This is a genomic window from Congzhengia minquanensis (genome assembly GCF_014384785.1).
GTDB lineage: Bacteria > Bacillota > Clostridia > UBA1381 > UBA9506 > Congzhengia > Congzhengia minquanensis.
This window is the reverse complement of record NZ_JACRSU010000004.1, coordinates 229,933-287,603: the sequence shown is the minus strand read 5'-3', so window position 1 is coordinate 287,603 and position 57,671 is coordinate 229,933. Positions and strand designations below refer to the sequence as shown.

The window sequence follows — 57,671 nt, the reverse complement described above, 5'->3', positions numbered from 1 at the left end:
GGCTCCAGGAAAATCATCGTCCGTAAACGTTAGCTTTGCAACCGGGAACTCACCTAAAAAGGAGCAATTTTTAAAATGGGAAAGCCCGCACATAGACTCTTTGTCCGGCCCGTAACCAAAGCCTGAATACATTTGCTGCTTGTAAGTGCCTGTTAGGTCCTTCAAAATGTCGCCGTTTAAAACCTTAGCAAACGTTTTTCCGCCTTTCTCTTTTACACGGACAACAATATTGGTATAGCCGTTTGTGCCGCCCTTGTTGGGACGGTTAAAAATCTCCCAGTCGATTAGCCGGCCGTTACCTGCAAGGCCAATGGAACCAGTTCCGATTCCTCCTAAGGGAAATGAAATTTCGTTTAAATACTCTCTCTCGTATAACAAAAAAAATCCCTCCACAAAATAAAATTTAGTTCATTTTATCACACACAAAATTCCATGTCAATTCTTTCGAATAAAATAAATTTATCTGCAAAGGATAACAACAGTAAAGGAGGTTATGAACTATGTCATGTTGTTGTAAACCAGAAAAAACACAGTCTCCGATCTCAGGCATTTCCTGTGATGTTACAAACTGTGAATATCACGGGGAGGGCAGCGAGTGCAAAGCTTCTGAAATTAAAGTTTGCTCCTGCGACCCGGTTCAGCAGTGCAGCGTGCAGTGTGCAACATTTGTGCCCAAAGGCGGAAGATAGGTAAAAAAAGAAACGGCGCTAGCCAATGGCTGCGCCGTTTTCCTTCCGCACTGTTTTTTGCCGATACATTTTCATATCTGCTTCCGACAGCAGTTCCGCCAGGCCGGCGGCATCGCAGGGATAGGTTGAAACCCCGTAACTGACACCTAAAAACGGAAATTTATGTTCACCGTAAATAAGTTCTTTCATTTCGTTTATTTCATGAATTCTTTGAATTACCTCCTCATTCTGCTCACCCAAATGCAAAAAGATAAATTCGTCGCCGGATATGCGGTAAAGCTGCCCCAATTTGAAAAGTGATTTTCCGATGATTTCGGAGAACGCCTGTAAATACCGGTCTCCTGCGTTATGTCCGTAGAGGTCGTTAATGCTTTTGAAATTGTCCAGGTCCATAAAAAAGATTGTAAACGGTTCACCTGTCTCCAGCAACATTTCTAAATCAATATAAAAAGAGCTTTTGTTTCTCAACCCGGTTGTAACGTCAAACTCACTTCTTTTTTTAAACAGTTCCGCTTCAAACCCGGCTGCCGACAAACAATAAAATACCTCACAGCTTAAAACGATACTGATACCAATAACAAGGCTTACCGCCAGCGCGAAAAGGCGGTTATCTCCAAATGAAAAAAGTACTCCGGCCGCCGGCAAAAAAATGAGCCAGCAAACAGACATGATAAAAAATAATATTCGGGTTTTCCGTCCGGCATTGTTTAATAGAAACCAAAACTTTTGCTGAAGAAAATAACAGTAAAAATATATACTACCCAGATACAATACCGTTTGAAACAAAAAAACTGCATTGTAAAATAACCGGGACTGCACAAATAAAGCACTCCGCTTCGCCAGCAGAAACACCAAAAAGGAATATACTAATGACATACACAGCGCCATTGCCAAATCAGAAAGCCGCCGTATCCCTTTTTTATATAAACTATAAAATGTATATAAATTTACAAATACCGCCTGCAAAACCGCCAAACTACCCAATAATTGCTTCAAAACGCCGCCCCCTTGTTCTTATTTATATCTATATTATACGTTTTTGCGTCGTTTGTGTCAAGTATAACAATACTTTTGTCAATAAAAAACAGTGCGGCGGTTGCCGCACTGTTTTTAATCTAATTCCTTTTGTCCGGTACAAAGCTCATAATATCTGCCGCCCAATTGCAGCAGCTCTTCGTGGTTTCCGCGCTCAATAATTTCGCCGTTTTCCAAAACCATAATTGCGTCAGCATTTCTCACAGTAGACAGTCTGTGAGCAATGACAAATGTGGTTCTGTCTGCCATCAAACGGTCCATGCCGTGCTCAATGTGACGCTCTGTTCTGGTATCAACCGAGCTTGTAGCCTCGTCCAGCACCAAAATCGGCGCTTTTGAAATCGCCGCCCGGGCAATGTTTAAAAGCTGACGCTGCCCCTGGGAAAGGTTTGCGCCGTCGCCCGACAGCACCGTGTTATACCCGTCGGACAGCCGCATAATAAATGAGTGTGCGCTGGCTGTCTTTGCCGCGGCGATAACCTCCTCATCGGTGGCATCAAGCCTGCCGTAGCGAATATTTTCCATCACCGTACCAGTGAACAAATGGGTATCCTGAAGCACCATTGCAATGTTCTGCCGCAGAAAATCCCGCTTATAATCGCAGATATCAATTCCATCAATGGCAATCTTGCCGCTGCCAATGTCATAAAACCTGTTTAACAGGTTGGTGATGGTAGTCTTTCCCGCACCGGTAGAGCCAACAAAGGCAATTTTCTGCCCTGGGTGTGCATAAAGAGAAATATTTTTTAAAATTATTTTGTCCGGATTGTAGCCAAAGGTGACATTTTCCAAGACCACGTCGCCGTGAATTTTTTCAGGCGCAACTGCTTTTGGCTTGTCGTCTGCTTCCGGCTCACGGTCCATAATTTGAAATACCCGCTCGGCACCAGCCAAAGCTGAAAACACAGTAGTCATCTGCATGGAAACTTCATTAATCGGCTGTGAAAACTGTCTGGAATAGTTTACAAAAACCGTGAGACCGCCAATGTCAAATTTGCCTAATGCACAGAGCACACCGCCAATGCCTGCAGTCAGCGCATAACAAACCTGGCTCATATTCCCCATGACCGGGCCCATAATGCCGCCGAAGAACTGGGCAAAAAACTGTTTGCCTTTCAGGTCGTCGTTCAAAAGTCCAAATTCTGCTTTGCAGTCTTCCTCGTGATTGAACACCTTCACAACCTTCTGACCTGTAACCGACTCTTCAATGTAACCGTTTAAGGCACCAAGCGCCGCCTGCTGCTGGGAGTAATATTTGCGGCTGCGCTTTGCAATCATGCCGCCGCCTTTCACAAAAATGGGAACAAACACAACCGTAATCAACGAAAGCCATATGTTGGTGTAAAGCATCATGGCAAAAGTTCCCACCAGAGAAATGATACCGGACGCCACCGTCATAACGGAGGAATCTAACATCATTCCAATATTATCAACATCGTTTGTAAACCGGCTCATAATTTCTCCGGTATTTTCCGTGTCGTAAAAACGCACCGGCAGCTTTTGCACCTTGTGAAACAGGTCGTTGCGGATTGCCTCAATGGTGCTCTGCGAAACAGAAAGCATAATGCGGTTCTGCAAATATGTGGAAATAACACCCACAAAATAAATCGATGCCAAAACTGCCAGCGCAAACGCAAATCCCTCAAGCCTGCCCGCCGCTATATAGTCGTTAATAATAGGTCGCAGCATGTAGGATCCCACAATCTGTGAAATTGCACGAGCCAGCATGAAAAACAGCGCAATGCCAATTCTGAATTTATATTTTGAAAGGTAACGGTAGAGCCTTAGCAGCACATTTTTTGTGTCTTTCGGCCTCCCGCTTCCGCCGGAGCCGTGCCTGCCGCCACGAGGGCCACCACCCGGCCCGCCTCCGGGCATGGGTTGTGCGCCAGCTGCGGCTCTTGGTGAACTGTTGTAACGCTTCGTTAAAACTTCTAATGTTCTTGCGGCCATTTATGCATTCGCCTCCTTTTTTTCGTTCTGCGAATAATAAATTTCCTGATATTCTTCGTTGCTTGCCAGCAGCTCCTTGTGGGTACCGACACCGCAGATTTTGCCCTCATCAAGCACCACAATTTTGTCAGCGCCTGAAACGGACGTAATGCGCTGGGCTATGATAATTTTTGTAGAATGTTTCAAATTTGTAGAAAACGCTTCTCTGATTTTTGCCTCTGTTGCCGTGTCCACAGCGCTGGTGCTGTCGTCCAAAATAATGATTTTCGGATTTTTAATCAGCGCACGTGCAATGCAAACCCTCTGCTTCTGTCCGCCGGACAAGTTCACGCCGCCCTGCCCCAGCTCTGTCTGATACTGGTCTGTAAAGCCTTTAATAAACAAATCCGCCTGGGCGTAGCCTGCGTTTTCTTCAATTTCTTCCATGGTGGCGTCCTCTTTGCCCCAACGCATGTTTTCTTCAAGCGTACCCGAAAACAGCACGTTTTTTTGCAGAACCATGCCAATCCCCTGGCGCAGCTTTTTTAAGTCATAGTCGCGCACATCAATGCCGTCAATTAAAACCTCGCCGCTGTCTGCGTCGTATAGCCGCGGGATTAAGGACACCAGTGTCGATTTTCCGCAGCCAGTTGAACCGATAATGCCCACGGTTTCTCCCGGTTCAATGGTAAGTGATATATTCTCCAGCACCTTATCCTGGCTGGTTTTATAGTATTTAAAATCCACATTGCGAAATTCAATTTTTCCGTTTTGAATTTCAGCATCCTTGTGTGCCGCATGAAAGTCGTTTAAATCCGGCTCTTCGTCCAGAACCTCAACCACACGGTTTGCGGAGGCCAAAGCACGGGAGCTCGTCATAAACATCATTACAACCATCATAAGGGAAATTAAAATCTGCGTGATATATGTAACAAACGCAGTTAAATCCCCCACCGGCATACCACCGGCAATAACCTGGTTTCCGCCGAACCAAAGCACAGCAATGGTTGTTAAATTCATAAACAGCATCATAAGCGGCATCATGGTAATCATCACCGTCATGGCCGAGGTAGTGGCTTTTCTTAAATTGTGATTGGATGTACCAAACTTTTGCCGTTCATAGTCCTCCCGTACAAAGGATTTCACCACCCGCACGTTTGTCAGGTTTTCCTGAACGTTGGAGTTGAGCGCATCGATTTTCGTCTGCATTTTTGAAAAGCGCGGATATCCCTTTGAAATAACAAACAGCAGCGTTATTAAAATAACCGGCATTGCCACCGCAAAAATAACAGACAGCGACGGGCTTAAAAGAATTGCCATAATCAGCGCGCCAATCAGCATTCCCGGCGCTCTTAAACACATGCGCAGAAGCATGTTGATAAAGTTTTGAATTTGTGTAATGTCGTTGGTGAGCCGCGTCACCAACGACCCTGTGCTGAATTTATCAATATTCGCAAACGAAAATTCCTGCACTTTTCCATAAACGTCTTTTCTTAAATCCGTGGCAAAGCCAACTGCCGCCTTTGCGCCAAAATAGGCGCCGCCCACGCCGCCGGCCATCATCAAAAGCGCCGTAACCACCATGAACGCGCAAATCATCAACACATATCCTACGCTTTTGTCCGCGATGCCGGTGTTGATAATCGACGCCAAAAACTTGGGCATAACTACCTCGCCCACAACTTCAATAATCATACAAAGCGGCCCTAAAATAAAATACCATTTATAGGGCTTTACATATTTCATCCACCGTTTCACGTGTTCTCCTCCTTTTTTAACACATCTGTCAGGTTATCTGCCATTTTTGCAAAACAGTGTTCCAAAACGCACAGCTCCGTTTCATCAATTCCGGAAAACAGCGTTTTATCTACATCTAAAAAAAACTGATGGGTCTTTTGCACCGTTTCCCGTCCTTTTTCGGTTATCGCAATTTCGTTGAAACGGCTGTCACCCTTTGATGAATTTTTTGAAATAAATCCACCCTTCTCCAGCTTTTTAATCATCACTGTAACCGCCGCCGGACTAATTTCCAGCCTGTCGGCCAGCTCCTTTTGTGATGTTTTTGTCTTTTGATGTGCCAGGTTCATCAAAATCATATGCTGGCTTCTGTGCATATCAATTTCCGCCATTAGCCTGTCGCAATAAGCACGGTGCAGCCGATTTACCTTAACGAACCCATGAGCAAGCTCCATAAGTCTGTCGTCCTCCTGCGCCATTTCACCGCCTCCTCAAAAAATAATTAACCTGTTAATTATTAACAGGTTAATTATACTACGCTTCATCGTTCATGTCAATAGACTTCATAAATTGTTCAAACTTTATTTGATGCTGTCAGTGGTGATGTCACTGCCATATGCGGGGCCGCTTCCGGCCTCGGCACTGTCAGAAATTACAATTGGCGGTGAGAAGTCGTAAATATCCATAAAGGACTCCAACTCCTCCTCCGTCAGCGGGGCGTGTGCAATTAATCCCGTACACTCAGTTGCAGAGTTAGTATTTCCATATGCGTCGTCTAAGTGGTCATAGTGCTCAGTCGGTTTTTTTCGCGCGTTTATTTCATACATTTTTCTGTTCATAAAACCCACCTCACTTTAAATTAAAAAGGTTTTAACGCCCCTTTTTAGTTTCTTCACCCAGCGCAAAAATATGTAAAACGAAGTAATTTGACAATGCAGAAAAAAGTTGCACGTTCCGGATTTTTATGTTAAAATCAAATTAATTTAAATTGTAAAAAAGTTTGTCCCTGCATAAGGGCGGAAAGGCTTGAAAACCTATGAAAAAGTTTGTGTGTTTGCTCATTGCTGCTATCCTGATTTTACCTGCGTTTTCCCACACTTGCGAAACAAAAGCTGCGGCGGCTGCCAAAGAATCTGTCCCGTCAAAATATGACGGCGACGCTTTTTGCTTTTCTTTTGAAAATGAGTCCGATTTTAACGACGAAAATCTTCCCATTGCCACAAGTTATGATAACCGTGCAGAGGAAAAAGAATTTGTGCCCGGCGCCGGCGGCTCTGCCGCCGCGCTGCATGTTCGGGCCGAGAGCGCGGCGACCATAAACGGCATTGTGAACAACGGCGTGAAAAACTTAAACCTCGTTCCCGGCAGAACCTACCGGTTAAGCGCTTGGGTGAAGCTGATTGCAAATGAAATTTATAAAGTGGCGCCAAACTTTAATTTTTTTATTATGAACAACGGCACCCCGCTTTATGAGGACGAAGCCTGCACCATTCCCGTCCAAACCGTTTCGGGTTACTATAACCTGGTGAAAATTACAGGTGCAGAAATTGGGTTTAAAAAGGAAGACGGCACCATATCCGGCGACTGGAAATTGGCGGAAACCACGTTTACCATGCCGGGCAAGCTGGGGAAATATTTTGTTAAAAAAACGGAGCCTGTTTCCTGCTCCATGTTTTTGCGCATTGGCTCTAACGAACATTCTATTAAAACCCTTTCCGACTATACCGACGAATTTATTGCCTCTATCACCGACAGCGAGGGAAATATTGACGAAAACGGTTTTTACAGCGATTATGCCATTGACGACTGGAGCCTAACCCCCTTTGTGGAAAAAGCGGGCGAGGTAAAAGACGCTTCCGTCACCAACGACTTTGAAAGCTCCTCGTGGGCTGCCGCCTCCGGTGTGCGCTGGACGTCTACCGCCTCCAAAGCGGAAATTGAAACGATAGCAAATGACGCCGCTCCATCGCAAAGCAGCACCCACGCTTTAAAGCTGACCTATAACGGCAACCCGAATGGGTATATGGAGCTGTCCGCCCATCTTGACCAAAACACTTCCATTATTCACAACAGGGCCTATAAAATTTCATTTTGGGCAAAAGCATCTGACGCACTTGTCAGCTATTTTGAAGAAAAACCTTTCTATTTTAAAATGATTCCCGAGCGGCCCAGTGAAAACCGTTTAGAACGTTCCAAACACAAATGGGCAGATACGATTTTAAAAAAGAAGCTTTCACAAAACTATGAAAAATTTGAGATAATCTGGTATGAACCAAACGAAACCATGTTGGGCCGCGACACAGAGAACGACGCCTCTGTGCGCTTGGACTTCCGCATTAATGGAATTCCTGCTGCTTTAAAAGACGAAACCATTAACGGCCAAAAAATGACCTATGCCTATTCCTATGAGGACCCGTCCGGAAACACAGTTTATGCGGGGTTTGAAGATTTTCAGGTTTGGTTTGACGACATTTCCATTGAGCCTATGGAGCTTGTTTTAAACGGGGACTTAAGTATGAAATCCCCCCAGGACATAAACACCCTTTCCACCTGGGACAGTACCTGCTTCGCCCCCGGTGAAAATAACCTGCTGCCCAACATTTTTGGGGCAGGAACCATTGTTCAAGACGAAACCTTTGCCCAAACCAGCGGCGTGCCCTGCAGCAACGTGCTAAAGCTTTCACAAGAGGATGGCCGTCCCGGTCAAAGCGTTGAGGTGCAAAACAAAACCTATTATAAAATTTCTTTCTGGGCCAGGGCCGACTCGCCGGACAGCGTGGGTCAAAGCCTTTCCCCTATGTTTGACAGAAGCATAACCGGTCCGGTTCGAAACAGCGACGTTACCGAAATAAACACCGAGGGACGCTTCGGCTATGGCAGCCTGACAGGTGAAACCGGCGACATTCCATATTATATGTATCAGGGCCCGCTGTTTACCCACAAATACACCGAATTAAATGTAAACAGCGGCGAAACGCTGGTTTATGACGATTATTTTGCCCGCATGAACTCCACAGACGGTTACGAAAGCCAGGAAACGCCCACCGCCTGGAACTATCAGTTTTATAACGGCAGCGGCTGGGTTTCGTCAAACGCCGACGAAGTACCGTCAACGTCCCAGAATATGCAATTGACAGACGAGTGGAAAAAATATGAATGTGTTTACCGATGGGATTATGAAGGCGACCACTACCGCCTGCCGAAATTTAAAATTGCCGCGTCCGGGCCGGCGGATTTTCGCTTGGCAGACATTCAAATTCAGAGATTGAATAAATTAGACGACGAAATTAAAATTGACAACCTCCACGCGGAAGACACCGGCGCCTCCCTTTACGTGGGCAATTATTTTTCAATCTATTACGACTTTGAAACCGTTAACGAAGGAGTGAAAGAGGGAAACTCCATCTTAAAGTTCCTTTCAGGGGACGAAAATGGAAATTATGCCGTAATTGGCATGACCTATTGTAAAGGGGACAGCAAAACGTTATTAAGAATTCCCGACATGCTTTTAGGAAGCCGGCCGGGAATAGAAATTATTCCGAAAAGCAAGGCTGGCGAAACTGGCGCGGTCTATCGCGTTCAATTTGAGCAAATTGTTGCGGGAAAAGTGCTCCCCAGCCTATCCATAAAGGGGGCTGATGCAGAATATGAAATCGAGTCTGTTTTTGCGCCGAATTTTACACAGCCCAAAGTTGATGTCTGCCTGGCGTTTTACAGTTCGGAAAACCAGCTTTTAAAAACGGTTTATATCCCCGTTGAGACGCAGACGGCCGCAAATGTGCTGCACGGTGCTGCACCTTTAGACGGCGCAGCAAAGGTAAAGCTGTTTGCCGTTGAAAGCTTCTCATCCATGCTGCCCTGCTGCGACAGCAAAACGGCGTTGTCGTTTCCAAAAAACAACGCTCCCTTTGATGGTCAGGAGCAAATTACCGTTGCATTCCTGGGCGGCTCCCCCATGTGCGGAAAGGGACTGTATGCGCCTGAAACCGCCTCTTACAGCGCCTTTATTTCGGAATATTTTCAAGATACCTATTACAACAAAACCATTCAAATTGTCCAGTCTGCAAAGGACGGCAGCACCACGGCAGATGGGCTTTTGCGGACGGCAGATGTAGCGGCCCGGCAGCCGGATGTGGTTTTCATTGATTTTTCCGCCGATGACGGCGGGTTGGACATGCGCAGCGAATTGCGTGAAATGGTGAATTTGCTTTGTGCAGGCGAAAAAATTCCGTATATTATCTTTCTATATGCCGCCGACCGGGGCTACACCAATCTGTCGCGGTATCACAGCCTGGTTGCAGAGGAGTTTTCCATTCCGCAGATTGACCTGTCCGGCGCTTTGCGAACCCATTTAAATGGAAGCGACGCTGTTTCGGAGGGATATTTGTATGACGAAATTCACCCTTCCGCCGAGGGGCATATTGTCTATGCAGACACAATTATCCGCGCACTGGAAACCGGAAACTATTACTGCAAACCAAAAACCAACTAAAATTTGCATTTTTCAAGAAAGCATGATATAATATGTACAGAAAGTCTTTGCTGCGCAAGCATTATTTGTTACGGAAAGGATTCGGTTAAAATGGAAGAAAAAAATAAAATTGTTACAGAAGATACAGAAAAAGTGGAGTATGAAGATGTGAAGCGTCTGTCGCTTGGCGGCTTTATCGGCATTGGTTTTGCGTTTGGCGTTGCCGCTGGCTTTTCTGCAGGAAACCTGTTGTTCGGGAACTTCCTCAGGGGAATGATTATTTGCGTCGTAGCAGGGCTGTTAGGCGGGCTAATCATTGGTCTCATTAATAAAAACAAGCGCAAACCGGAATAATAAAAGACAGATTAGAATCAGCACTATAAAAAATTATATCCAAAAGTAAAAAATACATGCAACTTAGTAGCTATAGCATGAATATATAATGCTCAAAAAAAGAAACGGTCACTGCAGAGTTACAACTCCACAGTGACCATTTCAATATATCGCAAGCGTATTTTCCCCTTTGATTCAAGACTATGACATTACACCGTCTTTGTTAAGACGGAAATTCTATAGAACATTCCTAAGCCAAATACGTCTTTTAGTAGCCTTGCTGGTACAGTTCATAATTTACAATTTATTATTTTTATTTATTCACCTTTTAACACAATGTAGTCGCTGTCAGAGTCAGCAGTTAAATCCGCCTTGGCAGAAAAACCCTTCAGTTTTTCCAGCTTGGAAAGCACGCTGTCAGCGTCCTGCTCCATGCGGTAGCCGGTTTTGTCTTTTTGATAGCCCGACAAAATTTCTTTTGCCCTGCTGAATTCCTCCTCAGAAACGGTCACGTTAATCACGCGGAATCTTGCCGCGCGCTCAGCCGTGGCCCCGTTTGCCGCAGGATCTGCTCCTAAGCTTCCTTTAGAGCTTCCTCCGCCGCCGGACTTTGCCTCCTGTCCAGCGCTGTCAGACACAACATTGGGTTCAGCAGCTTCGTCTACGTCATTGTCTGTTTTAAAGGCAGAAATATCGTTGCTGTTCACATCAGCCGGCATAGGCGTTTCCGGCGCCGTTCCCCCATTGCTCCGGTTATCCGCCGCCGGTGGCTGTGCCGATGGGGAGTTGTCCGGTTTTACGGTATTTTTGTCCGCCGCGGCAGGTGTCTGGCCGCTCTGGTTGTTATTGCCTGTTTTTGCACCAGATGGTGTCTGTGCTGAAGCCGAAGGCTGCGCCTTGGCAGAGGGCTGAGCCTTAGCTGAAGGCTGCGCCGCGTTCCCACTTTCGTCCAATTCAGGTGACTGTGTATGTTCGTATTTGTCTTCCACGCCCGGCAGCACAACGTCTGTGCCCTGGTCAGAATTCGGCTGACCCGGCGCTTCAGAAGGATATGTTGACGGAATAAATTCATCAGGGTTCACAGAATTTCCGTTCCCCTCAAGATTGATGTACGATACGATTGAAACGGCAACCACCGCGGCAGCCGCGGCAATTCCGGCAAAAGAACGCCAGCCCGAAAATTTGTGCCTGTGCAGTTTTTGGCCTTTTGCCTCTGCCCGAACCTTGTTCATCAGAGTTTCGTGAAAATCTTTCGGAACTTCTATTTCAGGAAGGCTTTCGGCGCCTGCCATGATAGATTTTAAAAATTCATATTCGCCCCTGCAGGACGCGCATTCTTTTATATGTTCACACACGATGTCATTCTCTTCGTCGGAAAGCATGTTGTCAATATAAAGCGGTATTAAATTTAATATGTTCGTGCATTCCGATTTTGCCATATGTGCTTCTCTCCTTTCTTCTATAGAATAAGACGAAATTTTAAGTGAAAAGTTCCCTGTCTTCTTCCAAAATTTTTCTGAGGGCAATTCGCGCCCGGCTGATGCGGGATTTCACCGTTCCCAATGAGGTTCCCGTCACTTTTGCAATTTCGTCATATTCCAACCCATGAATGTCCCGCATGACAATTACCGCTTTGTGCTCGTCGGATAGCTTTTCAATTGCCGCCTCCAGCGCTTTCATAGCCGCCTTTTTGCGGTAGCTGTCGTAGGGACCGGGAGAGGAGTCCTCTATCTGAATTTCATATTCATCGTCATCTGCGCTGCTTTGATTAATGCTCACCTGGGCATGTTCGCCGCTGCGCTTTCTCTTTCTTAAAATATCTAAACAAATGTTGTTTAAAATCGTATAAAGCCAGGTAGAAAATGCCGCGTCGCCGTTAAAAGAGTCCAGCTTTCGGTAGGCTCTTAAAAAGGCTTCCTGGGCCGCGTCTTCCGCGTCGTTTTGGTCGCGCAGCATTCGAAAGGCATAGTTTATAATCCTGCGCTCATAAATCAGCACAAGCTGTGAAAAACTTTCCGTATCGCCTTCCTTGCTGCGGCGAATCAGTTCATTCTCGTCCAAAACAATGCCCTCCTTTCCATAATCATCTATAGGATACCCAATTAAATGAAGATTAGTAAACCAAAAACCCGGCGCGGGCCGAGTTTTTAAAAATTTTTTTAATCGGATAGCGAATCGTCATCTTCAATCCATTTATTTACGTCTATTACGCGGAATTCATCCTTTGTGTCGCGGATTATTACGGTTTGAATTCCTGCGTTAATCACCTGCCGCTTACACATGGTGCAGCTGTTGGTGCCCGCTAAAAGCTCTCCTGTCTTTCCGTCCAGGCAGGCCAGGTAAAGGGTCGCTCCCAGCATATCCCGCCGGGAGGCGCTGATAATGCAGTTGGCTTCTGCGTGAACAGACCGGCACAGCTCATACCGCTCGCCGCTGGGAACCTTCAGTTCCTCCCGCACACAGTGGTTTAAGTCAATGCAGTTTTTCCTGCCCCGGGGTGCGCCGTTATAGCCGGTGGAAATAATCTCGTCGTTTTTTACAATAATCGCACCATAGTGGCGCCTGAGACACGTTCCACGGCCCGCCACTGCCTGGGCAATGTCTAAATAATAGTTGGTTTTGTCCCGTCTTTGTTTCATACAGGCTGTCACCCTTCCAAAGCGCTAATTTTTTCAATTCGTTTTTCGTGCCTGCCGCCCTCAAATTCGGCGCCGACATAGGCGTCTAAAATATGTTTTGCCAGATCCGGGCCTGTCACTCTGCCGCCAAAGGCAACCATGTTGGCGTTGTTGTGCCGTTTGGTCATTTCAGCGGAATATTCGTTTGAAACCAGTGCACACCGAATGCCGTTTACCTTGTTGGCGGCAATGGAAATGCCGATTCCCGTTCCGCAAATCAACACGCCCCATTCACATCTGCCGGAGGTCACCTCTTCGCAGGCCTTTTGGGCAATGTCGGGATAGTCCACAGAATTGGTGTCGTAGGTTCCCACGTCAACAACGTCAAACCCTTTGTCCTTTAAATGGGCGGATAAAACTTCTTTCAGTTCAAAGCCGCCGTGGTCGCAGCCAATTACTACTTTCATGTTACGCATCCTTTCCGCCTGACGGCACCGTTTTTATTCTTTCGTCATATTCCCGCTCCGCCTGGGATTTTCTAAGATAAAGAGGAATTAGCCCCTCACAGTCTGAAACTGCGCCATTTGCGCTCTTTTGGAAAGCAACCTCGCCCAGCGACGCGGCGGAAAGCACATTGCTGCGGCCAAACGCAATTTTCGCGCCCGGCAGCGCAGTTTGAAAAAACTCCCTGTTTTTCAGCGCCCCGTCGCCCACCAAAAGGCAGGTCTGATTGCTTCCTAAAGCGGCAATTTCACGGGTGGTCATCACACAGGGGGAAACAACTTCCTTCCCGTTTTCATAAACAGCAGCGTAACACTCATTTTCCCGGGCCATTAACAGCGCAAACACACTTCCGCTGAAACTGGAAACATTGTTCGCCAAAATTTCCAGACTGTTTACAGGAACCACCTTTTTGTTCAGTGTTTTTGCAAACCCGCGCACAGTTGCCACGCCAATTCTCACACCTGTAAATGACCCCGGCCCAATTCCGCAGGCAAACACATCAATGTCTGAAAGCTTTAGCTCCACGTCCTTTAACATTTGCTCAATCATGGGCAGCATTTTCACAGAGTGGGTTTTCATTTGATTTTGCGTATATTCACATAACAGCTCACCGTCTCGCAGAACAGCGGCGGTAGCCGCCTGAGATGATGAATCAATGCTCAGCATTAACATAGGTTACCTCTTTAAAATTACAATTGTCCTGTCGTTTGCACCGTCTTCCTTTTTCAGTTCCACCTCATACCTGTGCTCCGGCAAATACCGCTGTCCGTTCTGGGGCCATTCAATGATGCATACACCGCCGGACTGCAAATATTCCTCAAATCCAATTTCCAAAAGCTCGTCTTCGTCTTCAATCCGGTAAAGGTCAAAGTGATAAATGGGGAAGGCCTTCCCCTCATATTCGTTCACAACAGTAAATGTCGGGCTTGTAACGTAATCCTCTACGCCCAAAGCCCGACACAGACCTTTTGTAAATACGGTTTTTCCCACGCCCATTTCACCGCGCAGGAGGATTACATCGCCGGCGCGAAGCCGCGCCGCAAATTCTTTCGCAGCGTTTTGCGTTTCTCCGCTGCTTTTCGTTTTCAGTTCCATGCCTTATGCCGCCGGATTGCCGGGAACAATGGCAGGAGAAGACGGTTTGGCAGAAGGCGTTTCCGGTTTCGGCGTAGAGGTTGCAGGCGTTGTAGTTTTTGGCGCTTCTGATTTCGGAGCTGCAGAGCTTGGCTTAGCGGAAGGCGATTTCGATGCATTGCTGCTTGCTGAAGCCGAAGCTTTTGCGCTGGAGCTTGCCTTTGCGCTGGGCTTTGTGCTCTTGGAGGAGCTTGTTTTCGAGCTGGATTTTGACGTAGACGCAGACGTCGCCTTTGAAGACGGCTTGGAATCGTCGTTGTTTACAACGGGCGCCTCGCTGTTATCAGCCGAGTTGTTCGCGTTGTCCACATCATCTGTCAGGGACTTGTCATCATCTAAGTCAGGCGCGTCGCTCTGATAGCTCGACGGCTCCTGGTTATAGTCCAGCCACAGGCCCGTGAGCTTGGAAGACGCAAAAAACAGCGCCACTAAAGCAACCAAAATGATGGAAACGGTTAAAACCTTTTTGCCCTTTCCGGATTTTTTAATGGGTTCGCCGTTTTCGTCAAATTCTTCGTCAGATTCGTCATAGCCTTCTTCGTCGTAATCGTTCCCGTCATAATCCCCTTCGACATATTCTTCTAAATCTTCTGTTTCATCCAATGCTTCGTTTTCTTCTATATAGTCCTCTTCTCTAGACCGTTTCGACCTTCTCATTCCCATTACCTCCTAATAAATTTAAATTCTACCTTTATTTTGCGTATATTATACCATAAATAAAAGATAAAGTAAAGAAAAACTTGTCCAAACCCCGCCTAATTGCGCTCTGTTGGATGGCAGTTTTCCGAATTGTGTCAATGCAGAATACTTCTGACGCAAATATCCTGTTTTCTCCCTCTTTTATTGCCGCTCTTCAGGTATAAATCTCCAAAGCCAAATTCCTTATTAAAATGCTTAATATAGGCTACGGTTTTTAAGTTTCTTGCGTCAAATTCGTGCACGCTTGTGTCCACAAGCTTAATCTTTCCGTCACGGAACATTTTCAGTCTGCCCGATTCGGATGCAAAATCATAGTCGTCAAAGAAATAGAGGGTGCCGTCCACATAGAAAAACGAATGGCAGGAGCTGTCTGAAAGGTGCGTATACGTATCTCCCGTGCTCAGTCCCAGCTTGTTCCCGTCAAACACCATCACAATGGTAGAATCCGCGCCGTCTAACGCAAAATCCGTCACACCCTCCCGCAGTTCCTTTCTGTTTTTCAGCTCTTTCGCACTCATAGCATAGCGCACAAGGGTTCCGCGGCCGTCATCGCCTACGTCTTCAATGCAATATAAAAACTTTCCGTCCAAAGAAATTTCAATCTGCCCGCCGGGAAACCGGTCTATTCCCAAAAACGGCATCTTGTCTTTCATCAGCACATAGAGGCTGTTTTCCTTTTGCTCCGCCTGCTTGTCCGCAATTTTTAAAAGCGCATCGTCAACACTTTCAACCGTGCTGAACCTAATTTTTTCATTTCCTTTGGCTTCCTTTTTATAAACAATGGCCTGCCTGCAGCTGTTATAAGCCAGCGACGCTTCCGTCAGTCCGGCGTCCACCTCTTTCGGACCGCTGCGTTTCATGGTATATAGCACATTTGTCGGTTCCATCACAGGGTTTATTAAAAAATAATTTCGGATGGATTCGCGGAACTCTTTTTCCTCAAACCGTTTCAGCGCGGCGTTATACCCGGCTTCGTCGAAAACCGGTTGCCCGGTTTCGTCCGGCGTCATAAAATCTGATTTCAACGGCTTTTCCGTCCCTGCGTCCCGGGCTGCCTTGTCGTCATAAAATACCTCCTGAAACCGCTTAGGCCGCACTTCTTCTTTCACAAAATACACATAGTCCCCCAGCAAAATTCCATCTTTCACGTCCTCTGCCAGGCAAACTGCTTCCTTGTCCGTTTCCTTCAAAAAGAGCGCGCCCTGTTTGATATAAAAAACTTTGGCATATTCATCCTTTTCCGAAAGCACCTTGTCAATCTCTGTATCAACCAACACAGGCATGTCCTTCTTCGCCGTTCCGCAGGTATACATTTTTCCGCCGTCTTTATAATATACAATCTGCTGATTGTTTTTACTCAAATAAAAATCGGAAACGTCCGAAGCCACAACGTGTGCGCTGGTTAAATTGGAAAAATACAGCCGCGTCCCTTTTAAATACAGCACAAACTGCCCCTCGGGATGAATTTTAAAATCAGTCACACCGCCGTCAATACGCACGGCCTCCTCCGGTGTGTCTTTGTCGTCGTCAATTGCCGAAACTCTGCGGTAACACAAATCGAAGCCAGCTGCGCTGTCTGCGCTGTCTTGCGCATAAAAAACAGTTCTTCCGTCTGCAGACATTTGCACATAGCGCTGGGCGTCAGAGCTTACAAACCGCTCAGAATTCACCACGCTTTTTCCCTTGCGGTCCTCTTTTGTTTTCAGCGTCACTTCGGAATTTTTAATATATAAAATTGGCTGGGCCGACTTGTCAAACGTCATCACCGGCAAAAAGTATGAGGTGGCAGCCCGGTAGCTTCCGTAAACCACGCTGCAAACCAGCAGAACCACCACAATGTAGCAGGCCAGCTTAATGCCGCTCATCTTCTGCTTTTGGGTGCAGTCGGCCGGAATGCCGAAACTGGCGTTTCCAAAGGCCGGTTCTTCTTCCATATTCACTTTATCCGCTTTTTCATGCTCTTTCATAAAAAAAATCACCTCGAAAGCTGCAAAGTGCAGTTAGAACGACACCCGCGCATATTCGCCCCAAAAAAGACAAATACACGCGGGTGCCCCCTTTTAAATTGTGTTCCTATCGTCTACGCTCGCTAATGCCTAAAAAGCATGCAAGTTCTTCCGTGTACGCGCCGGACTCGATAAAGCTCTGTCTTGTTTTCTCGTTGCCCAAAAACAACAGTGAAAACGCTAAAAACATTGTCCAGGTCATTTCCCTTTTCCCATTTTCGACCGCGAGTACCGTCTGCCTTGTTACGCCGATAATCGTAGCCAGTTTCTCCTGCGACCATCCGCACGTTGCTCTGAATCCCCTCAGGCTTTTTGCAAGACAATGAATTAACCTCTGCTTTTCATCTTTCCCCAATGTGCATTCCCTATTCATCTGAATCACATCCTACAAGCCGCAGACGGCCGGCACAAAAACCATCCGAAGCCTTTATATTCATCAACATTTTACGAAGCCGCAAAACGTTAACTCCACTATTTTAAATACCCTCTTGCCTTTAAGTTGTCAGCCGAAATCCGAATGCTGTCAAACGGGTCGCCGGGGCAGGTGTCTTCTTCAACAACATAATGCTTCACGCCGATTTCTTCCGCCGTTTTCAAAACGCCGTCGAAATTGATGTTGCCCTCATAAATCTCGGCAAATGCCCGTTCGCCGTTTTCAATTTTATAATCTTTCAAATGCAGAATATCAATCCTGCCGGCAAGCTTTTTCATCCAGTCAATTACGTCGCCGCCGCCGGCCTGCACCCAGTGCGTATCCAACACAAAAGAGGTTGCGTCTTTGTCCAAGTTGTCCGCCAAATAGTCCATAATCCGCACGCCGCTGTGCTTGGCAAATTCCCAGTGATGGTTGTGATATGTAAGCTTAAAGCCGTGCTTATGAATCTTTCGTGCAACTTCGTTAAACTTTTCAACAAACACCTTCACAGATTCCAGCGTCATTTCAGATAAACCCGGCATTCCGCCGATACCAATGTTAGTGGTACCCACAATTTCGTGCTCTTTCATCACCTCGTCGGTGGCGTCATAAATGCGGTCAAAACTATAGTGTGTTCCGCAAATGGAAAGCCCGGTTTCCCGGCAGATGTCGCGGAACTTTTCCGCGCCCATGCCATACCAGTCGCTTGTTGCGGTCTGCCCTTCGGTGTAGCCCAGCTCTATGAGTTTTGAAAAGCTGTTTTTTACGTCTTCAGGGGTTTTTAAAAAGTCTCTGATGGTGAATAGCTGTAAGCCCAATTTTTCCATTTTACAATCTCCATTCTGCGCAATATTCGTCACATTTTGTCTTTTTTTCTGTCATAATCTGCAAATGTCACACAATTAATTATATTATATTACGAATTACAACGCTTGTCAAGAAACTTTCTCGAACTTTAAAAACTGTTAAAATATAAAAAGGCAGTCTCAAGCATCCGCATCATCCCCGTCTGTAAGAAGCCAGTCAATATCAGTATTCAGCACCTTTGCAAAGGTTAATAGCTCATAATCGGTAACAAACCGGGTGCCAATTTCAATCCGCGAAATGCTGTCCCGTTCCAAAATTACCCCTTCCACCTGCATTTTTGCTGCCAGGTCAGACTGCGACATTCTTCTTCTAACCCTCGCCAACCGAATTTGGTTTCCACAAATATTCTTTTTTCCATTAAAATCATAAATTTTCATACAAATCACACTCACTATATGTTAAAGTTCAGAATTTTTCTTGACTTTAACATATATCTTTTGTATAATTGTGTTAATAATCAGCAAAACGTAAATTTATTTTATATTTTGAGGGGATATCTGTGAAAAAGTTATTAATCATTAACGAAGACATTACGCTATTTGATAACGTAAAACTTTTTTTAAATCGTGCAAATGCATGCAGTTTTGCAGTAAAATATGCCTGCACTCCTTTAGAGGGCCTTGCGGCATATCACCTGTTTCTGCCAGACTTTGTTTTCATCGGCTTTTCCCTGCCCATAGCAGAAAAAATGTCTGTATTAAGACAAATGCACCGTCATAGTAAGCAAACAAAATTTGTTGTTCTCAGCCGTCATGTTTGGATGGATTTTGTGCAGGGCATAGCGGAAGGCTGTGCCGACGCATTTTTGGAACTGCCCGTCTTGGAATCAGATTTTTTTGCCTGCCTAAACAAATTGATTTTTTAAAAATTTTCTATACAGGTTTTCCGTATAAAAAAATTTTTTTGGGCAATAATGGTAGATGAAAGCCCCGCGGCAGGGGAAGAAAAAGCGCTTCTTAAAAAAGCCCGCTAAAGAAGCGATGCCATTTTACATCAGCGGGCGGAAAGGCAGAATAAATATGGAACTGAAAGGCTCAAAAACAGAACAAAATTTAATTACTGCGTTTGCCGGCGAATCTCAGGCAAGAAATAAATATGCCATGTTTGCAGGCGCGGCAAAAAAAGAGGGATATGAACAAATTGCAGGCATTTTTCAGACCACAGCGGACAATGAATATGCCCACGCGAAAATTTGGCTGAAAGAGCTGTCCGGCATTCAAGACGTAAAACAAAACCTGGCCGTTGCGGCCGCCGGGGAAAACAGCGAATGGACGCAGATGTACCCCGAGTTTGCCCAGGTTGCAAAGGAGGAGGGGTTCGACCACATCGCCTGGCTGTTTGAGCATGTAGGCGAAATTGAAAAGGAGCACGAGGAACGTTTCAAACGCACATTAGAAAACGTGGAGCAAAACAAAGTGTTCACCAAAGACGGCAACGCAATTTGGATTTGCAGGAACTGCGGATATATTCACAAAGGCCCGGCCGCGCCGGAAATTTGCCCGGTTTGTGCCCACCCCAAGGCCTATTTTGAAGTGTTTCACCAGCTTCCCTAAATCAAAAAACAGGCGGAAACGAAACGTTTCCGCCTGTTTTTTTTAAAACGGCTGATAGGTTTTCATAATTTGATGGGCAATGCGAACGCCATCTGCCGCGGCGCTCATAATACCGCCGGCATAGCCCGCCCCTTCCCCCGCAGGGAAAAGCCCTCGGACCGACACGCTTTCTAAATTTTCGTTTCGCAAAATACGCACCGGGGAGGAGGTTCGCGTCTCTATTCCGGTCAGCACCGCGCCGGGGCTGGTAAAGCCCCGGATTTTGCGTTCAAAGCGCAGCATACCGGCCTTCATAAAATCGTTTATTTGCTTCGGAAGCAGCAGGTTTAAATCAAAAAACCGGGTTCCGGGCAAAAAGCTGGGACGAACATGTTTAAACCGGGCAGAACAGCGCCCGCTTAAATAATCGCCCAAAAGCTGCACCGGGGCGCAGAAGTTCTTTCCCCCTGCGACAAACGCCGCTTCTTCCAATTTGCGCTGAAAGGCAATCCCCGAAAGCGGGTGGTCTGTACCAAAATCCGCTCCGGTAACAGACACGCAAATGGCGCTATTGGAATTTTTTCTATCTCTCGCACGCTCACTCATACCGTTGGTCACCAGCCGCCCCTGTTCGGAGGAGGCGTTCACCACACTTCCGCCGGGGCACATGCAAAAGCTGTAACAGCCCCGGTCTCCCTCTCGGTAAGAAAGCTTATAGGGTGCAGCGCCAAGCAATGGGTGCCCGGCAAACTTGCCATACATGGCGCGGTCAATGTCCTCGCGCAGATGCTCCGCCCGAAATCCCACGGAAAAGGGCTTTTGCACCATTGCAATTCCGTGGGAAAACAACATTTCATAAGTGTCTCTCGCGCTGTGGCCAATGGCCGCTACCAGCGGCCCGCAGGGAATTTCGCCGCTGCCAGCCAAGCGGACGGACGTTATTTCCCCGTTTTTCAAGACAATGTCGCTAACAGCGGCTTGAAATTGAATTTCCCCGCCTAAAGAGAGAATTTCTTCCCGAATGTTTTTTACAGCACTTTTCAGCACGTCTGTTCCTATGTGGGGCATGGCGTTATATAAAATATCTTCCGGCGCGCCGTGGCGCACAAACTCTTGTAAAATAGCTTCTAAAGAAGCGTCCCCAATGCGAGTGGTGAGCTTGCCGTCGGAAAACGTCCCCGCGCCGCCCTCGCCAAACTGCACGTTAGTAGTTTCGTTTAATGTTCCGGTTTTCCAAAACGCGTTAACCGCTGCGGTGCGCGCGTCTACATCTGCGCCGCGCTCTAACACCAGCGGGCGGTAGCCCCGCCTTGCCAGCCACAGGGCGCAGAACATGCCGCAGGGGCCAAACCCCACAATCACCGGGCGGTGTGCAAGCGCCTTTTTGCCGCACTCCGGCTCCTCCATTGCTGTTGGCGTTATTGAAATGAGCTTTTTTCCATCGCACAAAATCTCGGCTGTTGTTTCCGCTAAAATGGTATAAACAAACTGCACGCTGCCGTGGCGTGCGTCAACAGACCTGCGCAAAAGCTTCATCGATCGCAGCTCGCTTCTCTGAATATGCAAAAGCCCCTCCGCCGCCTCTAAAACCTCAGGCAGGGGGGCGTCTATGGGCATTTTTAAATTGCTTATTTTAACAAACATAGCACCTCACACAAATTCACACAAAACCGTGTTTGAAACATAAACGCCCTGTTCGGAAAACCGCAGGACGCCGCCGTCACGCACCAAAAGCCCGGCCTTTGTGAATTTTTCAATTACGTTATTGTAGCGCTCATTCATGGAAACCCCGAACCGCGCAAAAAATTCTGTTTCCGACACGCCTGCCGTTTTGCGCAGGCCTAAAATCAAAAATTCGCTCATCTGCTCCTCTTTGTCCAGAACCGTCACATCTTCACGGGCGGCGGGATTTTGAATGTAATCCAAAAGATTCGACCCGTGGCAGAACCGCGCCCCCTCAAAATAGGAGTGGGCCGCCGCTCCGCAGCCGATATATTCTTCGCAGTTCCAATATTTTAAGTTGTGCCGGGAAGAAAACCCGTCTTTTGCAAAGTTAGAAATTTCATACTGGTGAAACCCCCGCGAATTGAGCGCGTTTTTCATTTCACAATACATTAAAAACTCCGTGTCCTCCTCCGGCAACGAAACCGTTCCTGCCTGCACCTGCTCCCATAGGGGGGTGTGCTCTTCCAAAATCAGCCCATAGCAGGAAATGTGGCGAACGGGCATGGCCGCGGCAATTTCAATGCTCTCCACTGCCGACGCAACGCTTTGCCCCGGCAGGCCGAACATCAGGTCGGCGCTCAGGTTTAAAAAACCTGCCCGCGCCGCATCTTGAATGCACCGTTTCGCATCGTCTGCCGCATGTACGCGGCCAATGGCCTTTAAGCACTGTTCGTCAAAGGTCTGCACCCCAATGCTGAGCCGGTTCGCGCCGTGGGAAAGCAGCGCGCGGAATTTTGAAAAATCCGCGGTTTTCGGGTTGCACTCAATGGTGACCTCCGCGTCCTGCGCCACATGAAACGAGGAAAAAACCCCGTCTAACAGCCTGGTTAAGTTTTCCGTTTTCAGGGACGTGGGCGTTCCGCCGCCGAAATACACCGTGTCAACTTTTTCGCCGCGAAAGCTAGCAAATTCTGAAAGCAGGGCGTTTACATAATCGTCCTCTAAGCCAAAGGCGCCGCTATAGGAAACAAAGTCGCAGTAGCCGCACTTTTTCAGGCAAAAGGGAATGTGAACATATAATCCGCGCATGGCAGAAAACACCTCTTATTCGTCCAGTTTCAGCACAGACATAAACGCCTCCTGGGGCACTTCCACCGAACCCACCTGGCGCATGCGCTTTTTGCCCTCTTTCTGTTTTTCCAAAAGCTTTTTCTTTCTGGTAATATCGCCGCCGTAGCACTTGGCCAAAACGTCCTTGCGCAAGGCTTTCACGGTTTCTCGGGCAATAATTTTCGTGCCGATGGCCGCCTGAATGGGAATTTCAAACAGCTGGCGCGGAATGCTTGCCTTCAGTTTTTCCGCAATTTTCCGTCCCCGTCCGTAGGCCTTTGTGGAGTGGACAATGAACGACAGCGCGTCTACCATTTCGCCGTTGAGCAAAATGTCCAGCTTTACCAAATCCGACTGCTGATAGCCGGAAAGCTCGTAGTCAAACGAGGCATATCCCTTTGTGCGGGATTTTAAGGTATCGAAAAAGTCGTAAATAATTTCGTTTAAAGGCAGCTCATAGTGAAGCTGGGCTCGGGTGGAATCGATATACGTTGTGTTTTTATAAATACCCCGCCGCTCCTGGCACAGCTCCATAATGTTCCCGATAAATTCCGTGGGGCACATGATGTCTGCGTTCACCATAGGCTCTTCCATATATTCAATTTCGCTTCCGTCCGGCAGGTTGGAGGGATTTGAAATGTCCACCATTTCGCCGTTGGTTTTTTGCACCTTATAAATAACGCTGGGCGCGGTGGTCACCAGGTCTAAATTATATTCCCGCTCTAAACGCTCCTGAATAATTTCCATGTGTAAAAGCCCTAAAAATCCGCACCGAAAACCAAAGCCCAGCGCGGCGGAGGTTTCCGGCTCAAAGGCCAGCGACGCGTCGTTTAGCTGAAGCTTAGACAGGGCTTCTTTTAAGTCGTCATATTTTGCGCCGTCCGCCGGATAAATTCCGCAGTAAACCATGGGATTCACCTGCTTGTAGCCCGCCAGAGGCTCTTTTGCAGGTCTTGCCGCAATTGTCACCGTGTCGCCCACCCGCGTGTCGGACACGCTTTTTATCGAAGCCGTTAAATATCCCACCTCGCCGGCGGAAACCTTGCCGCTGTTTAAAAAGCCCGAAGGATTTAAAAAGCCGGCCTCCACCACGTCAAACTCCGCCCCGGTGGACATGAGCCGAATTCTGTCGCCGGCCTTCACCTCGCCGTCGAACACGCGAAAATAGATAATAACGCCTTTATATGCGTCGTAAACGCTGTCAAAAATCAAAGCTTTTAAGGGGGCGTTCGGGTCGCCGTGGGGCGCGGGAATAACTTTCACAATCTGCTCCAGCACGCTTTCAATGCCAATTCCGTTTTTGGCGGAAATTTTAGGCGCGTCCTCTGCGGGAATGCCAATTACGTTCTCAATTTCCTCAACCACCAGCTCCGGCTGCGCCGCCGGCAGGTCAATTTTGTTGATAACGGGCATAATTTCCAAGTCGTGGTCAATGGCTAAATAGGTGTTTGCTAAGGTCTGCGCCTCAATGCCCTGGGACGCGTCCACCACCAAAACCGCCCCCTCGCAGGCGGCTAAGCTGCGGGAAACCTCATAGTTAAAATCCACGTGCCCCGGGGTGTCGATGAGGTTTAAAACATAATCCTCTCCGTCAGACGCTTTGTATAACAGCCGCACCGCCCGGGCCTTAATGGTAATGCCCCGCTCGCGCTCTAAGTCCATGTTATCTAAAATCTGGTTTTCCATTTCCCGTTCGGTCATGGTGCCGGTTTTTTCCAGCAGCCTGTCCGCCAGGGTGGATTTACCGTGGTCGATATGTGCAATAATTGAAAAATTTCTGATATTTTTCTGTCTGTCCATCATTTGCTCCATTCCAATTTCATTCATTTCTTCCGCAGCATTTTTTATACTTTTTTCCGCTTCCGCAGGGGCACGGGTCGTTTCGGCCCACTTTTTTCAAAATTCTTTTGGCAGTTCCCATAAGCCGCGCCATTTCCGGCGGCGTAAAGCCCTTGTTCTTCCAAATTCTGCTGCTGTTTTTGGCCTCAATCACCAAATTGGTAAAATTCTGGCCCACGGCTTCCGGCGAAATGCCGTATTGGGGCAAAAGCCCTAAAAACGCCTGTATGGGATAATCCAGCCGCAGCATTTGCAAAAACTCGCTGCAAATGGTGAAAACCTGCGATTCGCTTTTTAAAAGCGGCCTGAAAAATGCCTTAATTTTCTCCGGGATTTCGGGCTCGTCCATATAATAAACATCCAGATATTTTAAAAACGACTCCCGGCTGGCAGGCACAAACCGGGGCTTGCCCTCTGTTTCGTGCCCTAAAATTTCTAACAGCGCAGGCACCTCGTTCCCCGCCGGAAACACAAGGTGCTCGCCATAGAGCACATACTCCCCGCCGGAACCTGCCGAAAGCAGCTCCCCGGCCTCTTTTACGTCTAACTGTTCTTCATTCTGGCTGTTAAAAATTTTGCAAAAAGTAGAGAGGGAAACAAACCCATAAAGGTTCACCGCGGCGCTTGCATACAGGTGCACCAGCGCTGCCCTGTCGTTTCCGTGAATGGGCAGCTTTTTTTCCGGCTCGTCGTCCTCGCCCTTCACCAAAAGGTCGCTGAAAAAGAACTCACCCTTGCTGCGCACTAAAATCGGTTTCTTTGTTTCCTCCTCTGAACTTTTAAGGAGCTTCACAGAAAACCGCTGCTCGTTCCCAAAATCGTAAATATAAACGAACTGGGCGCCTTTCTCCAGCTTAAAATCGCACAACCGCACCTCGTCTGTGGCGGGATTTTTGCTTTCTAAAAAGCCGGTGCAGTAGTAGCCGCAGGTATTGTCCCAGGCACAGTTATTCATAAAAAACACATGCATGTGGCCGTCGGCCAGGCCAAAAGCCTCAACTATGGCCTCGTGAAACACCGCCAAAGCTGCCTCCGCTGAAATTTTTATGTGGCGGTAACAGCCTGTTTTAAAGGACACGCTGAACGTATAAGAAAGAGCCATTGTTTTTCCCTCCGTTTCAAAATTGATATTCAAAACGTTTTCGTTTCACAAAGTAAGAGCCGTGGGTAAACCCGATTTTTTGAAGCATGTGAATGGCCTCGGGAATTCCCACGCCTAAATTTTCCGCCCTGTGGGCGTCGCTGCCGGTGGTGACAAATCTGCCGCCCAAAGCATAATACCGTTTTAAAATATCTTCATCCGGCATAAAGTGCTTCCAATCCGTGGCCATGCCGGAGGTGTTCACCTCTAAGGCTTTTCCGGTTTTTACAACAGCCGCAAGCACCTGGTCAATCAGCGGATAAAATTCTGCAATGTCAAGCCCGCGGTTTGCCCGGCCGTTAATGTAGCGCAGAGGAAACGTTAAATGTGCGATCACATCAACGTCTGCTTTCTCCGCTGTTTTTCTAAGTTCTGAATAATAAGCTTCAACAAATTTTTTTAAAAAGTCCATGTCGGCCTTTTGTGCCGACTGCAGCAAATCGGAACCAAATGTATGGTCGGGGAAAAAGGCAGAATACATTTTTGTGGAGTGAATAGAACCCAAAATACAATCCAAATCCATTTCATAATAGGGCGCCGGATCCTGCCCGCCGATAAACTGGTCTGCCAGCTCCACGCCTGCATAAACCTGAAGCCTTCCGCCAAGTTCTTCGTTCTTTCGTTTTGCCGCCGCCACAGATTGCCGTATATGTTCATAAGCGGGAAAGCCGGGCGTGTCCGGCTCGTTATGGTCTGTCACTGTAATTGCGTGCATTCCAAGGGCAAGCGCCCGGCCGCACATTTCATCCAGGGTGGATTTCCCGTCCTTAGAATAGGTGGTATGCAGATGACAGTCATAAATTTCCAAAACAGTTCACTCCTTTTTAACATTATAATCAGTATAACACAACTATACCGCTTAAATCAAGTCCAGGCAGGCACATAATTGCACAAAAACACAAGAGCTGCCCTACGCAAACAGTCAACAGTTTGCACATGGGCAGCTCCCTCGCCGTGATACGTTTTTTTGTGTTACTTCTTTCGCTTCTTCAAACCAATACACTCACATGTTTCACTTCAAATAAAACTACTTCTTCTACGGAACTTACAGTACCTCATTCGGCAAAACCACTTTTCCATTCATCAAAACAAAATCAATCATTTCAAACTAAAAAAGCTGTTTTTGTAACATTTACGTTTCACCGTCTGAATGTTTGCTCAATTTCCTTCGCACAACGCATCACGATTTATATCAGTAACGAACGCTTTCTGATATGGTATTTTCATCATCTCGTTTAAAACGGCCAATGCTTTAAACGTCCGATTTTATCATATCACCGCTTCGTTACAATCATAGTTTGTGCTGCTAAGGCTTTTTTATATCAAGAAAATTTTGTAAATTTTTTAAATGGTTAAAATACCTTTGTCCGACTCCAGCAGCATCAGAATTTTTTCCTCCCGGCCGGTTTCCGCATTGATATAAATTAAGAAATTATTTTTTCCCAAAGTGCCTTTAAGCTCATAGCAGAACACTTCACGCTTGCTGTCAAGGGGAATATAGGCTTTTGAAACCGTGTCTACAGATAGGTGTGTGCCTGCCTTTTCCCGGGCCTCCTGCTCGCTGATAATGGTCTGGGGAAATTCCCGGTCCCTGTGGCACATAATGTAGCCTAAGGACTCAAACCCCACAATTTCCCCGTTGTCTAATGCAATCTTCACCTTAATCAGATCGGGATACATGGTAGTGCCGTCTTGAAAATAAGCATAGTTCACAGTGGCCACATTGTCCGCCACGTCGTAATAGCTGCTTTTCATGTTCGGGTAGCCCCGCTGAGACAAAAACAGCTCTCCCGCCGACATGGCCTGTTCCACGCTGAGCCGTTCCTCTTTCACTTCCCTGGAGTCCAGCATCCAAAGCACCATGCCGCCCTCCTTTGTCACCTCAACGCTGATAGAGCCATTGTCTGAATTGCCGGAAAACATGTAGGTTTCTATCTGTCCGCTGCCGTCGCTTTCATATGCCACCTTTGATGCGCGCTCCTCGCCCAAAAACAGCTTGACAACACTTTCCGCGGTAAACCTGGAAATTTGTTGCTTTCCTTTTAACAGTTCCGGCTCTGTGGTCTGCAAATGCTCGGAAAACGGGCCGTCGTAAATTAAAGAGGGATATTCCTGGGGCATCGACTCAATCAGCGTCATGCCGTCTTGAAAGCTGTCTCCGTCCGCGTGCACCACAAAGGGATTCCGTATCTTTAAAGACTCCACCCGCATGGTGTTGTCGTAAACGGCGCTTTCCATTTTGGAAAATTCTTCGTTCACCGCCTCGGCATAGGCCGAAAGGCTCGCCAGGTTTTGATATTCCTCCTCCGTCACCTCACCGTTCCCAATCACTTTCCGGGACAGGTAGGACGAATAGTCCCCCACATGGGACAAAAATTTCGATGTGTTGTCAAAGGAAGCGTTCTCCACCGGCATTTGCGCAAGGCAGGCCTTTGCCGCCTCCGCCTGCATATAAAGCTGGGCGGACAGGGTGGACATCTGGCCCGCATCCCTTGCCAGCATGGTTTTTTTTAGCTCCACGTCAATGTCGTTTAAATAGTCTGCCATGTCGTGGAACGACCGCATATAGGTGTTGTGCAGCTCTTCCCGCAGGCCGTCGGCCTGTTTATAGTAATAAACGCCGCCCAAAGCCACCACCGCCAAAGATACAAGGGCTATGGTCAGCACGGCATAAAAACCTTTTGATTGATTGTTTGCCTTTTTTGACATGTGTTTTCATCCTCCTATTTCGCAAATCTGTGGCTGCCAATGATTTTAATGACCTCACGGGAATAAATCCACTTGTTTGTGGTCTTTTTCGGGTTATAATAATAAATTGCGCCGCCTGTGGGGTCCCAGCCGTTCATGGCGTCGCGGCAGGCCTTGTAAACCGAAGACCCCTCGCTGATGGGCACGTTAATCTGCCCGTCCACCGTTGCGGTGAACGCCCCTTTTTGATAAATCACACCGGAGATGGTGTTGGGAAAAGACGGGTGCTTCACCCTGTTTAGAATAACAGCCGCAACAGCCACCTGGCCTGCATAGGGCTCGCCCCGTGCCTCGCCGTTTACACATCTTGCCAAAAGCTGAAGCTCATTTTTATAGTTTCCCGCCGCCATTACCTGCTCCTGCTTGCCAATGGTCACAAAAGCAACCTGCATGGTGAAAATAAGTATGAACGAAACTGCCGCCAAAATATATTTTTTCATAAAACCGTTCCTTTCCTTTTTTGGTTACAGTTATTTTCTGTAAATTCAGAAAATATATGCACGGTTTAGAAAAAAATCCCCCGCCTTCCAACGAAAGCGGGGGATGGGGTTTAAAACCCAAATAACTTCAGTGTTTTTTCAATTTCCCGGTCCCAGTAAACCCAGCTGTGGTCGCCGGGAGACTCGGCATAGGTATAGTCAAACGAAAGCGTTTCCATAAAGTTTTTAAATTTAACGTTTCCTTTATATAAATAGTCCTCCGTGCCGCACCACTGATAAAACTTGGGCTTCACAGGGCTTTGGTCTGCCAGTTCCGCCATGGTGAAAAGATCCTGCTCCTCCGGCACAAATTCGCTTCCGGCAATAAGCTCATACCGCTTTTCGTCCAGCTTTAAAAGGGGCTTCATATCAAGCGCCCCGGAAAAAGACGCGGCCCACTCATACCGGCCGGGGTTTTTAAACGCAATTCGAAACGCGCCATAGCCGCCCATGGAGGCCCCGGCAATAAACCGGCGGTCTGACGCGGGAAATGTGGCTTCAATCATGTCCGGCAGTTCCTTTGCAATATAGTCATAATAATTTAACCCATACTTTTCGTTCATATAAAAGCTTTTTCCAGCGTAGGGCATCACCACAATAATTTTCTTGTTTCTCACATACCGTCCAATGGCGGTATATTTGTCCCACGAGCGGCTCCCGCTTCCCAAGCCGTGCAAAAGATATAAAACGGGGAGCCGCTCCCCTTTTTGAATTCCCTCCGGCAGATGCAGGTTGATGTCTGTGTCGCAGGCAAGCTGTTCCGACCGGTAAGTCATTTCAATGTGTGCCATTTTGTTGCTCCTTCCAGGGTTTTAAAAAAATTATTTGTCGTTGGTCACGTCGCCGTTGTTCCACAGCGGAATTGCTTCCCCCAAATATTGGGGCTTTTGGCGGGCCATTACCTTCACCATGTCTTTGCACCGGGCAAACATCTCCCGCACCTCGCGCCGGGCCTGTCCCGCATATTGCCGCTGGTCTGAAGAGACGCCGTAAACGTCAATTCCAAGCTTGTCCCCAATGTAGAGCGCCCTGTATAAGTGGTATTTTTGCGTAACCACAATCAAGTTTTCCGCGCCGAAAATTTCTTTGGCGCGATACATGCTGTCGTAGGTGGAAAACCCGGCATGGTCCATAAAAATATCCTCCGACGGAACGCCGCACGAAACGGCATAGTCTTTCATGGCGTTCACTTCGTCATAATGCTCCCGGCCGTGGTCGCCGCTCATAACCAGTTTCGGCGCGGCGCCGTCTTTATAAAGCGCAATGCCATAGTCCAGCCTGTCCCGCAGCATGTAGCTCAGCGTGCCGTTGTCATACACCGCAGCGCCCAAAACCACAATGCAGTCGGCCTTTCCATTATTATACGCCTCCGGCGCAGGAAAAATACGGTTCTTTACCTTATTTTTCATATACACGTTCATGCCCAAAACGGCTGCCGCACAAAGCACCGCCGCGGCTATCACACAAATTGTTATGCGAAAAATTATTTTTTTCATACGCGCACCTCTTTATTTGCTTTTAAGCACAATCATCTACCATTGATCTGCTTCAAATTTCATTTATTTAATAAAGCCACGCATTCCACATGCGCTGTATGGGGGAACATGTCCACCGGCACGGCGCGGGTTAAGCGATATCCGCCGTCTGCCAAATACCGCGCGTCCCTTGCAAGCGTCGCCGGGTTGCACGAAACATACACAATGCGCTCAGGCCGTGCCGACAAAATTGCCGACAGGGTTTTTTCATCGCTGCCCTTTCGCGGCGGGTCTAAAAACACAACGTCGGGTCTGATATCCCGGCCGATTAAATCCGGCACAACCTGTTCCGCCGCCCCGCAGTAAAATTCAGCATTTTTAATGTTGTTTCTCTCTGCATTCACACCTGCGTCTAACACTGCTTCCTTCACAATTTCCACTCCAATTACCCGCTTTGCCAGCTTTGCCGCGCAGAGGGAAATGGTTCCAATGCCGCAGTAAACGTCTAAAACCGTTTTTGTGCCGTCAAGCTCTGCAAGGCTCATTGCAGTTTGATACAGCACCTGCGTCTGCACGGGATTCACCTGGAAAAAGCTGTGGGGCGAAATGGAAAAGATAAGTCCCATCAGTTCATCTTCAATGGTATCGCTGCCCCACAATGTAATATTTTTATCCCCAAGCACCAAATTATTTATTTTTTGATTTACATTTAAAACCACGCTTTTTAGGCAATATCCTGCAAATTCTGTTTCCCGCAGGGCGGAAACGAGCCTGTCCAAATGCCTGATGCGCTCTGTAAAAGAGGAGATTACCACCATAAGCGCTTTTGTATGAAATCCGGTGCGGACAAAAACCCGCCGCACGGTTCCGCACTTTTTCGCCTCGTGAAAGGGGGCGATGCATTCGTCATTTAAAAACTGCACCACGCAGGAAAGCGCCTGCATGGCAGCCTCCTCCCCGGCCAAACAGCTGTCAAGCGGCACAATGTCATGGCTTTTGGGGGCGTAAAACCCGCCCACGGCCTTGCCGCCTGCCTGTCCCACAGGGAACACCATTTTGTTGCGGTAGCAAAAGGGCCTGTCCATACCCAAAGCGTCTGAAATTTCTACCGTCTGCAAATCAAACCCGCCGATGCGGGCAAGAGCGTCGGTAACCGTCTGCTTTTTTATTGCAAGCTGCTTTTCATATTGAATGTGTGAAAGCGGGCAGCCGCCGCATGCAGACGACGCCCGGCAAAAACTTTCCTGCCGGAAAGGTGAAGGCGCAAGCACCTGAACCGCTGCCGCCGTGGCATAGGTCTTGTGTACGGTTAAAATTTTTGCCAAAACCAAATCGCCCTCGCAGGCGCCAATTACAAAAATTACAAAGTGATCTATTTTTCCAATTCCGCGCCCGTCCGGCGCGGTGTTTAATATGTTCAGCTTGATTGTGTCACCCGGCTTCAATGGCAATGCTCCTTTTAAAATGATTATGTCAAGTATATCATAACCACGCAAAAAATACAACTGAATTGTATTGACAAACCCTGCTTTTCGGTATATAATTTTATACAATATCAAATGATAAAATTAATTTCAATTGTAAATTGCTTTCGGGAGTATGATATGACTGAACAAAACGGACTTTTTATTGTGTTTGCGTTTGTGGTTGCACTGATTGTGGCCTATGCCACAACGCCGCTTTCCATTAAGCTTGCATTTAAAATCGGCGCGCTGGACGTTCCGAAGGACAACCGGCGGATGCATAAAAAACCAATTCCCAGAATTGGCGGAATTGCCATTGTCTACGGGTTCCTCATCAGCGTGTGCTGTTTTTCCAGCTTCATGGTGGACGGGGCTTTAAATAAGCCGCTCATTGGCATTTTAATCGGCTCTATGATTATTTCTGTGCTGGGCTTTTTAGACGATTTAAAACCAAAGCCGGCCCTTTTAAAATTCGTAATACAAATCGCCGCGGCCTGCATTCCGGTGCTTTTGGGCGTGCGGGTCATTGCGGTTGCAAACCCCATGAACGGCCTTTTGGTGCGCGTGCCCGAATGGCTTTCCATCGGCGGCAGCGTTTTGTGGATTGTGGGCGTTACCAACGCGGTGAACTTAATCGACGGGCTGGACGGGCTTGCCGCCGGCGTGTCTTCTATTGCCGCCGTGGCGCTTTTGTCCATTCTTTTAATGCAACACAACGCCAATGCCACCATGCTGATTTTGGCAGCCGCTTTGGCAGGCTCGTGCTTCGGCTTTCTGCCCTTTAACTTTAATCCCGCCAAAACCTTTATGGGGGACACCGGGGCAACGTTTTTAGGCTTTGTTTTAGCATGTATCTCCATTCAGGGACCCTTTAAAACCTATGTGGCTTTTGCTCTGCCGTTTTTAATTTTGGGGCTTCCGATTTTCGATACTCTGTTTGCCATTATCCGAAGGCTTTTAAAAGGCCAGGGTATTATGACGCCGGACAGAGGCCATTTGCACCACCGGCTGATTGACATGGGCTTTTCCCAGCGCTCCGCCGTGATTATACTCTACGCGCTGTCGGCAATTCTGGCAATCAGCGCCATTGTGATGTTCGTGTCGAACTTCCTGCGGGCGTTTGTTCTGTTTTTGTCCATTGTGCTGTTTGCGGTGTTCACTATGATGAGCCGCACAAATTCTGCCGATAAGCAGGAGGACGAAAGTACGGAAACCGAAAGTCCCCAGGACGCACAGCCCGGCGCTGAATGTGTGACGAAAAAGACAGAAAAATAGTTTATTTTAACGATAATCATAAAAAAGAAGGTATGCTTTTTCATATCTTCTTTTTACATTTCAAAAAGATTGATACGAAAAGAAAGGTTTAAACAACATGGAAAAGCTAAAGGTAATGACGGTTTTCGGCACCCGGCCGGAAGCGATTAAAATGGCTCCGCTGGTAAAAGTTTTGGAACAGCGGGAGGAAATTGAATCCGTTGTGTGCGTCACCGCGCAGCACAGGCAAATGTTAGACCAGGTAATGGACATTTTTAATATCCGCGCGGATTTCGACTTGGACATTATGAAATCGGGGCAAACCCTGTCCGACATAACGGCGCGGGTGATGAAAGGCATTGAAGAAACCATAAAGGCCGCCCGGCCCGACATTGTTTTGGTTCACGGCGACACCACCACTACCTTTGCCGGTGCTCTGGCCTCGTTTTACTGCCAGACCAAAATCGGCCACGTGGAGGCAGGCCTGAGGACCTACGACAAATATTCCCCTTTCCCTGAGGAGATGAACCGGTGCCTCACCACCTATCTTGCCGACCTGTATTTTGCACCTACCATTAACAACGAAAATAATTTGTTAAAAGAAAATGTGAACCCCTCTGACATATACGTCACAGGCAACACCGTGATTGACGCAATTAAACACACCGTTCAGCCAAATTACGTGTTTCACGACGACACCTTAAAACAGATTGATTTTGATAACAAACGGGTCATTTTGGTAACCGCCCACCGGCGGGAAAACCTGGGCGAGCCGCTGCAGAACATTTGCCGGGCAATTTTAAACGCGGCAAACGCCGCAGAGGACGTGGAAGTGGTTTACCCCGTGCATTTAAATCCACTTGTTCGGAACACGGCAAACGAAATTTTGGGAAACCACAGCCGCATTCATTTAATCGACCCGTTAGACGTTACTGAGCTTCACAACCTGATGGACCGGTGCTATATGGTGATGACCGACTCCGGCGGCCTGCAGGAGGAAGCTCCCTCTCTGGGCAAGCCTGTGCTGGTTTTAAGAAACGAAACCGAGCGGCCGGAGGCCGTGACCGCCGGAACGGTGAAAATTGCCGGCGTAGACGAAAACCACATCACCGACCTGGCAAAAACCCTGCTGTTTGATAAAACCGAATATGAAAAAATGTCCAAAGCCGTGAACCCCTATGGGGACGGCTTAGCGTCGGAACGCATTGCAGACGCGATTTTATACGCCTTTGGAAGAAAGGCCGAAAAACCTTCAAATTTCAGCTATTAAAGGAGCGTATGTTTATGGCGGAAGAAGACAGAATGAAAAAAATCGTTTCCATGCCCCAGCAGGAATATGAAGAGCTGCTGGCAAACCTCATTGTGAAGTATTACCGTCCTGGATTTGACGAAATTCAGTTTAACCTGCGGGACAAAAACCGCCTGAGCCTCATGCGGTTTATCGTTATGCTGAACGCAAAATTCAAGGCAACGGGCAGGGTTGTGCCCCTGCTGAAAATTGCGGCCCAAACGGCTGACATTCAGGGCGGCTTTGTGCTTGCAGATGGGACTAATACCATCGACTGCACGCTGGCAACGCTGCTGCAAAACGACGAAAGCCTTCTTCCCGTTTAACCGCGCGGTCTCTGTGCGGCAATTAGAAAAAATATAACTGGTGAAAAAAATGATATTTAAAAAACATTTACGGCCGGCGGCCATAACTGCCATCGGCTTTTTGGTTCTGATTTTATCCGGCGCATGCCTGCTTTCCCTCCCTTTCAGTGTCCGCGACGGCGTGCGCCTCTCTTTTTTAGACGCTTTTTTTACCGCCACCAGCTCTGTCTGCGTGACGGGCTTGGTGACAGTTGACCCCTTCGACACCTTCACCGGCTTCGGTCAAACCGTCATTGCCCTGCTTATTCAGGCCGGCGGCCTGGGCATTTCGTTAATCGGCGCGGCGTTTATGCTCGCTCTTCGCAAGCGCATTGGTTTAAACGAGCGGCTTTTGCTGAAAGAGTCCATCAATTTAGGCTCCTTTGAGGGCCTTTTAATGCTTTTGAAAAAAATTTTTCTTATTACCATTGCCTTTGAGCTTTCCGGCGCTGTTTTAAGCTTTTTCTCCTTTTACCCACAATATTCCTTTTGGCGCGCTGTGCAAATTTCGGTGTTTCACGGCATTTCTGCGTTTAACAACGCCGGGTTCGACATTTTGGGCGGCATGAAAAGCCTTACGGACTATTCGGAAGACGTGCTGTTGAATATCGTTACCTGCACGCTCATCTTTTTTGGCGGAATTGGTTTTTTAGTCATTCACGACCTTACCTCCGCCATAAAATTCCGCACCGTGAAAAAGCTTCGTTTTCATACAAAGGTGGCGCTTTTCATGAGCTTGGGGTTAATTCTTGCCGGCACGCTTTTGCTGAAGCTGACAGGTGATTTCACCTGGCTGGAATCACTTTTTAACAGCGTGTCTGCCAGAACGGCAGGGTTTGCCACCCATAATCTGGGCGCGTTTCCCAGCGCAGCCCTTCTGGTGATGATTGCGCTGATGTTTATCGGCGCTTCCCCCGGCGGCACCGGCGGCGGCATTAAAACCACCACGCTTTTTTGCGCATTAAGCTCCACTGGCGAGGCGGCGGGCCTGCATCCCGGCTCGTTTTTCAAATATAAAATTGCACGAAACACCATTGTCCGCTCGTCGCAAATCATCACCCTGGCTTTCACTGTGGTGATTGTGGGAACCTTTCTGCTGCTGTTTTTTGAGCCGGACATGAGCTTTTCCCAAATTCTGTTCGAGGTGGTTTCCGCTTTCGGAACGGTGGGGCTTTCCTGCGGCATTACGCCGGAGCTTTCCTCCGCCAGCAGAATTGTGTTAATTTTTATTATGTATATCGGAAGAATTGGTGTTTTAACGGTGGCCACCATGTGGCACTCGGAAGATGACAATACCTTTTCTTACCCGGAGGGCTATTTGTCCGTTGGGTAAGATAAAACGAAAGGCGGAAAAAAGATGCGCAACACAAAAAAAGATGCATCGTACGATGCGAGAAACATTAAAAACGGAAGCAAAATCCCTGTGGAATATTATTCCGACCAGCCCTATGTTGTGAAGGCAGACGACGGCGCGTGGGTGCTTGTGGTGACCACCGGGGCAGGCATGGAGGGCGACGCCGGCCAGCACGTGATTTCCATGCGCAGCACAGACTGCGGCAAAACCTGGACAGACGTAACCGACGTGGAATCCGCAAACAGCCCCGAATCCTCTTATGCGGTGCTTTATAAAACCAGTTCCGGCAGAATATACTGCTTCTATAACTTTAACGCAGACAACACAAGAAGCATTTTGGCAGACGATCCTCCCTTTGAAAACGGCGTAACCACCCGGGTAGATACGCAAGGTCATTTTGTGTTTAAATTCAGCGACGACTGCGGGCGCTCCTGGTCAAAGAACTGGTACGACATTCCCCTTGAAAATTTTCAGGTGGATTTAGAGAACCCCTACGGCGGAAAAATCAAGTTTTTCTGGAACGTAGGCAAGCCATTTTCTTATAACGGCGGGGTGTTTGTTCCCCAATATAAGGTTGGCAAATTCGGAGAAGGTTTTATGTATCATTCCGAAGGGACGCTGTTGTTTTGTCAAAACATCGAAACGGAAACAAACCCCGAAAAGCTTACCTGGGAAACGTTTCCCAAAGGCGGCAGGGGCATTCGTACAGACCGGGCGGTGAGCAATATCTCAGAGGAGCATAGCTTTGTTGTGCTGAGCGACAACAGCATTTTCTGCACCTTCCGAACGGTGACCGGCCATCCCTACTGTGCCTACAGCCGGGACGGCGGCGTGAGCTTTTCGAAACCCGAGCCCCTCACCTACGATAACGGGCGGCAGGTGAAACACCCGCGGGCGGCCAACTTCATTTGGAAGTGTGAAAACGGAAAATATTTATACTGGTATCACAACAACGGCTGCCGGTGGTATGAGGAGCGGAACCCGGCCTGGCTGTGCGGCGCGGTGGAGGCCGACTCTCCCCAAGGTAAAATTTTAAGGTTTTCCCAGCCGGAAATTGTGTTGTATGACGACGACATTAACATTCGCATTTCCTACCCCGACCTCATTGAAGCAAACGGGGAATATTACATAACCGAAACCCAAAAACAGAACGCGGCGGTGAACCACATTGATAAAAATCTGATTGAGGGCCTCTGGGCACAGTTGGAGAACGCAGGACGCGTACCAAAAAACGCTGCGACCCTTGAAAACGGCAGCGCCATGCCCTACCTGCAACCGTTCACCGTGAAAGATTTTGAGGCGGAGATCGACTGCCGCTCAAAATTCATCAACTGCGGCTTTACATTAGATTTCGACATCACGGGAGAAAACGGCATGCTGCTCTCCACCGTGGAAAACGAAAAGGGAATTGCCGTTGAACAAAAAGACGGGCAGTTGATATTCTCCATTGGCGACGGCAAGTTCTGGTGCACCAAAACGACAGGAGAAAATGCCTTATCCTCCGGCCCACACCACGTCACTATCATTGTGGACGGCGGCCCCAGAATTGTAATGTTTATAATTGACGGCGTTTTATATGACGGCGGAAACGAGCAAATGTTTGGATTCGGCTGGTTTAACCGCTATCTGTCCGACATAAATGGCGTGAAATATATAAAAATTAACAATAACGCTAATAATGTGAAGCTATATCTCAAGGCGCTGACGGTGAGTGAAGCCATCGCCTTCGCTTAACCGGCTTTTCATCAAAAAAGGAGGCTTTTTATGCCGCTGCAATTTGTGCTCGGACGGGCAGGAAGCGGAAAAAGTGAATACTGCGTGAAACAGGCGGCTCAGGCGGAGGAAAAAGGCTTGCGCACACTAATGATTGTTCCGGAACAATATTCCCATCAGGGCGAGAGCGCCTTTTTAAACGAAAAGGGCTATATTCACGACGATTTTAACGTAACCTCCTTTGGCCGCCTTGCAAAAAAACTCATTGCCGGCGCGGGCCTGAACCATAATCCCACAGACGGCGCAGGCAAAGCCATGCTGGTGTTAAGGGCCTTTAGCAGCTGCAAAAACAAGCTGGTGTTTTACCGCACAGCGGCGGACAAGCAGGGCTTAATCCGTCTATTTATGGATGCGGTTTCCGAACTGAAAAAAGGACAGGTAACGCCGGAAGCGTTGCAGGCAGCAGCAGAAAAAACAGAGGAACACCTGTTTTCGGCGCGGCTGCGCGACCTTTCTTACATCTATGAAGCATATAACAAACTCCTGTCTGAAAGCATTTCAGACAGCGACGACGATTTAACGCTGATGGCGTCTTTGTGCTTTGACAGCGACTATATTAAAAATGCAAATATTTTTATTGACGAGTTCTATCGATTTACACAAAACGAGCTGGCCTGCATTGAAGCATTTCTGGCAGTGGGCGCTTCTGTCACTGTGACCTTGACCATGCCCGGCGATCACGTGCCCCCCAACTCGGTTTTTGCAAGCGCAAACAACACGAAAAAGGCCTTAGAACGCATTGCACAAAATGCGGGTGCAAAGGTTTTGCCCCCTGTGGTGCTAAATCTTGCGCTGCGTTTTTCCTCTCCGGAGCTGTCTGTTTTGGAACAGGCCATGTCCGGCAAAAAAGCGGTTTTGAAAACAGACGCCCCCGCCGACGTTTCCCTCTATGTTGCAAAGGGCAAATATGAAGAGGTGGTATATGCAGCGGCGGCAATCAAAAAATTTGTGAAAGAAACCGGGGCAAGCTACCGCGAAATTGCTGTGATCACCGGTGACTACGACGGCTATGCCGACCTCGTCCAGTCCGTTTTCCCTCTGTATGACATTCCGGTTTTTGCCGACACGCGCCGGGATTTTTTAAACCACCCCATTGTTTTATACCTGTTTTCCCTGTTCGATTTGCTCTTGGGCATCACCACAAAGCGTGTTACGGCCTATATGAAATCGGGCTTTGCGGATATCAGCGAGGAGGAGGCGTTCCGCCTGGAAAACTATGCGTTAGCCGGCGCAGTGGAATTTGGCGACTGGCTCAGCGACGAACGCTTTCTGCGCAAAGCAAGGGGCGTTTTTGACAGTGAAGACGCGCAGACGGACGAAGCCGCATCTTGCCTGGAAGTGAAAAACCGTCTGCTGAAACCCGTTTTGCTGCTGAAAGAAACAATTACGGCAGCAAAAACCGTTGGCGGCCGCATTGCTGCTTTTCTGTCCTTTTTTGAAGCGACTCATCTGCAGGAAAAAATTGAACAGCTTATCAGCAAGTTTCAGGCAGAGGGCCTGCTGCGCCAGGCGGACGAATATACAGAAGTATATAATATTTTAACGCAAACCTTTAGCTTGATGGAAGAGTTGCTGGGAAACGAAACCATAGGCCTTTCCGGCATGCGAGCAATTTTAGAAGCCGGGCTTTCCCAAAAAAGCATTGGAGTGATTCCAACGGTTTACGACCAGGTATCGTTCGGTGATTTAAACCGCTCCGTAATCAAAAACGTCCGCGCGGCCTTTGTTATCGGCGCAAACGACGGAATATTCCCGCCCGCCCCCGCCCCCAGCGCCCTCCTGTCCGACAGCGAACGGGAATTTTTGCTTTCGCAGGGTATATCTGTGGCACCTGACGCAAAAAAACTGATCAGCGACGCAGAATTTTCGGTTTACACTGCTGTGAACATCTGCCGGGAAAAGCTGTTTGTTTCCTACCCCGTGGGGGACGATTTTGGCGGCGGCCTGCGCCCCTCTATGTTCATATCAAAATTAAAGCGCACCTTTCCCGGGCTGAAAGCTTCAAACGAGCTCAGCTTAAAAGAGCAGCGGCCGGAAACAACGGTAGCCTCCAAGCAGTCGGCCTATACCTATGTTTTAACGCATATGGACCAGCTGGGCGAAAACGACGCGGCAAAAGCCCTGTTTTCTGTTTTGATGGAGGATGAAGCTTACCGGCAGAGGCTCGAGAGGGCCCAGCGGTTCTTTAAATATACAAACACAGCCGGAAAACTTTCAAACGACACGGTTTTAAACCTTTACGGCAGCAGTTTATACGGCAGCGTTTCCCGCTTTGAGCGGTATTCTGCGTGTCCGTTTTCATTTTTCATTGAGTATGGGTTAAAGGCAAAGGAACGAAAGGTGTTAAAGGTTGAGGCGCCGGATATTGGCAGCCTGCTTCATGAAATTATTGAGCGGTTTTCCGCAGAAATGAAAAAACAAAATCTGTCTTTTCGCACCATTACGCCAGATGAGCAGCGCGAAATGACAGACGCCATTATAGAAAATTTATTCGGCACTATGTTTATTAAAAATATGTATAGCGCCGGCCGGTTGGAGGCCCTGAAAAAAAGGCTGAAAAGCCTGGTTTCAAAATCTGTTTGGGCCATTTGTGAACATGTGGCCCGGGGAGAATTTGAACCGGCGGCATTTGAAGTGAAGTTCGATAAAAACGGCGAATTGCCTCCTGTAACCGTTGCGCTGCCCGGCGGCGGCGAAGTTACCATGTCTGGCAGAATTGACCGGATTGACACCTTATCCCGCGGCGGGAAGCTCTATTTAAAGGTCATAGACTATAAATCCGGCGCAAAGGGATATTCTCTGGCGGACATTTTTAACGGCACAACCCTGCAGCTCGCCGTATATATGGCGGCCGCAGCAAAAGGAATTGCGGAAAAAACAAACGGTGACACAGAATTCGGCGGCATGTTTTATTTCCGGTTAGACGACCCGGTGTTAGACGGCACACCGGAAACCGGAGCTGACAACGCCAAGGATATAAAAGCCTTTAAAATGAGCGGTCTTTCCTCCGACGATCCGGAGGTTATCCGCGCAATCGACGGAGAAATCAGCGGCTGGTCGGCCGTAATTCCCGTTTACTTAAAGTCAGACGGAACCGTGTCCAAATCGCAGTCGAAAACCGCCAGCAGAGAACAGTTTGAAACGTTAAACCGGTATATTCATAACACGCTTATAAAAATCGGGCAGGAAATTATGGGTGGAAATGTGGATATTCGGCCTGTAAAATCTGGAAAAGCTCTCCAATGCTCTTTTTGCAAATATGTATCTGTGTGCGGATTCGACCCGAATATCCACCCGTGCCGCAGGGCCTTTGAGTTTTCATCTGACGATGAAGTGTGGAACAAAATGAATTAAAACCTCTGTGGCAACGCACCACCCCGGACCCGTTTGGCAGGTCCTATGTCAAGCCCTGTTCGGGCTTTGACACTGAAAATATCAGTGATTTAAGAACCTTTTTCCCGCCTCATTTTTTCAAGCTTTCGAAACGAATCCAACATCTGTGTCAGGTTTTCCTCTATGAACCGCGCCTCGTAATCGTCGCAATCTTTCATGAGTAAACTGATTTTTTTGATGTATGCCTGTTTGGCATTGATCATAGAATCACACAAAAGTGTGTCGGGAGAAACTTCAAGTTCGTTTGCAATATCGAGAAAAATAGGCAGGCTCACCGTGGTGTTACCCGTTTCAATGTTGCTGAGGTGTTTGCTGCTGATATGAACTTTCTCAGCCAGCAATTTTTGCGATATGTTGGCTTTCGTTCTGGCCATTTTAATTCTTCTACCGAGTGCTTTTAAAATCTAATTCCAAAATAACCACTCCCTTTTCAAAATACGACAAATATTGTATCGCAAAAATCAGAAGAATAAAATAAACTAATAAAGGTTTTTCCTTAATTAGTTCCTATTATGGAAGAATATAACAAATATAGAATTGTTACATTTATTTATATTTTATAATGTTTTAAAGCGAAATACAATACCACATAAAAATCGTGACATAAACTGTCAGAAAGGGACTGATTTTGAAGAAAAATGGTTATAAAAAAACCTGCGCAGTTCGCGCAGGTTTTTGGTCTTTTTTTACTCTTTTTCGCTCAGTTTCAGCAACATGGCAGCTGCATTTTTCCTATGAGTTTCAAGACTTGGCGTCCCCTCCTCCGGCACAAACATAATCCCTGCATAAACGTCGTCAATAAAAAACTGCATGTCTAAAAGCAGCTTACTATTTGTTAGCTTTACAGCAACCGCTTTGCCGTCACGGTAAACCAGGCTGTCACTATCAAACTGTGAAACATCAACATAGTTTTCCAGGGGTTCTAAAAAATCCTTTGATTGAAACCGATTTAAGTTCGTGCCGTCTAAAAGCACCAAATCCGACTGGGCATAGGCTATGGTGTTTTCAAACTTGCTGATGGCCAGGGAGTCCTCGTCGCTCTTCCCGCTTTCTGTAATATATAGGGCGTTGGTAGAAATCTGCTTTGTGCCGTTGCCGTCTGCATCTTCAATCACACCCTCCAGCCTGGATTGAAACTCAAACTCCTGTGTGGTGAGCGGACGGGCAAACACCGCCAGCACGCTGGCGTCTGACGGCTCCTCCACGCTGGAAAAATTTATCATTGCAATTATCACGACAAAGAAAATTACAATGCCGCCCAAAAAGGGCCATTTATAATAATACCAAAAATTTTCCAATGAAGAGAGCAAAAAGCCTTTTTCTTTTTTTTCTGCCATGAAATCCCGCCTTTTTCTAATAATATCTTTAGTATAGCAAGATTTTGCAAAATAATCAAGACCAATCTTTTCCCCCAATCATAAAAAAAGTATGAACATTGGCATATAGCGCTTGATTCACCCCTCAAACGGGCGTATAATGAAGACAAACTGATAAAAAGGAGAACTACATTTATGCTTGCAAAAAAAATCACTTCTTTTCTGCTGTGCGCGGCGCTGCTTGGCAGCGTTCCTGTGGCAATGGCGGAGGAAGACTATGCAACAAGGGGCGACGTTGCCGCCATGCTGCTTTCCGCGGCAGACGACTATAACCCTGCAGTTCAAAAAACGGATATTATAAAAGGCTATGAAGACGGCCAGCTTCACGAGGAGCGGTCCGTTACCAGGGCCGAGGCATTGGTGATGTTAAAGCGCGCCTTTGGCGAGCTTCCGCAGCCCACAGGCCACAACGCCAGAGTGGCTATTCCAATGGAGAGCTTCACCGATATTCCCGAATGGGCAAAAACCGAGCTTTCAGGCGTGTTTCAAGCAGGAATTGTGGCCGGAACTGCCCCGGGCGTTTTTTCGCCCAACCAGAACGTAACAAAAGATCAGATGGAACTGTTCATCGACAGAGTGTTTTCCCTTTACGGCACAAATTTAAAAGACGACTTTTATGCCGCGGTGAACAAGGACAAGCTAAACAGCCTGGAAATAAAACCGGGCAGAACCATCAGCGGAACGCTGTATGATTTGAACGACAAAAGTACCGAAAATGTGGATGCCATTATTAAAGAAATTATCGGCGGTACATATGAGGCCGGCAGCAAAGAACAAAAAATTGCTGACTTTTATAAAAACATCACAGACATGGAGTCGCGAAACAAGGCCGGCATCGCCCCCATTCAACCATATCTTGATTTGGTTGACTCTGCCAAAACAACAAAAGATTTAATCAACGTGCAAAACACCTTGTCACAGGAGATGTATATAACGCCGTATATGGGCTTTAACCTGTCGGTAGACTTGAAGGACAGCACGAAATATATGCCTGTATTTTACACCTTTTCTCCCAGTCTGCCCAAAGACACTTATCAAAACGGCACAGAAACGCAAAAAAACAGCTATATAAATTATTTAAAAAACCTGCTGGTTTTAGGCGGTGAACCGGAAGATAACGCAGCAGCAATGGCGCAGAAGTGCTATGACATGGAAGCGGAAATTGCCGCCTCTATGATGAACACCGAAGACGGCAACAACGTGGATAAGATATACAACGTCTTCACCATGCAGGAAATTAAGGACATGTTCCCGAACGTGGATATTGACGCGGTGTTTGAAGCGTCCGGTCTTTCCAAAGCAGACAGCTTCGTTATTTTTGACGTAGAACGCACCAAGGCGTTTGCCGGCATCTTCAGCGATAAAAACACCGAAACCTTAAAGGCATGGGCAAAAATCAGTCTGCTCTCCGGCTGGGGCGGCGCGCTGAACCAGGAATTTATCGACGCGGCCGACAAGTTTAACCAGGAATTTATGGGCACCGCAGGCAGTTATTCGCCGGAGGAGCGTGCGGCCATGACGCTGCAAAGCACCATGCCGGACTATATCGGAGAAATTTATGCAGAAAAATATTTCACGGAAGAAGCAAAGCAGGACGTGGAGAAGATGGTGCAGGACATTATATCCGTTTATAGAAAGCGGATTGAAAACCTTACTTGGATGAGCGGCGCCACAAAAGAACGCGCCCTGAAAAAGTTAGACACCATGGGCATTAAAATTGGCTATCCCGACAAATGGGAAACGTATTTAGACGGAGCGGAAATCCGATCCGCGGCAGACGGCGGAAGCTATTTTGCCAACATGTTAGAGATTGCTGCAGCCCAGCGGGAATATACCCTGTCGCTGCAAAACAAGCCTGTGGACAAAACACAGTGGATTATGTATCCCTTCACAGTGAACGCCTGCTACAGCGCAACCCAGAACGACATCACGTTCCCGGCGGCAATTCTGCAGGCGCCTATGTATGATGTAAATGCTTCCTACGAACAAAACCTGGGCGGCATTGGCTACATCATTGCCCATGAAATTACCCACGCTTTTGATAACAACGGCGCAAAGTTCGACGAAAACGGCAACGCTGCCGACTGGTGGACAGAAGAGGACTATGCGGCCTTTCAAAAGTTGTGCGACAAAATGGTAAGCTTTTACGACGCTCAGGAGGGTGTTCCCGGCATTCCCATGAACGGAACGCTCACCTTAAGTGAGAATGTTGCGGATCAGGGAGCGGCTGCCTGCATTACGGAAATTGCAGCCGGACTTGACAACCCGGACTTTAAAACCCTTTACACCAGCATGGCGAACTGCTGGGCGTCTACCGCCAGCAGAGAATATTGCCAGTTTGCGTCCCAGGCAGACGTGCACAGTACGGAAAAGCTCAGAGTGAACCGCGTGGTGGTAAATTTAGACGAATTTTATGAAGTCTTCGACATTGATGAAAACGACGGAATGTGGGTAGCTCTCGAAAACAGAGTGAAAATCTGGTAAAACATACACATTAAATAACCCCTCGTATATGAAGTGAACCCAAAAGTTTAGACTAAATTTAATATTAACTTTCTTGTGAATGAGTTTGGTATTGCTCCGGACTCATTCCTTTTAATTTCAAGGATATTCTATCATTGTATTCTGATGAAATTACTGAAATTAAATTTGCTGCATATGTTCTATATTGAATATATATAACACCATTAAGCTTAACCATACGTTGTCACGTTTTCATTAAGCGAATGGGAATATACAAATATATGCATACATATTGGCCGTTAAAACTCATCTATTATACCAAAATCTGCATATTCAAAAATACGTGCATCTTTATCAGGATTTATTGCAATTATAGTATCTGCATTTTCAATTGCTACGGTATGATGAACTGCTCCTGATATTCCTATAGCAATATATATTTTGGGGCAAACCGTTTTCCCTGTAAGACCGATTTGAGCGCTATATGGGATTTTTCCCATATCAACAAGACCACGAGAAGCGCCAAGTTCGGCATTATATTTCAATGCAATTTTTTCTAATTTATCTATTTTATTTGCAACACCTTTGCCACCGGAAACAATAATGTCGGCAAAATCAGGGGTTGTGCGAACTGTTGCCATTTGGGGCTTCGTCTTGCACTCAATTTTGGCAATTATATTTCCACCAAGAGCAGGTCGATACATATATAATCTTTCACCATCATTTTCAAGTGCAGTACAATCAGCACACAAACCTGTTTCCAAAAGCGATGCCACAATTGGTGCGTTTTTTCTACCCCATAAATCTGCACTCCAAAGAATAACATCCGGACAATCTTTTCTTGCTATTTCTGCAATTTTAAATGGATCTTTTTCATCAAGAACAATAACATTTTCTGCAATTGCAAACGCTTCTTGCTCAACTTCTTTTCCGATTGCCCATACCGATTTTAATTTTGTTTTACTCGGACTAAATTCAATACCCGATTTTTCTTTTTTAAGCAAATCATCAATTAAAGAATCTAACTCATGAAAAGAAATAAATTTACAATGTCTTTTACCTTTTTCGTTTTCAAAGGTTTTTAATACTTGGGTGGGAGATCCATTTAGCCCACATTTACTTAAATCTGCCTTCAAATCAATATTGTTCCAAAGCATGGGAGTTCCCGCTTTTGAAAATATACTCGGGAATCTAAGTTCATTTATCCTCTCTACTGTAATTAATGCAGGAAGTGTGCAAGTTTCATCTTTAATACGGGTTTTACAACTTAAAGTGTTATCGTTTAAAGAAACATCCAAAACATTTGTTATTAGATTAATATTAAGTCTTGTAGCAAGGGACGGGCCCACCTGCGCTGTATCACCATCAATGGTTTGTCTTCCGCAAATGATTAAATCATAGTCGATTTTATTTATTGCACAAGACAAAATATATGATGTTGCCAAAGTATCAGACCCTGCATAAGCACTATCTGTTATAGATATAACTTTAGCACCAAGTCTTGTTAAGCGAGTAAGTTCATTTATAGCAGATGGTGGTGCCATAGACACCACCGTTACATCATCACTAAGTCTAAGCGCTGTTTCCAACGCACAGGCATCAAATGGATTTATCTCGCCTTTGATTATTTTTGCACACACAACTATTTTCATAAATTAATCCTCATTATAAACTAATTCTAATGCCTGTTGTATTTTTTTGTATTTTTCAAAAAGTGATTTATATTTTTTATTGTTTTCAATATTTGGCACAGTTTCGAATATAGTTTCATTACATATATTTAGGGCATCTACTGCCGAATTCCATACTCCTATTGCAACACCAGCAAGCATTGCACTTCCAAAAGATGAATCAGAATATTTATTTTGAACCAATGTTATTCCAAGACTGTCGGCTAATATTTGACGCCAAAGGGCACTTTTTCCGCCACCGCCTATAACAACTGCCTTTTTATCATACTTGATACCAATATTTTTCAAAGCATCCAAACAATCCATCATAGACATACAAACACCTTCCATAACAGCTCTTGCAAAGTGTGATTTTGTATGATACGCTCTGACGCCTACGAAACTTGCACAAAGTTTTGGATTTTGATAAGGTGTAAGTTCTCCATTAAGATACGGATGAAAAACAAGACCATCCGATCCTATAGGCAGCATTTCCGCCTCATTATCTAATTCTTTGTAATCCCCGCCAAAAGTATCGCGAAACCATCTATAAGATGCGGCGCAAGCTTTTGTTGCAGTGCCAGGATACCAAAGTCCGTCAATAAAATGCGAATAATTTATAAGATTTTTGTCAGGATACGTCTTATCTGTAATGACACAAATTCTACCTGCAGTTGCAAGCTTAATCGTCATAGCTTCTTTTTCTATACCGCCTGCGGCAAAAACCTCCATAACCGTATCGGTGCTTCCGCAAATAACAGGTGTACCTTCAAAAAGTCCTGTATCTTCAGCAGCCTCTTTTGTTATTTTACCAACTAAATCCGTGGGGCTTACAATTCGAGGGAGTTTTTCTGTACCAAAATCTATAATATCGCATAATTCCTTCGACCAACACTGTTTGTTATAGTCAAAGAGCATACTACCCTCAGCCTCAATATGATCAGTTACATAATCATCTGTTAATTTATGGCGTACATAATCTTTTGCAAAACAGATTTTTTCAACATTTTCCCAAACTTCAGGTTCATTTTCCTTTATCCACATAAGCTGTGGCAGAGTCCATATTGTTCCCGGATTGTGTAAAACTTGTTTCAAAATAATATTGTAGTATTTTTCATTTAGAATTGCAACTTCTTTTTGTGTTCTTGTGTCTGTCCAATATATGCTTGGTCTTAAAACATGAAAATCCTTATCCATAACAACTGCAGTATGTGTTGCGGCATCTAGTGCAACTGCTTTAATATCCGATGGGTTGATTTTACTTTTTTCAAGAACTGCCTTGATATTTTCTTTGGTCGCAATGTACCAATCTTCAGGATTTTGCTCTACCCATCCATTTTGTGGATAATATGTATCGTATTCGTATGCGGCAGTTGCTGTAATCTCACCATTTTCGCAAAGAAGTGTGGCTTTAGATGCGCCCCCACCAAAATCAATTCCTAGTAAATACTTCATATATCCTTACCTACCTCAAAGTTTTTTCCATAAACTCCCGGAACAACGCCTCTTTTCAACAAATTGTCATTATCTTCGTGTGCGATTATCCACTTATTTTTTTTAAACATTTTTTTGTCTTTTGGTGTGTGTTCTAAATTTGTGTTTGTGCCTTTTGGCAATACAACCACCACTCCAAAGCCATCTTTTGTAACTTCACAAGGACAAAAATGCAATGTTGTGGCATAAACTTCAACAATATCACCACGTTTAAGCAAGAACGCCTTTGCATTTTCTGAATTATACCTGTCATTTTCCATTTCTGCAATATTACCTAAAAATAATATTGCATCGGTTACCGCTATATTTATTTCTGAACTTTTGTGCCATTCGAAACCATTAAGCTTTGTAGAATGACCGAAACAATAACCCACCTGAATTGGAATTTCTCCAAAATATTCCTTTTCAAGTTGTGTTTTTACTTCTAGGTTTTCAAAATCTTCTACTGAAGCAAGATATGTTGAACCCTCTTTTGGCAATTCAATTTTTTTTGCCATATCAATTATTTCACTACAGTCGCAATCAATAACTCTGCCGTAAGGCGCAAATTCTTTGTCGTGTATAGTGTGAAGTTTCATTATTTATCCCTCTATTATCATTGTATATATTCTTTCGTGCGTTTTTCCCGAACCAATTTTATTGATACCCTTTCTTTTGTTTAAAGCCAAAAGATACCCTCAAATTCACTCTTTAAAGCGTAACCATATTTAGAAAGTATATATTTTCCCCATCAAAAACATATTTGTCCTCTTTAAGACCACCATAAATAGGAAAAAGCATAGGCGCCCTTTTTGCCCAAACATCAGGGGCGCCCTGCTAAATATACTCTGTGCCATCTAACTTTTTTATGATTGAATTTCAACCTATAGTGCTTATTTCTGCCGTAAAAAGGTGCTTTTTATTGTAATTAATTGTTTAGCCATTTATGTTCCTCATCCGTAGTCATATAAAAACCTCTGATTGGTCCTGCCATAATCCAAAGCATATAACTTTTATAACCCGGAGCTGAATGGTATGGGTGATATCCTCTTGGAATTTCAACGAAATCACCTGATTTAACAGTATAAGTTTCGTCAATATCTCCTTCCATTGTATATACCTTTTGAATACCAAAGCCTTGTGGCTTTTCAAACTCGAAGTAATAAATTTCTTCAGTATTTGCTTCTGTTGGCATATTCATATCATCATGCTTGTGCGGAGGGTAGCTAGACCACTGACCGCCGTCAATCCATGCTTCACCGATATAAATTTGGTCGGCTTCAACTCTCTCATCAAGTATAAACATAGCATGTCTTTCCCAGCCTGGTTTACCTAATTTTTTACCGGTAACATCAGTAGGCTTAATTAGTGCAGGCTTATGGTCATTAGTTGATGGACATTTACAAACTGCAATAGCAACTTCACCACAAGCAGTAATTGTAAAATCTGTATTTCTTGGGACATATACACACGTTGCATTTCCCTCAAAAACAGTTTCACGCTCGCCAACATTTTCGTACTTGAATGTTGCACCTTCAACTGTACATTTGCCATTTAAAATAAGTAAACCATACTCTTTGTCGGCTTCACTATAGATTTTTTTATCACCCTTTGTTAATTTTACCATGTCAATTTCAATATTTTTGCATGGGCTATTATCTTTTGTAACTATTTCAGATTTACCATATTTTTTATTCCATGTTTTCTTCAAATTCATTACATCCACGCTCCTTTAAAAATTTTTTAACTTCATCTAAAGTAGGTATTGATGCTCTTGAGCCTACCTTTGTACACTTAAGTGCAGATACGGCACTAGAAAAAACACATGCTTTTTTATAATTATAACCTATACTGACCGCAAAAGCAAATGCACCGTGAAATACATCTCCAGAGCCGTTTGAATCCACAGCATCAACTAAAAACGCAGGATATTTTGCAATTTCTTTACCATCATAAATAATTCCGCCATTTTTACCTTGTGTTATAACTACAACTTCAGGTGAATATTTTTTATACAATACTATAGCCGCTTCATCTGCAGTTTTTTTGTCTGTGTGCCCTAATGCAAATTCTTCCGACGGGATTAAAATATCTGCATATGGCAACAATCTTTCTACACCATCATACAATCCACCTGCATCATACAAAACCTTTGTATCTGATTGATTTGCAAGTTTTGCACCCTCAATTGCAGATTCCATTTCGTTTCCGTCAACCATAAGAATTTCAGCATCACAAATAACCTGTTTTTGTTTTTCGGAAAGTTCCAAAGCGGGAAGATTTCCTTTATTAAAAACACAAGTTCGTGATGCTTTTTTTGTATTTAACAATATATATGAGGAAAAAGACGAATATCCTTTTTTGACATCAACATATTCGTCTGTCATACCATATTTTTTCATATCTTCTAATAAAAACTTACCTGCATTATCATCGGACAATACACCAATAAAAGCAGATGAACCCCCAAGCTTGCTTGCGGTAACAAGTCCTGTTGCACAAGGACCGCCACCGCTTACGCAAGTTGAATTTGCTCTCATTTTAGTATCTTCTGCAGGAAATTCAGGTAAAGTGATTAATGTATCATATACATTAGCGCCTATTCCTACAATCTTAATCATATTCTATTCTCCGCACCCAAAAGTTTAATTTTTTTAATTGCAAACTCTTTTACATTCTCTATTGCATCCTTCATAAATAGATCTATTGCATATACATCCCTTGATGTTTCAAAAACTTTATCTAAGAAAGAAAAACAAATGTCTGTACCAAAGTTGATTTTTCTGATACCTGCTTTGATGGAAGCTTTAATTTCTTCATCAGGAATACCACTGCCGCCATGTAAAACAAGGGATGCGTCAACTGCATCGTGAATTTCTGCAATTCTGTCTATTGCAATCCTTGGAGCCTTCTTATATCTGCCGTGAGCCGTACCAACTGCAATTGCAAGTGCAACAACACCTGTGTTTTCAACAAAAGTTTTTGCTTCTTCAACAGTTGTGTACTCGGTAGTCTGTTCATCGCCATTTGCAGCAGTACCTACATGACCAATTTCACCTTCAACCTCTACTCCAACTGCTTTACAAAGTTCTACAACAGACTTTGTTGCTGCTACATTTTCCTCAAATGGAAGAAGTGATTTATCAATCATAATTCCTGTTGCACCAAATCTGAGTGAACGTACAACAGCTTCTTCGCTTGCACCATGGTCTAGATGGAAACAAACAGGAACGCTTGCCTTTTCTGCTGCAGCCAAAACAATTGGAGCAAGATAATAGCCTTCCTCGTTCGTTACAAGTCTTGAATAATTTTGAATAATAACAGGGGCTTTTGTTTCTTCTGCAGCTTTAATAATACCCATTACTGTCTCCATATTATATACATTAAATGCAGGAATTGCAAAATTGCCTTTTTCCGCTAAATCTAAAACATATTTAAGATTTACAAGCACTGTAAAACAACCTCCTCAATTTTTAAAAGCTCCATACCTTCAGGCTTCGTTCTTGACAAATATTCATATTCTGCAGTAGAGGCAGTAACTAAAGTTTTTGTGTTCATATTTTTGGCATTACTCCATCTGTTAGACGCAATTTTTTCAATTACATCATTCATATATTCACCCATAATAAGCTGACCTGCTAAAACGGTGTGTTCTCTGTTTAATAACATTTCATTTACAGTTCCGCAAGCAGATAAAATTTTACGGATTGGCTGTGTTTCTTCCAAATCTCTTGCAAGATATGGACTATCTTGAGGAGTATATGACTTGCCATTATTTTTAATTTTTAATGCGCCGTTCTCAATAAGCTCTGCCACATATGAAGTAAATGTCTTAACCTCTGCCTTTACATCAATGCCCCATTCCTTGTATTCGCGAAGTATTACATCAGCATCATAAGGGTCGTAGCAGATAACAGTTTTATAGGAAGAAAGGATTTTTGTACATTCCTCCATCATAGATTTTGTTTCATTAGCAGCACCTACTAAAAAGTTCATTGACGCACCACTGTTAGGCTCATTTTCAAGTAAAGCAAATTTTACTCCTGCTTTCTGTAACAGTTCAACTGCAGCTTTAGCACAGCCTTTAGCACGAGTATCCTCCCCTAAGAAGAACAATGTATCCTTATCTTCAAAAACAGGAATATTTGGATTCTTTTCTGCACCGTAAATACTTCCCTTTTCGGTAAGGTTATTTATCATTTTTAATACATATTCAGGAAGTTTTCCATCTAGAGCCGCACCAAGTCTTGCTTCTTTAGCAAACATTACTGGGTCCCAACCTGTTACGCAGTCTGTCATACAACCGCCACAAAGTGTACATTCATAAACATTGTTAATAATATCTTCTGAATATTCAACAGCTCCACGGGCAACAAGTGATAACCCTAATGCTCTTGCTCTTGCTGTGTTTCTTTCTAATCCTGTTGCATTACCTACGGGACACACATGGTGGCACATCCAGCAGAAACGACAACTATCTATATGTTCTTTTGCTTTTTGCGAAAAATTCATTATAGTTACCTCCTTAAAGTCCAAGCTTGAATGGATTCATAATACCATTTGGGTCAAGTTGTTTCTTAATTCCTTCAAACACCTGCATCGCAGGTCCATACTGTTCTTTCATAAGTCTGCCGAGTTTGATGCCTACACCGTGGTGGTCGTTTACAACACCACCGTTAGCAAGTGCAGTTCTTACACCGCAGTTCCAAATTGCTTGATGAAGTCTAAAAGCTTCGTGTGGGTCTTGAGGAACTTTATCGCCATCAACAATAAATCTGTCATAAATCATACAACCCCACTCATACCAGTGTGAGAAATGGGCGATAAATTTAGCTTGTGGGAAGTTTGTTTCAATTGCTTCCTTCATCGCCCAGTAAATCTTTTCTATCTTATCATAAGGTGCGATTGTATCCATTGTGCCAAAGCATTGCGGAATATCCATCATATGACCTGGGTAGAAGAATGTAATCTTTTCTTTCCACCATTTTTCACCGTACTCTGAGCCTAAATCTTCTGCTCCGTATTTTGCGAAAGTTTCAAGCAAAATCTTCATTTCAAGATCTGCCATTTCTTTAACGCCCTCAATTGCAATATTCATAAATGCACCTTTCTTTTCAACTCCGACAATTTTCTTGATTAAAGATGCAGTTTCTGCTTCGTCATAAAGACGCATAACTGATGGCTTGAACTTTTGCAATAATTCTCTTCCTGAATTAAAAGCATCTGTCATATTATGGAACAAAAATCCTCTAAACTGTCTTGATTCAGGTTGTTCATAAATTCTCATTTGAGCCTTTGTCATAACACCAAGTGTACCCTCTGAACCGATAAATATTTGGTTCAAATCAGGACCTGCTGCATGTTTTGGAGCAGGTGATGTTTCAATGATGTCACCATTTGGCAAAACAACCTCCATCTGAAGTACCATATCATCAATTTTTCCGTATTTAGTTGATGATACACCAATTCCACGATGAGCCAAAAATCCACCAACTGTTGAACATGTAAGGGAAGATGGATAATGCATTGTTGCATAGCCTTTTTCGTTTGCGGCATATTCAAGATGCTTATAGATAGCACCTGTGCCACATTCTATGTACATACCCTGTTCATTCACATCATAAATTTTATTCATTCTCTTTGTGTCTAATACAATACCACCACAAACCGGAACAGCGCCACCTTGTGTGCCACCACCAGCGCCCCATGTTGTAACAGGGATTTTATAGTAATTTGCGATTTTTAATACTGCAGAAACTTCTTTTGCATCCTTTGGCGCAACTATAAAGTCGCCTTCAGGCATTCTTAAGCCTCTATCTGCCCACATTCTTGAAAGCCAGAAATAGTCAACACTATGTGCGAGTTTATCAATTGTTCTTGTAGAACAGTTTTCTCTTCCGACTGCATCCTCAAGTTCGGTTGCAACTACATCAAATAAAAAGTCTGTCATTTTTTAATCCTTCTTTCTTTATATTATTCCTCTATCGGGTCAAAATCAAGTTCGGGAACGTATTTACAAAACTCCCTCAAAATTTCACTATAATTACCATAAGCTTCAACCATATGATGAATATATGGGCCATTTATTAGTTTTTTCTCAATTTTCGATAAGTCCTTAAATTCTGCCCACATATATGTGCCGAATGTATTAGGACCCTCTGTTGTATGATATTCGCCACCGAGCAATGTATAGCGACCATGGTCTGCCTGAAACCTTGCAATTGTATATTTGCCATCTTTCGCTCTAAAGCTGGGTTTTGTGTTAAATAATATAGCCTTTTCGTCATCTCTTTTTGTTGAGTAGGGGAATGGACCGCAATGCCATAAAAGCTCTGCGTTTTTATTCCCGGGGTGCCTTGTTGTAAATTCACCAAAGGTTGCAGCAACCTTTCCTCTTGATGCACAAGTTAAAAGTGCTGCTGTAATTGCTCCATAAATATCAGATTCACACGCAACAATATATCCCATATCATAGAGGATGCTCATAGCAAGGCAAGGATTTGCGCCCATTGCCATAGGCATTGCCGTCCAACACTCCGATGCCATTACATCGGAATCAGTTTCTTCAAAAATTTCTATATACATATTAACAAATGCAAGCATTTTTGTAAGAAGAGCATCGTCAAGCCCGTCAACATCATATTTTTCCTTCAAATCTGCAAGGGAGAACTTAAGCTTGTCTTGCTTTGTTTCCATAATTTCGTTAAAATGCTTTTCGGCAACAGCCATATTAACAGTCTGCATATTAAGACCGAACTTTTCCATCAGCTCAAGCTCGTTATACATAACGCTCTTAAATGGATTAAGTCTTGTACCAACTTGTGTAATTCTCATTTCTTTAAAGTTTTTAATCATTGTAACTACTGATAAAAATTGATGAAGTCCATCTTTAAATATATCATCTTCAACCTCACAATTTTCTATATAACTAAACGGAACACCATAACGCCTTAACTGCTTACTGATTGCAAACAAACCGCACTGACAGTCTGTGTATCTCTGTCCATCAGGCTCAAAGACCATATCTTGAGGTCCCCACAAAAGAACGGGGAGTCCCATCTTCTTCGCAATTTGGCCACAAACCTCTTCATTTCCGAAATTACAATTAATAATAAATATGGCATCCACTTTTTGTTCTCTTAAGTACTCACAAACTCTATCACAATCAAAGTTCTTATACACAACTCCCAAGTCATTGAGCCATTCCAAATCACAAAACTCGGTAATTTCATCAGAAAAATTGTTCTTGATATATTCTAAAACTTTGTTTTTATTTTCTACACCTTTTGCAGGTTCAAAAATACCTTTGCGAGTAGAAAAATCAAACAAATCACGCACATCAGGAATCAATCCGATTTTCACTTTAAAATCCAACATTTTAACACTCTCCTTTTAATTTGAAAAATATTTCCATAAACTTTTTTATGTTTTAAATAAATTCTATCATATATGAAAATAATTTTCAATAGTTTCTGAAAATATTTTTCAATATTTTTTTTCAAACGGTTTATCATTGACATTTTTTTGTTTTTTTGATATACTAAAAATGAAAATAATTTTCAAGATTCCTACAAGGAGACTATTATGGACTTTATTACGCTTGTGGAAAACGGAGTTATTTCTCTTGATGCTTGTGATTCAAAATATGTTTCGGATTTTTATGAAAATTGTACTGTTTTAGAATTACTTAAAATCTACTCTCAGCCTCATGGATTATAAACTGCATAAATACAATCACTGCATGTTAAGTAAAATATTCGAAAATATAACAATGGAACTTCAAAAAATGTGTTAAATTGCTCTTGGATATAATGCGAGGTAATTATGAATAAAACAACATTACAGATAAAAATGCTATATGATAAAATGGGTGGTGCGGAAAAGAGAGTCGCCGACTGGCTTATAAAAAATCCTGGAAAAATTATATCATTGTCTATAAGTGAATTGGCTGAAGAGTGCAAATGTGGAGAGGCTACGCTTGTACGATTTGCACGAAGACTTGGGTTTAGTGGCTATCAGGAATTGAAAATTTCATTTGCTCGAGAAGAGGGCAGTACAAAAATAGCCGACGGAATTTCAAAGGAAGACTCCTGTATCGAAATATTCGAAAAGGTTTCTAATGATATATACTGTTCTCTTGAAATGACAAAAAAAAGCCTTGATTCAGAATCTCTTGAAACTGCAGCTAAAATGATTATGAACGCAAATAAGATTGTCATATATGGTCTTGGGAATTCTTCGGCAGTGGCTTTGGATTTTCAACATAAACTTATGCGATTAGGTTATAATGCAATTGCCTTTAGTGATAATCATATGCAGTCAATCAGCGCTTCTCATCTTACGAAAAAAGATGTTGTGATTGGAATCTCCCACTCAGGTTCATCAAAAGATATTGTAGATGCATTAAAAATCGCAAAAGAAAATGGTGCTTTTTCTATTTCTATCACCAACAACGGAAAATCTCCAATAGTGAAGCAAAGCGATGTTGCGCTTTATACTGCTTCCAATGAAACGAAATACAGTATTTTAGGGCTTAATTCAAGAATAGCACAGCTTGCGATTATCAATGCAATTTATTATTACATATCTTGTCAAGATAAAAAAGCATTCAATACAATAAAAACGACAGAGGAATCCTTGCAAAACAAAAAGTTTTAACCATTTGGGATTGTCTCGTTATTTACAAAAACAGACTGTGAGAACTATGTTATACGCATTTCTCACAGTCTGCTTTCTATCTGCACCTTCCATATAAAGGCGCTTATAAATTACTTTCATTCATTATTTGAGCTGTTGTAATCATCTGTAAATACATCGGATTTAGGCCACGGAGCAGTTTCTCCGGTTGTATTCTCATATTCCTTGTACGTTGCCTTTCGACCCCTTTTTGTGTGATAATTCAAAGAGCCGTGTCCGATTGCTTCCTCATAATGTCTGCAAATAAGTAACCATATTCTTCTTCCTTGTATATACCCTGTTTAACACAGAGCAGCATAGCACCAAACAAATAAAATACATAGGACTGATTAGTGAAAGAAATATGCGCTTTTTTCCACGCCGAATATATCCTTTCATAATCAAAAAGATACGACTTTTATATTAATATCACTTTTATCCAATTTTCGCAAAGTGCCGAAAAGCCTTATTTTATGGGCGTTTTAGAAGATGGTAAATATTTAATTCGTTCGTAAAGATTTTACAGAAGGGACGACGTGAAAGTATATATTATAATAGTTCGGTGAAATTATATCCACTATGAATTTGTAAAATGATTAGATACCATTGATACAGAACTTCCGCTCCAAAAAGTCAAATGTATTTGTACACCTGACATACAAAAAGAACACTATCGCCCATATAAAAGCAATAGTGTTCTAATTTTTTTACTATA

At 45.0% G+C, this 57,671-nt stretch carries 52 protein-coding genes (1 of these 52 running past the window's edge); 14 read left to right on the top strand and 38 right to left on the bottom strand.

Annotation, left to right across the window (positions count from 1 at the left end; all coding sequences use genetic code 11):
• A protein-coding gene (locus H8698_RS11565) for a GH116 family glycosyl-hydrolase (RefSeq protein WP_249313640.1) crosses the window boundary here: on the bottom strand, nt 1-378 show its 5' end (the start). 2,154 nt of this gene lie to the left of the window's left edge; the window shows 378 of its 2,532 coding nt (coding positions 1-378); its start codon is at nt 376-378; its stop codon lies off the left edge, out of view.
• A 122-nt stretch (nt 379-500) separates the two neighbouring features.
• Between H8698_RS11565 and H8698_RS11560 the strand changes: the two genes are divergently transcribed.
• Nucleotides 501-689 carry a DUF1540 domain-containing protein gene (locus H8698_RS11560; protein ID WP_249313639.1) on the top strand — a complete coding sequence of 63 codons (189 nt, stop codon included), beginning with the start codon at nt 501-503 and terminating at the stop codon, nt 687-689.
• An 18-nt stretch (nt 690-707) separates the two neighbouring features.
• Here the strand turns inward: H8698_RS11560 and H8698_RS11555 are convergent, their stop codons facing one another.
• The 5 genes from H8698_RS11555 to H8698_RS11535 form a co-directional block, all read right to left on the bottom strand.
• On the bottom strand, nt 708-1,685 hold the full coding sequence (locus H8698_RS11555; RefSeq protein WP_249313638.1) for a GGDEF domain-containing protein: 978 nt from the start codon (nt 1,683-1,685) through the stop codon (nt 708-710).
• Between the two features lie 114 nt (nt 1,686-1,799).
• On the bottom strand, nt 1,800-3,677 hold the full coding sequence (locus H8698_RS11550) for an ABC transporter ATP-binding protein (RefSeq protein ID WP_430393578.1): 1,878 nt from the start codon (nt 3,675-3,677) through the stop codon (nt 1,800-1,802).
• Entirely contained in the window at nt 3,678-5,414 is a 1,737-nt protein-coding gene (locus tag H8698_RS11545; protein ID WP_249313637.1) for an ABC transporter transmembrane domain-containing protein, read from the bottom strand.
• Complete coding sequence (locus tag H8698_RS11540) at nt 5,411-5,872, bottom strand: MarR family winged helix-turn-helix transcriptional regulator (protein ID WP_249313636.1); 462 nt, start codon at nt 5,870-5,872, stop codon at nt 5,411-5,413. The genes H8698_RS11545 and H8698_RS11540 overlap by 4 nt, the downstream gene beginning before the upstream one ends.
• 102 nt (nt 5,873-5,974) lie before the next feature.
• Complete coding sequence (locus tag H8698_RS11535; RefSeq protein ID WP_249313635.1) at nt 5,975-6,232, bottom strand: hypothetical protein; 258 nt, start codon at nt 6,230-6,232, stop codon at nt 5,975-5,977.
• A 197-nt stretch (nt 6,233-6,429) separates the two neighbouring features.
• Here H8698_RS11535 and H8698_RS11530 point away from each other — a divergent pair, with 197 nt between their 5' ends.
• Both H8698_RS11530 and H8698_RS11525 read left to right on the top strand, forming a co-directional pair.
• Complete coding sequence (locus H8698_RS11530; RefSeq protein WP_249313634.1) at nt 6,430-9,885, top strand: SGNH/GDSL hydrolase family protein; 3,456 nt, start codon at nt 6,430-6,432, stop codon at nt 9,883-9,885.
• Nucleotides 9,886-9,975: 90 nt separating this feature from the next.
• Complete coding sequence (locus tag H8698_RS11525; RefSeq protein WP_177678271.1) at nt 9,976-10,218, top strand: hypothetical protein; 243 nt, start codon at nt 9,976-9,978, stop codon at nt 10,216-10,218.
• 296 nt (nt 10,219-10,514) lie between these two features.
• Here the strand turns inward: H8698_RS11525 and H8698_RS11520 are convergent, their stop codons facing one another.
• The 11 genes from H8698_RS11520 to H8698_RS11470 all read right to left on the bottom strand — a co-directional run bounded on the left by H8698_RS11520 (nt 10,515) and on the right by H8698_RS11470 (nt 18,817).
• Nucleotides 10,515-11,636: an anti-sigma factor family protein gene (locus H8698_RS11520; protein WP_249313633.1), complete on the bottom strand. Its 1,122-nt coding sequence runs from the start codon at nt 11,634-11,636 to the stop codon at nt 10,515-10,517.
• 40 nt (nt 11,637-11,676) lie between these two features.
• Complete coding sequence (locus H8698_RS11515; protein ID WP_249313632.1) at nt 11,677-12,258, bottom strand: RNA polymerase sigma factor; 582 nt, start codon at nt 12,256-12,258, stop codon at nt 11,677-11,679.
• A 98-nt stretch (nt 12,259-12,356) separates the two neighbouring features.
• Entirely contained in the window at nt 12,357-12,836 is a 480-nt protein-coding gene (locus H8698_RS11510; RefSeq protein WP_249313631.1) for a deoxycytidylate deaminase, read from the bottom strand.
• A gap of 8 nt (nt 12,837-12,844) precedes the next feature.
• The gene (gene rpiB / locus H8698_RS11505; RefSeq protein ID WP_177678263.1) at nt 12,845-13,282 is read right to left on the bottom strand and encodes a ribose 5-phosphate isomerase B; all 438 of its coding nucleotides are present in this window, start codon (nt 13,280-13,282) and stop codon (nt 12,845-12,847) included.
• A gap of 1 nt (nt 13,283) precedes the next feature.
• The gene (tsaB, locus tag H8698_RS11500; protein WP_249313630.1) at nt 13,284-13,991 is read right to left on the bottom strand and encodes a tRNA (adenosine(37)-N6)-threonylcarbamoyltransferase complex dimerization subunit type 1 TsaB; all 708 of its coding nucleotides are present in this window, start codon (nt 13,989-13,991) and stop codon (nt 13,284-13,286) included.
• Nucleotides 13,992-13,994: 3 nt separating this feature from the next.
• Entirely contained in the window at nt 13,995-14,414 is a 420-nt protein-coding gene (gene tsaE, locus H8698_RS11495; RefSeq protein ID WP_249313629.1) for a tRNA (adenosine(37)-N6)-threonylcarbamoyltransferase complex ATPase subunit type 1 TsaE, read from the bottom strand.
• A gap of 3 nt (nt 14,415-14,417) precedes the next feature.
• A complete protein-coding gene (locus tag H8698_RS11490; RefSeq protein ID WP_249313628.1) occupies nt 14,418-15,110 on the bottom strand; it encodes a hypothetical protein in 693 nt (230 codons plus the stop codon).
• Between the two features lie 137 nt (nt 15,111-15,247).
• A complete protein-coding gene (locus H8698_RS11485; protein WP_249313627.1) occupies nt 15,248-17,119 on the bottom strand; it encodes a hypothetical protein in 1,872 nt (623 codons plus the stop codon).
• A 106-nt stretch (nt 17,120-17,225) separates the two neighbouring features.
• Nucleotides 17,226-17,531 (bottom strand): helix-turn-helix transcriptional regulator, encoded by a 306-nt coding sequence (locus H8698_RS11480; protein ID WP_249313626.1) that lies wholly within the window; start codon nt 17,529-17,531, stop codon nt 17,226-17,228.
• A 98-nt stretch (nt 17,532-17,629) separates the two neighbouring features.
• Nucleotides 17,630-18,400: a sugar phosphate isomerase/epimerase family protein gene (locus H8698_RS11475; protein WP_249313625.1), complete on the bottom strand. Its 771-nt coding sequence runs from the start codon at nt 18,398-18,400 to the stop codon at nt 17,630-17,632.
• Nucleotides 18,401-18,559: 159 nt separating this feature from the next.
• Entirely contained in the window at nt 18,560-18,817 is a 258-nt protein-coding gene (locus H8698_RS11470; RefSeq protein ID WP_177678247.1) for a helix-turn-helix domain-containing protein, read from the bottom strand.
• Nucleotides 18,818-18,939: 122 nt separating this feature from the next.
• On the opposite strand from H8698_RS11470, the gene H8698_RS11465 reads away from it, so the two are divergent.
• Together H8698_RS11465 and rbr are read left to right on the top strand one after the other, a co-directional pair.
• Nucleotides 18,940-19,305 (top strand): response regulator transcription factor, encoded by a 366-nt coding sequence (locus tag H8698_RS11465; RefSeq protein ID WP_249313623.1) that lies wholly within the window; start codon nt 18,940-18,942, stop codon nt 19,303-19,305.
• A gap of 154 nt (nt 19,306-19,459) precedes the next feature.
• Entirely contained in the window at nt 19,460-19,993 is a 534-nt protein-coding gene (gene rbr / locus H8698_RS11460) for a rubrerythrin (protein ID WP_177679871.1), read from the top strand.
• Nucleotides 19,994-20,035: 42 nt separating this feature from the next.
• Here the strand turns inward: rbr and H8698_RS11455 are convergent, their stop codons facing one another.
• The 10 genes from H8698_RS11455 to rlmD all read right to left on the bottom strand — a co-directional run bounded on the left by H8698_RS11455 (nt 20,036) and on the right by rlmD (nt 31,874).
• Nucleotides 20,036-21,616 carry an NAD(P)/FAD-dependent oxidoreductase gene (locus H8698_RS11455; protein WP_249313621.1) on the bottom strand — a complete coding sequence of 527 codons (1,581 nt, stop codon included), beginning with the start codon at nt 21,614-21,616 and terminating at the stop codon, nt 20,036-20,038.
• A gap of 6 nt (nt 21,617-21,622) precedes the next feature.
• Nucleotides 21,623-22,726 carry a radical SAM family heme chaperone HemW gene (gene hemW / locus H8698_RS11450; protein ID WP_249313619.1) on the bottom strand — a complete coding sequence of 368 codons (1,104 nt, stop codon included), beginning with the start codon at nt 22,724-22,726 and terminating at the stop codon, nt 21,623-21,625.
• A 15-nt stretch (nt 22,727-22,741) separates the two neighbouring features.
• On the bottom strand, nt 22,742-24,574 hold the full coding sequence (lepA, locus tag H8698_RS11445) for a translation elongation factor 4 (protein WP_283245462.1): 1,833 nt from the start codon (nt 24,572-24,574) through the stop codon (nt 22,742-22,744).
• On the bottom strand, nt 24,567-25,688 hold the full coding sequence (locus tag H8698_RS11440) for an IS1096 element passenger TnpR family protein (protein ID WP_249313617.1): 1,122 nt from the start codon (nt 25,686-25,688) through the stop codon (nt 24,567-24,569). Before H8698_RS11440 ends, lepA begins: the two co-directional genes overlap by 8 nt.
• A gap of 16 nt (nt 25,689-25,704) precedes the next feature.
• Nucleotides 25,705-26,535, bottom strand: a complete 831-nt coding sequence (locus H8698_RS11435) for a histidinol-phosphatase HisJ family protein (protein WP_249313615.1) — start codon at nt 26,533-26,535, stop codon at nt 25,705-25,707.
• A 536-nt stretch (nt 26,536-27,071) separates the two neighbouring features.
• Nucleotides 27,072-28,436, bottom strand: a complete 1,365-nt coding sequence (ypeB, locus tag H8698_RS11430) for a germination protein YpeB (RefSeq protein ID WP_249313613.1) — start codon at nt 28,434-28,436, stop codon at nt 27,072-27,074.
• A 14-nt stretch (nt 28,437-28,450) separates the two neighbouring features.
• Nucleotides 28,451-28,915 carry a cell wall hydrolase gene (locus tag H8698_RS11425; protein WP_177679866.1) on the bottom strand — a complete coding sequence of 155 codons (465 nt, stop codon included), beginning with the start codon at nt 28,913-28,915 and terminating at the stop codon, nt 28,451-28,453.
• A gap of 110 nt (nt 28,916-29,025) precedes the next feature.
• The gene (locus H8698_RS11420; RefSeq protein WP_249313611.1) at nt 29,026-29,745 is read right to left on the bottom strand and encodes an alpha/beta hydrolase; all 720 of its coding nucleotides are present in this window, start codon (nt 29,743-29,745) and stop codon (nt 29,026-29,028) included.
• 30 nt (nt 29,746-29,775) lie between these two features.
• On the bottom strand, nt 29,776-30,450 hold the full coding sequence (locus H8698_RS11415; RefSeq protein ID WP_249313609.1) for a SanA/YdcF family protein: 675 nt from the start codon (nt 30,448-30,450) through the stop codon (nt 29,776-29,778).
• A 59-nt stretch (nt 30,451-30,509) separates the two neighbouring features.
• Nucleotides 30,510-31,874: a 23S rRNA (uracil(1939)-C(5))-methyltransferase RlmD gene (rlmD, locus tag H8698_RS11410; protein ID WP_249313608.1), complete on the bottom strand. Its 1,365-nt coding sequence runs from the start codon at nt 31,872-31,874 to the stop codon at nt 30,510-30,512.
• Nucleotides 31,875-32,033: 159 nt separating this feature from the next.
• Here rlmD and H8698_RS11405 point away from each other — a divergent pair, with 159 nt between their 5' ends.
• The 6 genes from H8698_RS11405 (at nt 32,034) to H8698_RS11380 (ending at nt 41,259) form a co-directional block, all read left to right on the top strand.
• Entirely contained in the window at nt 32,034-33,167 is a 1,134-nt protein-coding gene (locus tag H8698_RS11405; RefSeq protein ID WP_249313606.1) for an MraY family glycosyltransferase, read from the top strand.
• A 97-nt stretch (nt 33,168-33,264) separates the two neighbouring features.
• Nucleotides 33,265-34,416, top strand: coding sequence for a non-hydrolyzing UDP-N-acetylglucosamine 2-epimerase (gene wecB / locus H8698_RS11400; protein WP_177679860.1), 1,152 nt, complete (start codon nt 33,265-33,267; stop codon nt 34,414-34,416).
• A 14-nt stretch (nt 34,417-34,430) separates the two neighbouring features.
• A complete protein-coding gene (locus H8698_RS11395) occupies nt 34,431-34,760 on the top strand; it encodes a hypothetical protein (protein ID WP_249313604.1) in 330 nt (109 codons plus the stop codon).
• A 49-nt stretch (nt 34,761-34,809) separates the two neighbouring features.
• Nucleotides 34,810-36,111, top strand: a complete 1,302-nt coding sequence (locus tag H8698_RS11390; protein ID WP_249313603.1) for a TrkH family potassium uptake protein — start codon at nt 34,810-34,812, stop codon at nt 36,109-36,111.
• A 24-nt stretch (nt 36,112-36,135) separates the two neighbouring features.
• On the top strand, nt 36,136-37,866 hold the full coding sequence (locus tag H8698_RS11385; RefSeq protein WP_249313601.1) for a sialidase family protein: 1,731 nt from the start codon (nt 36,136-36,138) through the stop codon (nt 37,864-37,866).
• Nucleotides 37,867-37,896: 30 nt separating this feature from the next.
• Nucleotides 37,897-41,259, top strand: coding sequence for a PD-(D/E)XK nuclease family protein (locus H8698_RS11380; RefSeq protein WP_249313599.1), 3,363 nt, complete (start codon nt 37,897-37,899; stop codon nt 41,257-41,259).
• Nucleotides 41,260-41,348: 89 nt separating this feature from the next.
• On the opposite strand, the gene H8698_RS11375 is transcribed toward H8698_RS11380, so the two are convergent.
• Both H8698_RS11375 and H8698_RS11370 read right to left on the bottom strand, forming a co-directional pair.
• Nucleotides 41,349-41,702 carry a helix-turn-helix domain-containing protein gene (locus H8698_RS11375; protein WP_346726846.1) on the bottom strand — a complete coding sequence of 118 codons (354 nt, stop codon included), beginning with the start codon at nt 41,700-41,702 and terminating at the stop codon, nt 41,349-41,351.
• A gap of 282 nt (nt 41,703-41,984) precedes the next feature.
• Complete coding sequence (locus H8698_RS11370; protein ID WP_249313597.1) at nt 41,985-42,635, bottom strand: hypothetical protein; 651 nt, start codon at nt 42,633-42,635, stop codon at nt 41,985-41,987.
• 174 nt (nt 42,636-42,809) lie between these two features.
• On the opposite strand from H8698_RS11370, the gene H8698_RS11365 reads away from it, so the two are divergent.
• Nucleotides 42,810-45,158 (top strand): M13-type metalloendopeptidase, encoded by a 2,349-nt coding sequence (locus H8698_RS11365; protein WP_249313596.1) that lies wholly within the window; start codon nt 42,810-42,812, stop codon nt 45,156-45,158.
• 278 nt (nt 45,159-45,436) lie between these two features.
• Here H8698_RS11365 and H8698_RS11360 read toward each other — a convergent pair whose 3' ends face one another.
• The 9 genes from H8698_RS11360 to H8698_RS11320 form a co-directional block, all read right to left on the bottom strand.
• On the bottom strand, nt 45,437-46,789 hold the full coding sequence (locus H8698_RS11360) for an FAD-binding protein (RefSeq protein ID WP_249313595.1): 1,353 nt from the start codon (nt 46,787-46,789) through the stop codon (nt 45,437-45,439).
• Nucleotides 46,790-46,792: 3 nt separating this feature from the next.
• Nucleotides 46,793-48,262, bottom strand: a complete 1,470-nt coding sequence (gene xylB / locus H8698_RS11355) for a xylulokinase (RefSeq protein ID WP_249313594.1) — start codon at nt 48,260-48,262, stop codon at nt 46,793-46,795.
• Complete coding sequence (locus tag H8698_RS11350; RefSeq protein ID WP_249313593.1) at nt 48,259-48,879, bottom strand: DUF4867 family protein; 621 nt, start codon at nt 48,877-48,879, stop codon at nt 48,259-48,261. Before H8698_RS11350 ends, xylB begins: the two co-directional genes overlap by 4 nt.
• Nucleotides 48,880-49,208: 329 nt before the next feature.
• Complete coding sequence (gene iolB, locus H8698_RS11345; protein WP_249313592.1) at nt 49,209-49,997, bottom strand: 5-deoxy-glucuronate isomerase; 789 nt, start codon at nt 49,995-49,997, stop codon at nt 49,209-49,211.
• Entirely contained in the window at nt 49,972-50,901 is a 930-nt protein-coding gene (locus H8698_RS11340; RefSeq protein WP_249313591.1) for a carbohydrate kinase family protein, read from the bottom strand. Before H8698_RS11340 ends, iolB begins: the two co-directional genes overlap by 26 nt.
• On the bottom strand, nt 50,898-51,731 hold the full coding sequence (locus H8698_RS11335; protein ID WP_249313590.1) for a ketose-bisphosphate aldolase: 834 nt from the start codon (nt 51,729-51,731) through the stop codon (nt 50,898-50,900). Before H8698_RS11335 ends, H8698_RS11340 begins: the two co-directional genes overlap by 4 nt.
• Complete coding sequence (locus H8698_RS11330) at nt 51,722-52,792, bottom strand: (Fe-S)-binding protein (protein ID WP_249313589.1); 1,071 nt, start codon at nt 52,790-52,792, stop codon at nt 51,722-51,724. The genes H8698_RS11335 and H8698_RS11330 overlap by 10 nt, the downstream gene beginning before the upstream one ends.
• Before the next feature lie 13 nt (nt 52,793-52,805).
• Nucleotides 52,806-54,230, bottom strand: a complete 1,425-nt coding sequence (locus H8698_RS11325) for an FAD-binding oxidoreductase (RefSeq protein ID WP_249313588.1) — start codon at nt 54,228-54,230, stop codon at nt 52,806-52,808.
• 23 nt (nt 54,231-54,253) lie between these two features.
• Nucleotides 54,254-55,657: an L-fucose/L-arabinose isomerase family protein gene (locus H8698_RS11320; RefSeq protein ID WP_249313587.1), complete on the bottom strand. Its 1,404-nt coding sequence runs from the start codon at nt 55,655-55,657 to the stop codon at nt 54,254-54,256.
• A 207-nt stretch (nt 55,658-55,864) separates the two neighbouring features.
• On the opposite strand from H8698_RS11320, the gene H8698_RS13335 reads away from it, so the two are divergent.
• Together H8698_RS13335 and H8698_RS11315 are read left to right on the top strand one after the other, a co-directional pair.
• Entirely contained in the window at nt 55,865-55,999 is a 135-nt protein-coding gene (locus H8698_RS13335; RefSeq protein ID WP_283245461.1) for a hypothetical protein, read from the top strand.
• 105 nt (nt 56,000-56,104) lie between these two features.
• On the top strand, nt 56,105-56,938 hold the full coding sequence (locus H8698_RS11315; protein WP_249313586.1) for a MurR/RpiR family transcriptional regulator: 834 nt from the start codon (nt 56,105-56,107) through the stop codon (nt 56,936-56,938).
• Nucleotides 56,939-57,671 lie beyond the last annotated feature (733 nt).

Coding starts and splice junctions, on each gene's coding strand:
- H8698_RS11560 (WP_249313639.1), top strand. CDS start 501: ATGTCATGTTGTTGTAAACCAGAAAAAACACAGTCTCCGATCTCAGGC.
- H8698_RS11550 (WP_430393578.1), bottom strand. CDS start 3,677: ATGGCCGCAAGAACATTAGAAGTTTTAACGAAGCGTTACAACAGTTCA.
- H8698_RS11540 (WP_249313636.1), bottom strand. CDS start 5,872: ATGGCGCAGGAGGACGACAGACTTATGGAGCTTGCTCATGGGTTCGTT.
- H8698_RS11535 (WP_249313635.1), bottom strand. CDS start 6,232: ATGAACAGAAAAATGTATGAAATAAACGCGCGAAAAAAACCGACTGAG.
- H8698_RS11530 (WP_249313634.1), top strand. CDS start 6,430: ATGAAAAAGTTTGTGTGTTTGCTCATTGCTGCTATCCTGATTTTACCT.
- H8698_RS11525 (WP_177678271.1), top strand. CDS start 9,976: ATGGAAGAAAAAAATAAAATTGTTACAGAAGATACAGAAAAAGTGGAG.
- H8698_RS11520 (WP_249313633.1), bottom strand. CDS start 11,636: ATGGCAAAATCGGAATGCACGAACATATTAAATTTAATACCGCTTTAT.
- H8698_RS11510 (WP_249313631.1), bottom strand. CDS start 12,836: ATGAAACAAAGACGGGACAAAACCAACTATTATTTAGACATTGCCCAG.
- rpiB (WP_177678263.1), bottom strand. CDS start 13,282: ATGAAAGTAGTAATTGGCTGCGACCACGGCGGCTTTGAACTGAAAGAA.
- tsaB (WP_249313630.1), bottom strand. CDS start 13,991: ATGTTAATGCTGAGCATTGATTCATCATCTCAGGCGGCTACCGCCGCT.
- tsaE (WP_249313629.1), bottom strand. CDS start 14,414: ATGGAACTGAAAACGAAAAGCAGCGGAGAAACGCAAAACGCTGCGAAA.
- H8698_RS11490 (WP_249313628.1), bottom strand. CDS start 15,110: ATGAGAAGGTCGAAACGGTCTAGAGAAGAGGACTATATAGAAGAAAAC.
- H8698_RS11485 (WP_249313627.1), bottom strand. CDS start 17,119: ATGAAAGAGCATGAAAAAGCGGATAAAGTGAATATGGAAGAAGAACCG.
- H8698_RS11480 (WP_249313626.1), bottom strand. CDS start 17,531: ATGAATAGGGAATGCACATTGGGGAAAGATGAAAAGCAGAGGTTAATT.
- H8698_RS11475 (WP_249313625.1), bottom strand. CDS start 18,400: ATGGAAAAATTGGGCTTACAGCTATTCACCATCAGAGACTTTTTAAAA.
- H8698_RS11470 (WP_177678247.1), bottom strand. CDS start 18,817: ATGAAAATTTATGATTTTAATGGAAAAAAGAATATTTGTGGAAACCAA.
- rbr (WP_177679871.1), top strand. CDS start 19,460: ATGGAACTGAAAGGCTCAAAAACAGAACAAAATTTAATTACTGCGTTT.
- H8698_RS11455 (WP_249313621.1), bottom strand. CDS start 21,616: ATGTTTGTTAAAATAAGCAATTTAAAAATGCCCATAGACGCCCCCCTG.
- hemW (WP_249313619.1), bottom strand. CDS start 22,726: ATGCGCGGATTATATGTTCACATTCCCTTTTGCCTGAAAAAGTGCGGC.
- lepA (WP_283245462.1), bottom strand. CDS start 24,574: ATGAATGAAATTGGAATGGAGCAAATGATGGACAGACAGAAAAATATC.
- H8698_RS11440 (WP_249313617.1), bottom strand. CDS start 25,688: ATGGCTCTTTCTTATACGTTCAGCGTGTCCTTTAAAACAGGCTGTTAC.
- ypeB (WP_249313613.1), bottom strand. CDS start 28,436: ATGTCAAAAAAGGCAAACAATCAATCAAAAGGTTTTTATGCCGTGCTG.
- H8698_RS11425 (WP_177679866.1), bottom strand. CDS start 28,915: ATGAAAAAATATATTTTGGCGGCAGTTTCGTTCATACTTATTTTCACC.
- H8698_RS11420 (WP_249313611.1), bottom strand. CDS start 29,745: ATGGCACACATTGAAATGACTTACCGGTCGGAACAGCTTGCCTGCGAC.
- H8698_RS11415 (WP_249313609.1), bottom strand. CDS start 30,450: ATGAAAAAAATAATTTTTCGCATAACAATTTGTGTGATAGCCGCGGCG.
- H8698_RS11405 (WP_249313606.1), top strand. CDS start 32,034: ATGACTGAACAAAACGGACTTTTTATTGTGTTTGCGTTTGTGGTTGCA.
- wecB (WP_177679860.1), top strand. CDS start 33,265: ATGGAAAAGCTAAAGGTAATGACGGTTTTCGGCACCCGGCCGGAAGCG.
- H8698_RS11395 (WP_249313604.1), top strand. CDS start 34,431: ATGGCGGAAGAAGACAGAATGAAAAAAATCGTTTCCATGCCCCAGCAG.
- H8698_RS11390 (WP_249313603.1), top strand. CDS start 34,810: ATGATATTTAAAAAACATTTACGGCCGGCGGCCATAACTGCCATCGGC.
- H8698_RS11385 (WP_249313601.1), top strand. CDS start 36,136: ATGCGCAACACAAAAAAAGATGCATCGTACGATGCGAGAAACATTAAA.
- H8698_RS11380 (WP_249313599.1), top strand. CDS start 37,897: ATGCCGCTGCAATTTGTGCTCGGACGGGCAGGAAGCGGAAAAAGTGAA.
- H8698_RS11370 (WP_249313597.1), bottom strand. CDS start 42,635: ATGGCAGAAAAAAAAGAAAAAGGCTTTTTGCTCTCTTCATTGGAAAAT.
- H8698_RS11365 (WP_249313596.1), top strand. CDS start 42,810: ATGCTTGCAAAAAAAATCACTTCTTTTCTGCTGTGCGCGGCGCTGCTT.
- H8698_RS11360 (WP_249313595.1), bottom strand. CDS start 46,789: ATGAAAATAGTTGTGTGTGCAAAAATAATCAAAGGCGAGATAAATCCA.
- xylB (WP_249313594.1), bottom strand. CDS start 48,262: ATGAAGTATTTACTAGGAATTGATTTTGGTGGGGGCGCATCTAAAGCC.
- H8698_RS11350 (WP_249313593.1), bottom strand. CDS start 48,879: ATGAAACTTCACACTATACACGACAAAGAATTTGCGCCTTACGGCAGA.
- iolB (WP_249313592.1), bottom strand. CDS start 49,997: ATGAATTTGAAGAAAACATGGAATAAAAAATATGGTAAATCTGAAATA.
- H8698_RS11340 (WP_249313591.1), bottom strand. CDS start 50,901: ATGATTAAGATTGTAGGAATAGGCGCTAATGTATATGATACATTAATC.
- H8698_RS11330 (WP_249313589.1), bottom strand. CDS start 52,792: ATGAATTTTTCGCAAAAAGCAAAAGAACATATAGATAGTTGTCGTTTC.
- H8698_RS11325 (WP_249313588.1), bottom strand. CDS start 54,230: ATGACAGACTTTTTATTTGATGTAGTTGCAACCGAACTTGAGGATGCA.
- H8698_RS11320 (WP_249313587.1), bottom strand. CDS start 55,657: ATGTTGGATTTTAAAGTGAAAATCGGATTGATTCCTGATGTGCGTGAT.
- H8698_RS13335 (WP_283245461.1), top strand. CDS start 55,865: ATGGACTTTATTACGCTTGTGGAAAACGGAGTTATTTCTCTTGATGCT.
- H8698_RS11315 (WP_249313586.1), top strand. CDS start 56,105: ATGAATAAAACAACATTACAGATAAAAATGCTATATGATAAAATGGGT.